The following is a 52258-nucleotide window of genomic DNA, read 5'->3' on the forward strand; positions in this document are numbered from 1 at the left end:
AGGTCGTTTAGCTCAGCTGGGAGAGCACCTCCCTTACAAGGAGGGGGTCACTGGTTCGATCCCAGTAACGACCACCAGATCAAAAAGCCCGCAACGATGCGGGCTTTTTTTATGGTCGTTTGTCATCAGGTTCTCAAGCGGTCCAGCTGGGTTGCCAGTGCGGTTGAGGCCTGCTCCAGCTCTTCGCTCAAGCGATGGCTGGCGCTGGCCTCCTGGCCAATGGTGGTGGCAGCATCACCAATGCGCATCAGGTTCTGGTTGATGTCGTCGCTGACCGCACTCTGCTGCTCGGCGGCAGTGGCCACCTGGCTGATGTGATCGTGGATCTGCTGGATCTGGGCGACCACCCGGTTGAGGGCCTCGAACGCCTGTTCCGTGCCCTCGACCGTGCTGGCCGAGCGGGTGATGCCTGTGCTCATCAGTTGCTGGCTGCTGCTCACCTCGGTTTGCAGGCTGCCGATGAGCTGGCCTATCTCGTCGGTGGACTCCCGGGTCTTGTTGGCAAGGGCCCGTACTTCGTCTGCCACCACCGCAAAACCTCGTCCCATGTCTCCCGCCCGCGCAGCCTCTATGGCAGCGTTCAGTGCCAGCAGGTTGGTCTGCTCGGCAATGGCCCGGATCACATCCAGAATGCGGCTGATATTGGTGCTGCGCTGGGCTACCAGCGCCACCGCCTTGTCAGCCTGATGCATGTCTTCAACCAGGGTATGGATCTCGTTGCGGGCATTGCTCAGGGTCTGCTGGGCGGTATTGATGTGATGGGTGGCTGCTTCTGACTCCTGGGCGGCCTGTTCCGCGTAACCCGCCACGCTGACCGCAGTGGTGCTCATCTGGTGCATGGCGCTGACCACGCTCTCCAGTTCTATGCTCTGCTCATCCAGACTGGTGCGCATGGTGTCGGCCGTCTGCTTCATACCCTGTGCCTGCTGGTGTACCTGCTGGCCTATCAGTTTGCTGCCCTGCACCATGCCGCGCAGCTTGCCGAGAAAGGCATTGAGATGTCCTGCCAGCTCGATCAGCTCCTGGTGGGTGTCGATCTGCATCTGCTGGGTCAAATCTCCCTCGTTGCTGGAGAGGTGGGAGACATGGCGGCTGATGAGCGACAAGGGGGCCGTGATGGTCTGGATGAACCAGATGAGCAGGCCCAGTGCCAGCAGGGTGATGAGGGTCACTGTGATCAGCTGTTGGCGCTGGGCCGCCTGCATCAGATCCCCCAGCTGAGTGCTGATGGTGTTGGCCTGACTCAGTGCCAGCGCCTTGGGTACCTTGATCAGCAGCCACCATTGGGTATCGGCCGCCTCGATCCGCACAGGTTGTTGCAGGATGAAGTCGGTATCGGTATCCAGGGTTTGTCCTGTGGGGGTGCTCAGACCGACCTCCGTCAGCGGACGGCCCAGCTTGTCGGCATGGCGGTTGCTGCCGACGATGAGACCCATCTTGCTGACCAGGCTCACGTCGGCCTGATTGTCATACAGGCTTTTACCCAGGCTTTCTGCCAGTTGCTGGAAAATGGGCAAGTTCATGTCGACACCGGTTATGCCAACGAACTTGCCCTCCTTGAGGATGGGTACCGTCAGGCTGGTCATCAGCATCTGGTTGCCCGGGCTTATCTCGTAGAGATAGGGTTCCATCAGGCAGGGGCGACGAGTATCCCGGCCGCACAGGTACCATTCGCTGTTGCGAATACCGAATTCGTTGACCGAGGTGTCGTATTTGGCCTCGCTGGAGGCTGCGTCCACTTGCTGTTGCGAGACCTGGCCACCCTGGTCCCGGACGAAGTAGATCTCCAGACTGCCCTTGTCGGGCACTGAGTGGGATGCGCCGGACTGCCAGCTGGCATCCTGGCCATCATAGCCATCGGCTTCAAACTGGGCATAAATGGAGCTGATCCCGCTCGCCTGCTGCAAGCGGCTGCCCAGCAGGGTTTCGACCTGGGGACGGGAGAGGGCGCGATCAGGCTGAGCCATGCTGCCCTCGAGCTGGGCGGCGATCCCCAGCGGTACCTGATAGGACTGTTGCAACAGTGCCCCTATTTGTACTGCGTAACGCTCGGCCTGGAACTGCAGGGTGCGAGAGACCTCCTGCTCCAGCGCACTGCGGGTCTGGGCCATGATGTCGCTGCGCAGGGATTGCAAGGAGGACGATTGCATCAGTGTCATGGCCAGTCCACTGGACAGAAAGAGGCCCATGGTGAGCAACAGCAGCTTGGTTTTGAGAGAGCGTTGTTTCATTCGACAACTCCTTTTGGCAAGAATGACAACGAATTACTTGAGTATATTCGGACACTTGCGTATCACCGGATTTGTTGATGGGTTTGTGGCCGGCTTCTGGTTATAATTTTTGCCTTTCCGAGCCTTGATGGAACAGTCGCAATGAGCAATGCACTGAGCAATATTCCTCCGGTGGTCGAGATGGACTACCCGTTTCCGGTCAAACCGGCCCCGCTGACCGCCGAGCAGAAAACGACCCTGATCGCAGACATCAAGGCACTGCTGAAAGAGCGTCAGGCCGTGCTGGTTGCCCACTACTACACGGATCCCGAGATCCAGGCGCTGGCCGAGGCCAGTGGCGGTTTCGTCGGTGACTCTCTCGAGATGGCCCGCTTTGGTCGGGATCATGCCGCGCAGACCCTGATCGTCGCCGGGGTTCGCTTCATGGGGGAGACCTCCAAGATCCTGAGCCCTCACAAGCGGGTACTGATGCCGACCCTGGAGGCCGAGTGTTCCCTCGATCTGGGCTGTCCCATCGATAAATTCTCGGCCTTCTGCGATGCCCATCCCGACCACATAGTGGTGGTCTATGCCAATACCTCGGCGGCGGTGAAGGCACGGGCGGACTGGGTGGTGACGTCCAGCATTGCGCTTGAGATAGTCGAACACCTCGACAGCCAGGGCCACAAGATCATCTGGGGCCCGGACAGGCACCTCGGTGCCTATATCGAGAAGAAGACGGGGGCCCAGATGCTGCGCTGGCAGGGCCACTGCATCGTCCATGACGAATTCAAGGCCAAGGCCCTGCGCGAGCTCAAGGAGCAGAACCCGGATGCGGCCGTGCTGGTGCACCCGGAATCTCCGGCTTCCGTCATCGAGCTGGCCGATGCGGTGGGCTCCACCAGTCAGCTGATCAAGGCGGCCAAAGAGCTGCCCCAGCAGAAGCTGATAGTGGCGACCGATCGCGGCATCTTCTACAAGATGCAGCAGGCTTGTCCGGACAAGGAGATGGTCGAGGCGCCGACCGGTGGCGATGGTGCTACCTGCCGTAGCTGCGCCCACTGTCCCTGGATGGCGATGAATGGCCTGGTGGCGATCAAGGAGGCGTTGACCGATGGCGCCGAGCGTCACGAGATCCTGGTGGATGAAGCCCTGCGGGTGAAGGCACTGATCCCGCTGGATCGCATGCTGGACTTCGCTGCGGAACTCAAGCTAAAGACTCAGGGTAACGCCTGAGTGCGCGAAGAGTTGAATAGAAAGGCTGAATAGAAGAGGGCACCCGTTGGGGTGCCCTCTTTCGTTATGGGGTTCGCGAAGACGAAGATCAGATGATCACGGTAGAGAGGCTGTGCTCCTCATCCGGCGCGATAACGACGCCAGCCTCGGCCGTGATGGCCGCTTCGACGCAGAGCATGGTGCGGTAGCCATCGTCGCTCATGTCCGCCATGGCGGTGGCCCCTTCCTGCCAGGGGGTCCAGACCACGATGCTGTCGTTGTTGCCGCTCACCACTTTAGTGGTGCGATCGCCGTCCTTGATCATCACCATGGCCTCGGCTTGGTGGTAGACCCGATCAATGGCAGCTGTGAGCGTCAGAGTACCCTGCTGCTGCCCATCCTGACCGGTCAGCTTGTCGGCATAAGGCTCACCCAGCCCGGTCACGCTGACAGCCTCTGGGGCGCTTATCTGCAGATAGGTGTGCAAGGCGGCATTATAGGCGACGGGGGCTTTACCCGTATTGCGGGTAGTCAGCACCAGCGAGAGTTCCTTGCCTATCAGCACGTCCAGTTCCAGTTCGAAAGGGTGCGGCCAGAGGGCACGGGTTGACTCATTGTCACGCAGAGAGAGATGTACCAGGGTGCCATCGCCGTGATCGGAGACGCCGTCCAGGGTCCAGAGGCTGGTGCGGGCAAAGCCATGGGAAGGCTTGCCACTGCCAACGCGGGCTGGCGCCGGGCCAAACCAGGGCCAGCAGACGGGGATACCGCCGCGGATGGGCTTGCTGCCATCCAGCACTGCCTTGTCGCTGAGCCAGAGGGTGGCGGGTTCGCCGTGACGCTGGTAGCGCAACACATGGGCGCCAAACAGGCTGATCTCGGCCTTGGCATCGCCATTGTCGATGGTGAGCAGGGGTTGGCCAGCCGCGTTGTGGCTGAGGGTACAGTGGGCAGTCAGAGAGCGTATCGGTTGCATGAGGACTCCTGTGCTCGCGCACATTCAGAAGAGAGGGTCGGAAAATCCAGGGGCCGAAATACAAAAAGGCGGCCAATGGCCGCCTTTTTCAAGCTACTTGATTGCGCATCCCAAATTACTTGGAGATGTGAGCGATCAGGTCCAGAACTTTGCTGGAGTAGCCCATTTCGTTGTCGTACCAGGATACAACTTTAACGAATTTGTCGTTCAGTGCGATACCGGCTTTGGCATCGAACACGGAAGTCTGACGCTCACCCAGGAAGTCAGTGGAGACCACTTGATCTTCGGTATAGCCCAGCACACCCTTCATGGAGCCTTCAGAGGCTGCTTTCATGGCTGCACAGATTTCGGCGTAGGTAGCGGCTTTCTTCAGGTTGACGGTCAGGTCAACAACGGATACGTCCGGAGTCGGTACGCGGAAGGCCATGCCGGTCAGCTTGCCGTTCAGTTCCGGGATAACAACGCCAACAGCTTTGGCAGCACCGGTAGAGGACGGGATGATGTTCTGAGCCGCACCGCGGCCACCGCGCCAGTCTTTGGCAGACGGACCATCAACGGTCTTCTGGGTAGCAGTGGTAGCGTGGACAGTGGTCATCAGGCCGGATTCGATACCGAAGGTATCGTTCAGAACCTTGGCGATCGGAGCCAGGCAGTTGGTGGTGCAGGAAGCGTTGGAAACGATGTCCTGGCCAGCGTAGGTAGCGTCGTTGACACCCATGACGAACATCGGGGTAGCGTCTTTGGACGGGCCAGTCAGAACAACTTTCTTGGCGCCGGCAGCGATGTGCTTGCGAGCAGTTGCGTCGTCCAGGAACAGACCGGTGGCTTCGGCAACAACGTCAACACCGATGGCATCCCATTTCAGGTTGGCCGGGTCACGCTCAGCGGTAACACGTACGGTTTTGCCGTTAACAACCAGGTTGCCGTCTTTAACTTCAACGGTACCGTTGAAACGACCGTGAGTTGAATCGTACTTCAGCATGTAAGCCATGTAGTCAACGTCGATCAGGTCGTTGATGCCAACCACTTCGATGTCAGCACGCTCAGCGGCCAGACGGAACACGAAACGACCGATGCGGCCAAAACCGTTAATACCTACTTTGATAGTCATATTTGGTTACCTAACTGTTCAGTAGTCAAAGAAAATTCCGTTTGTAAATTTACTAGAACTCCCCTGTGAGTCAACCAACAATCTGTCTGAAATTGCGCTATATCATGAAAACTGTGAAATTTATTTTCTGTTTATGTAACTGACTACCAGTTTTTGTCGAAATAACTATCTATTGGTCAGCGTCACAGAGATCAACAATAGTGCCTGCTCTGTCACACAACCAGCCCGGCAGATGTGTAAAAATGTGCGCGGTTTAGCATGGCCACAGAGCCACTGTTCAAGTACCACCCATAAAAATTAATCAAAATAGTATAGATAGAATCCACAGCGGGAATTCTCAAACTATGACCACCCTGATTGAACAGCTGGCTGCCGCCAAAGGTATCGCCAGCGAGTATGTTGATGCCTGGGGCCACCCGGCCCAGGTATCCGAAGAGAGCAAGTCTGCCATGCTGGGCGCCATGGGTTACCGCGTCGATGACGAGGCCGCCCTGACCGAGCAGCTGGAAGAGGAGCACCGTCAGCATTGGCTGCGCGCGCTGGATCCCGTCATGGTGGTCCGCAGCGGTGAGCCCATCACCCTTGAAGTCCGTCTGCCCATCGATTTCGTCAATGACGCCCTTACCTGGCAGCTTGCGCTGGAGCAGGGGACTGTGTTGTCCGGCCAAATCACCCCCATTGAGGGTGAGCTGGTTGGCGTGGCTGAATTCGAAGAGATGGAGTGTCAGGCCTACCAGGTTGCGCTGGATGTACAGCCAGCGCTTGGCTATCACCAGCTGACCCTGCTGGAAGAGGGCAATGATGAGCCGCTCGCCAGTATGCGTCTTATCGTGGCACCCAAAGCTTGCTACAAGCAGGCTCCCATTGCCGATGGCCGCAAGGTGTGGGGGCCGAGCGTGCAGCTCTACTGCCTGCGCAGCCGTCACAACTGGGGGATCGGTGATTTCAGCGATCTCGGCCAGCTGGTCGAGAAAGCGGCCGCCTGGGGCGCCCACTTCGTGGGTCTGAACCCCATTCATGCCCTCTATCCGGCCAACCCCGAGAGTGCCAGCCCTTACAGCCCCTCTTCCCGTCGCTGGCTTAACGTGGCCTATATCAACGTGGAAGCCGTGCCCGAGTTTCTGGCCAACGATCGCCTCAAGGCCGAAGTGGCCAATCCGGCCTTTCAGCAGCACCTCAATGAACTGCGTGCCAAGAGCAACGTGGATTACACCGGCGTTATCCAGACCAAGATCGGCATGCTGCGTCAGGTGTTCGATGAAGCCATTTTCAGTACCGAGCGTCAGGCCGATTTTGATGCCTTCGTGGCGGCCGGTGGTGACAGCCTGCAACAGCAGGCGGCGTTTGATGCCCTGCAGGCCCACTTCTATGCCAAGGGCGAAAATGCCTGGGGCTGGCCGGTATGGCCGGAAGAGTTGCGCGATTACCACAACCCCGAGGTGGCTGCCTGGATGGCCGCGCACAGCCAGGATGTGAACTTCTATCTCTACTTGCAGTTCCTGGCCGATGAGCAGCTGGCGCAAGCCGATGCTCGCGCCAAGGGCGCTGGCATGGTGATGGGGATCTATCGTGATCTGGCGGTCGGCGTCTCCGAAGGCTCCACCGAGATCTGGGCCAACCGGGATCTCTACTGCCCGAAAGCCTCGGTCGGTGCACCGCCTGACATTCTGGGCCCGCTTGGCCAGAACTGGGGCCTGCCCCCCATGAACCCGAACCAGCTGTTTGAAGCGGCCTATCAGCCCATGGTGGATCTATTCCGCGCCAACATGCGCTCCTGCGGCGCGCTGCGCATCGACCATGTAATGGCCTTGCTGCGCCTGTGGTGGGTGCCGCCCGGAGAGTCTGCCGCCAAGGGGGCCTACATTTACTATCCGGTCAACGATCTGCTGGGGATCCTGGCGCTCGAATCCCACCGCAATCAGTGTCTGCTGATCGGCGAGGATCTGGGGACTGTGCCGGAAGGCATAGACGTCACGCTCAAAGAGAACGGGGTTCACTCCTACAAGGTGTTCTTCTTCGAGCGATCCAAGGCCGATGGCGGTTTCATCTCTCCTGCGCACTACACCGAGCAGGCGATGTCGGCCCTGACCACCCACGACATGCCGACCCTGAAGGGCTTCTGGCATTGCGACGATCTGGCGCTGGGTCGCGAGTTGGGATTGTATCCGGATGAAGACGTTCTCAAGACACTGTATGCTGATCGCCACCAGGCCAAGCAGCGGATCCTCGACAGCCTGCATGCCCATGGGGTCATCTCTGACGACATCAGTCATGACGTGAACTGGGTCGGCATGAATACCGAGCTCAACCATGGTCTGCAACTGCATATGTCCCGCGGCAGCTGTGTCCTGTTCAGCACCCAGCTGGAAGACTGGCTGGAGATGGACAAGCCGGTCAACGTGCCGGGCACCAGTTACGAATACCCCAACTGGCGTCGCAAGCTGTCCACCGATCTGGAGGATATTTTTGCCAATGAAGCGCTCAAGGCGCTGGCAGGCAAGATGAGCCAGGCCCGTGATGAGGCCAGTCGTTGAGCCACTGCCGACAAAACGTGACTCACTTACATCCGCTTCGGCCCTGGCCGGAGCGGATGCTCAGCTATGAAAGGAAATCTCGATGCTCGTTGAACGTTTGGTTGCTGCCCGCTGTGCCGATCCCTTCTCTCATTTAGGCCTGCAGGCCAATCCGGATGGGCCTGGCCTCAAACTGACCGCCTGGTTGCCGGATGCCCTTGAGGTGCGCGTCAAGGATCTCAAGTCGGGCAAAGTCGTTGCCACCCTGGCACCCACCGATGAATCGGGCCTTTTTGAAACTGTTTTCACCCGCCGTAAAAATCCCTTTCCCTATCAGCTGCTCGCCAGCTACCCCGATGCCAGTACTGAATTTGTCGACCCCTATCAGTTTCAGGATGCGGGTTGGGCCGGTCTGGCAGAATTGACCTCACAGCCGGAAAACATCTACCACACCCTGGGTGCTCAGTTGCGCAGCGTGGAGCATCTTGGCGTGCAGGTGGAAGGGGTGCGTTTTGCCGTCTATGCGCCGAGCGCCACCGCCGTGAGCCTGATCGGTGATTTCAACTTCTGGGACGGCCGTCGTCACCCCATGCAGCGAAGCCAGTGCGGTCACTGGGTGCTGTTCGTGCCGGGCCTCAAGGCCGGGGATCGCTACAAGTTTGAACTCAAGGATCCTGCAGGTCATCGTCTGCCTCACAAGAGCGACCCTGTCGGTTTCTACTGCGAACAGTATCCGTCGTTCGCCTCAGTGGTGTATGACCACGATCAATACCAGTGGCAAGATGCCGCCTGGATTGCCAGCCAGCACAATGACAAGCGGGATCAGCCCCTCTCCATCTATGAACTGCATGTCGGCTCCTGGAAGCGTCATCCCAACGGCGACAGCCTGAGCTGGCGCGAGCTGGCGGTGGATCTGGTGGCCTACATCAAGGAGATGGAGTACACCCATATCGAATTGCTGCCGGTCTCTGAGCATCCGTTCAGCGGTTCCTGGGGCTATCAGCCGGTGGGCATGTTCTCTCCCACCAGCCGTTACGGCAGTGCCGATGACTTCAAATATTTCGTGGATCAGTGCCACCAGGCCGGCATAGGCGTCATTCTGGACTGGGTACCGGCTCACTTCCCGTCCGATGCCCACGGTCTGGCCCGTTTCGACGGCACGCCGCTCTATGAGTACGAAGATCCGCGCCGTGGCTGGCACCCGGACTGGAACTCCTACATTTATGACTTTGGCCGCAATACGGTGCGCCAGTTCCTGGTGGCGAGTGCCCTGTTCTGGCTCGACAAGTTCCACATCGATGGCCTGCGGGTGGATGCGGTCGCCTCCATGCTCTATCTGGATTACTCGCGCAATGCCGGCGAGTGGGTGCCGAACGTCGATGGTGGCAACCACAACTACGAGGCGATCAGCCTGTTGAAGTGGACCAACGAAGAGGTGTACGGCAAGTATCCCCACGCCATGACCATAGCCGAAGAGTCCACCGCCTTTGCCGGCGTGTCTCGTCCCACTTTCCTCGGTGGCCTCGGTTTTGGCTTCAAGTGGAATATGGGCTGGATGCACGACACCCTCACTTACATGCAGAAAGAGCCTATTCACCGCCGCTATCACCACAACGACATGACTTTCTCCATGGTTTACCACTATGACGAGAACTTCATCCTGTCGCTCTCCCACGACGAGGTGGTGCACGGCAAGCACTCCATGCTCTACAAGATGCCCGGCGACGAGTGGCAGCAATCGGCCAACTTGCGCGCCTACATGGGCTTCATGTATGCCCACCCGGGCAAGAAGCTCAACTTCATGGGCACCGAAATCGCCCAGAGCAACGAATGGAACCACGATGCCCAGCTGCCCTGGCACCTGCTGCAGTATCCCAAGCACGGCGGTCAGCAGCGCCTGATCCGCGATCTCAACCACCTCTACCGTCATGAAGCTGCCTTGTATCAGGCCGATTATGATCAGACCGGTTTCCGCTGGCTGGATCACAACGACGCCGACAACAGTGTCTTTGCCTGGCTGCGGGCCGACAAGCAGGGGGCCCACCCGATCATGGTGGCCTGCAACTTCACGCCGGTACCGCGCATCGCCTATCGACTCGGGGTGCCTGCCGCCGGCAATTACCGCGTGGTGCTCAACACGGATAGCGAGCATTACTGGGGCAGCAACTATGATGTGGGTCTGGTCTTCGTCGCCGAGCCAACCCCCTGGCAGGGATTGGGGCACAGCATAGTGCTGGATCTGCCGCCGCTCGCGACCTTGTTCATCAAACAGGAGTCTTGATGTTTGCAATGGAAAAGGGGCAGGACCACCCGCTGGGTGTCCTGCTCGATGAGACGGGTTGTCACTTCTGCGTCTGGGCCCCCCAATCGGACATGGTAGAGCTCTGCCTGTTCGACGAGCAGGAGCAGGAGCTGGTCCGGCTGGCATTGCCCGGCCGGCGCGGCCAATATCGCTTCGGCTATGTGCGCGGCGTCAAGGCCGGTCAGCGTTACGGTTATCGGGTACATGGTGCGCCCCAGGAGGGGATGCTGTTCGATCCGCAAAAGCTGCTGATCGACCCTTATGCCAGGGCGCTCAGCCGGGCGACCCATTGGGATGACAAACTGTATGAGGGCGACAGCGCCGCCATGGTGGCCAAGTCAGTGGTGGTGGATGACACCTTCGACTGGCAGGGGGTCGGCAAGCCGGGCATAGAGCCTGCGCGTACCGTCATCTACGAAACCCACGTCAAGGGGTTCACCCGCCAGCATCAGGGGGTACCGAGCGAACTGCGCGGCACCTACCTTGGCATCTGCCATCCGGTGATCATCGAGCACTTGAAGTCCGTCGGCGTTACCTCTGTGCAGCTGATGCCGGTAGCGGCCTTCATGTCCGAGCCCAGGCTCGAGCAGTTGGGGCTGACCAACTACTGGGGCTACAACCCCATCGCCTTCTTTGCCCCCGAGCCGCGCTACAGCGCGGGGGAGGCGGTGACCGAGTTCAAGACCATGGTGCGGGAGCTGCACAGGGCAGGACTCGAAGTCATACTCGACGTTGTCTACAACCACACCGCCGAATCCGGTTTCGATGGCCCCACCTTGTCATTCAAGGGCTTTGACAATGCGGGCTACTATGCCTTCGAGGCGGGAGCTCACGGCCCCGACTACAGTCGTCATGCCAACGTCACCGGCTGCGGCAACAGCGTCAATCTGGATCACCCCAACAGCCTGCGGCTGGTGCTGGATGCCCTGCGTTACTGGGTCACGGAGATGCAGGTGGATGGTTTTCGCTTCGATCTTGCCGTCACCCTGGCGCGGGAGGCGGGGGAGTTCGATCCCATGGGGGCCTTCTTCAAGGCCATGATGGCGGATCCCGTGCTGGCGCGGGTCAAGCTCATCGCAGAGCCCTGGGACATAGGGCCGTTCGGCTATCGCCTCGGTCAGTTCCCGAGTCAGTGGCTGGAGATCAACGACCGTTACCGTGACACTGTGCGCGCCTTCTGGCGCGGCGATGCCGGCAAGATGGGGGATTTTGCCACCCGGCTGGTGGGCTCGCGGGATCTCTTCCCGAAGAACTGGCGTGCTCCCCATACCAGCGTCAACTACCTCTGCTATCACGACGGTTTCACCCTGGAGGATCTGGTCTCCTACAACCAGCGCCACAACCAGGCCAATGGCGAGGACAACCGGGATGGCCACGGCAACAACCTCTCCAGCAACCATGGGGTAGAGGGGCCGACCCTGGATCCCCGTGTCAACAACCTGCGTCAGCAGCAGAAGCGCAACCTGATTGCCACCCTGCTGCTCTCCCAGGGCACACCGCACTTCCTGGCCGGGGACGAGATGGGCCGCAGCCAGCTGGGCAACAACAACGCCTATTGCCAGGACAACCAGATCAGCTGGGTCAACTGGCAGTGGCGGCCGGAGGATGAGCGGCTGCTCGCCTTCACCCAGCAGATGATGGTCCTGCGGGCGGAGTCCTCCGTCTTTGCCAACCTGCAACTGAGCGATGACAGCTGGAACGGGGCACCCACCAGCTGCCATCAGGTCAACTGGTATCACCCGGACGGCCATCAGCTGACGGATCAGGATTGGCACGCCCCCATGGGACAGGCGTTTGCCATGGACATCGGCATGCAGCAGTGCGAAGGGGAGCGCTGGTATGTGCTGTTCAACGCCAGCGACTACGATATCCAGTTCCGTCTGCCGCCACCGGGGGAGGGGCTGGAGTGGATCCAGACCATAGACACGGCCACCAATGACGGCCTGCCCTTCCTGCCCGATGACATCAAGCGGCAGGTGGCGGTTGGCCGAGCCCACTCCCTCAAGTTGCTGGAGCGGGTTTCATTGCCGGCGGTTGCCTTGGCCAAAGAGGAGGTCGCCGTTACACCGGATGTTGCCACCGTGTTGCCAACGGGATCACAGTTCCCGCTGGCGGGGTAGAGCAAAGCGGCCTGACTGGGTATGCTGGGCGCCGTGATTAATGGCAAGGAGTCGGTATGAGCAACAAGAATCCCGAGCAGTGGCGCAACAAGCTGAGTTCGGAACAGTTTCGCGTCTGCTGGGAGAAAGGCACCGAGCAGCCCTACAGCGGTGCCTTGCTCCACAACCGCAAGAGTGGTGACTATCTCTGCGTCTGCTGCAAGAGCGTGCTGTTTCACTCGGATGCCAAGTTTGACTCCGGCTGCGGCTGGCCCTCGTTCGATCGAGCCATCGAAGGCACAGTGACCTACACAGAAGACAGCAGCCACGGCATGAAGCGGGTGGAGATCACCTGCAGCCAGTGCGGCTCCCATCTGGGTCACGTCTTCCCCGACGGACCGACCGAGACAGGCCAGCGTTACTGCGTCAACAGTCTGAGTCTGGATTTCGACCCGGACGCCTGACGGGCTCACCCACTGATATGAAAAACGGCGCCTCTGTTAACAGAGGCGCCGTTTTTTTGTGTGTCCTTACCACCGCCGCATTGCCGGAGGCCTGTCTGGGCCAGACCTGGGGTTATCCGGCATTCGGTAGCGGGCACCACGAGCCCACAGGTTGGCTCACGTTATGCCATCAGGCAAGTTTGAAGGCTTGAATATGGGTATCCAGCGTCTGGCTGTGATGTTCCACCAGCTCGGAGGCTTCCTGCAGCTCCCGCAGTACTACCACTGAACCTTCCACGACTTGTTTTACCTGCTCCAGATTGCCGCTCATCTCCTCGGCCACCGAGCTCTGTTGCTCGGAGGCGGCCGCGATCTGGCGATTCATGTCCGCCACACCCTGTACCCGCTGCACTATGGTGGCGAGCTGATCGCCGGCCTGGGTCACCTGCTCCACCCCCTTGTCGGCCTGTTGCACGCTCTGGGCCATCAACTCGGCAGCCTGATGGGCATTGCCCTGCAACTGCTCGATCATCTTCTGGATCTCGACGGTGGCCGCCTGGGCCCGGTTGGCCAGCTCGCGCACCTCGGAGGCGACCACGGCAAAGCCGCGACCCGCTTCGCCGGCACGGGCGGCCTCGATGGCGGCGTTGAGGGCCAACAGGTTGGTCTGCTCCGAAATGCTGCGAATGGTATCCACCACTGAGCCTATCTGCTCGACCCCCTGTTCCACCTGATTGACCACGTTGGAGGAGCGCTGGATGTTGCCGGAGAGGGTATCTATGGTGTTGACGGTCGCCGCCACGCAGCGGCTGCCCTCTTCGGCCAGCAGGCTGGTTTCGGCGGTGGCATGGGAAGCTTGTTCCGCATGGGCGGCCACCTCGCGGATGGCACCCACCATCTGGCTCATGGCGCTGGCCAGTTGTTCTATCTGGGTGAACTCTTCGTTGATGGCCTCGTTGGCCTCTTCCATGCAAAGGGTGACCTGGGAGGCGATGTCATTGAGCTCCTTGCAGGCGACGCGCTGGGTGCCGAACACCTCCTTGAGATTCTCCTGTGAGTGGGCCACGGCCTTGGCGATGTCGCCGAACTCATCACGAGACTTGAGCAGCACCTTGTGGCTCAGATCCTTGCGGGCGAAACGCTCAAGCAGGCCCACCAGATAGTGCACCTGCTTGACCATGAGGCGGGAGCCGGTCAGCAACAACACGACGAAGACGATTCCCATCACGGCGGTTTCCATCACGCCGCTCCAGAGCAGGCGATCGGCAATGGCGTTGGCCTTGTCCGCGTCTATGCCCTCACTCAGTAGTGTGGTTTCCAGATTGCTGGCATCGAACCAGAGCTTGGCCAGCAGCAGCACAGTACTGAACACCATGAGCAGTACCACTTTGGGTACCAGCCGGATATTGCTCATTCGCCTCTCCAGCGGGTTTAACTGCATAATTTTTCTCCTTTTAATGACCGGTTTTCCTTTGTCCTCAGGACTATCGGCATTATCTTCCTTTTTATTAATTCGCACCGTGCCTAAAGTAGGAAAATGTATGCGACATCACTCTTCTGGCCTGAGATCCATGGATCTGCTCATGGCCCTGCTCTCCATCGTTTCAGTGGTACTGGTGGGATTCCGCTGGCTGGGGGCTCGCCACTTCACTCCCGAGACGCTCTCCCTCTTTTATGATCTGGACAGTTTGATCTGCTACGTCTTCCTCGCCCATTTCACCTATGGCTGGTTCCGTGCCAGTGACAAGCGAGCCTTCTTCAAGGCGAACTGGTTCTATCTGCCGGGCAGTCTGCCCATGGTGGAGCAGTTGCGCTGGGCCAGGTTGATCCAGCTCTACCGGGTGATCCAGCTGCTGCGCAGCAACCCGGACCTGCTCGCCATAGTGCGCAGGGGGCGAAACGAGAGCCGTCTGGCCGGGATACTGCTGATCTTTTTCCTGCAAATCGGAGTGGGTACGGCACTCATCTACTGGGTCGAGGGAGACAGACCCGGCAGCCAGATCCACAACGCCTATGACGCCTTTTGGTGGACCCTGGTGACGCTCTCTACCATCGGTTACGGCGACATAGTGCCGCAAACCGAGGAGGGGCGTTTCGTCGCCAGCCTGATGATCATCTTCGGGGTCGGTCTGTTCAGCGCCCTGAGCGGCTTCATGGCCAGCCTGTTCCTGCAACACGGGCGGGGTGACAACGAACTGGAAAAGTGGCGCCATCAACAGAGTGCGCAGCAGGATCTGCTGCTTCAGGAGCTGCGTGCCCTGCGCGAAGAGGTGAAGGCACTGAAACAGAAATAGCCTGCGACGTCCGGAATGGTCGCGTGAGTGAGGGGCAAGTTGCGAGTCAGCTCTCAGCTCGGGGGGAAGCGCTTTTCTTTGCTTGTCCTTTGACCCGCTGGCGGCTTAACATTCGGCCTGTCACCTAACCAAAAGAAGAGAACCGATCGACCATGCGCGCCCTTCTCGGGATCCTTATCTGCCTGTGTGCCCAACAGGCACTGGCCGACACCCGTTATGTCTCAGACAACATCTTTACCTTCATCCACAATGGTCCGGGTACCCAGTTCCGGATCCTCGGCAGCGTCAAGGCGGGTGAACCGCTGGAAGTAAAGGCGGTGAACAACGAAGCCGGTTTCACCCAGGTGGTGGACGGTCGTGGCCGTGAAGGCTGGATCAAGAACGCCGAGCTGCAGGGCGAGATCAGCCTGCGCGAGCGTCTGCCCCAGGTCCAGCAAGAGCTGGAAGATCTCAAGGCTCGCCTGCAGAACCTCAACGGTGACAATGAAAAACGCTTCACCGAGAAGGATGGCAAGATCGCCGAGCAGAGCAAGGAGATCGACAGCCTGAAGGCCCAGCTTGCCAGCCAGAGCGAGGAGATGGGTAACCTCAAGGAGCAGAACGAGGCCCTGACCCGCAGCTATGACAACCAGGAGCACGACATGCAGATGGACTGGTTCATCCGCGGTGGTGCCATGGTGGGTGGCGGCATCCTGCTTGGCATACTGTTGCCCATGCTGCCCCGCCGCCGCAGTCGCGGTGAGCGCTGGATGAACTGACGGTTCCTGTCGGTCGGATGAAGAGGGGTCGCAATAGCGGCCCCTCTTTTTTGCCTCGCATAAAATTGTATACAAAATAAGGCGATAAACTTGTCTGTCTCGCCGTTTCCTGGTCTGAATACGGGCTAAATTTGCCAGTCAGCGATTTTTGTTAATAGTAGGCAACAATTTCATTTCATCTATGGGTTGATATTGTATACATTATCGGCGTTTCGGCGGCACGACCGCCTTCGTCGATATAGCCTGCGGGCGTACAGGAAGACCCCCTATGTTCAAAGCTACTCAAGTGCTTGCTGCTGACTACATTCCCTCCGATCTGGCCGCCTTGCGCGAAGCCATCACCCAGAATTACGTGGTGGATGAAAACGCCTATCTGGCGGAGCTTTCCGCCATGTTGCCGGGGGATGGGGCCTCGCTGGAGCAGGTGACCCAGCGCGCCCGCGCCTTGGTCACCAAGGTACGCAAGGAGAGTGGTTCGGGAGATGGCATCGATGCCTTCTTGCAGGAGTACAGCCTGGATACCCAGGAGGGGATCATACTGATGTGCCTGGCAGAGGCCCTGCTGCGCATCCCCGATGCAGAGACCGCCGACGCCCTCATCAAGGACAAGCTCTCCGGCGCCAACTGGTCCTCCCATTTTCGCAAGAGCGACTCCACCCTGGTCAATGCCTCCACCTGGGGCCTGATGCTGACCGGCAAGATCATCAAGCTGGACAAGAAGCTGGACGGCAATCCGGCCAACATGCTGGGGCGCATGGTCAACAAGCTCGGCGAGCCTGTGGTGCGCTCCGCCATGTATGCCGCCATGAAGATAATGGGCAAGCAGTTCGTGCTGGGGCGCGATATGAAAGAGGCCCTCAAGGCGAGCCGCAAGTCCCGGGAGAAGGGTTACACCCACACCTATGACATGTTGGGGGAGTCCGCCCTGACCCTGGCCGATGCGGACAAGTATTTCGGCGACTACCAGCGCGCCATCGAGGCGGTCGGCAATGAGCGCATCAGCGACGGCGGCCCGGCGCCGTCCATCTCCATCAAGCTGTCGGCGCTCCATCCGCGCTATGACGTGGCGAACCGCGAGCGGGTGCTCGGCGAAATGAGCGAGCGGTTGGTGGGTCTGGTGCGCCTGGCCCGCGACAAGGACGTGGCCATCAGCATCGATGCCGAGGAGATGGACCGCCTCGAGCTGTCACTGGATCTCTTCGAGCAGCTCTACCGTTCTGACGCCAACCGTGGCTGGGGCAAGCTCGGCATGGTAGTACAGGCTTACTCCAAGCGTGCTCTGCCGGTGCTCTGCTGGCTGACGGCGCTGGCCCGGGAGCAGGGGGAGCTGATCCCGGTGCGGCTGGTGAAGGGGGCCTACTGGGACAGCGAGCTGAAATATGCCCAGCAGGCTGGCCTGCCCGGCTACCCGCTCTTTACCCGCAAGGCGGGTACCGACATCTCCTATCTGGCCTGCGCCCGCTATCTGCTGAGCGAGCCGACCCGTGGTTTCATCTCTCCCCAGTTTGCGACCCATAACGCCAATACCGTGGTCTGCATTCTGGAAATGGCCGGTGATCGCCAGTTTGAGTTCCAGCGCCTGCACGGCATGGGGGAAGAGTTGCACAATGCCGTGCTGAACGATCATCCCGGCCTGCACTGCCGCATCTATGCCCCGGTCGGTGCCCACAAGGATCTACTGCCCTATCTGGTACGTCGCCTGCTGGAAAACGGGGCCAACACCTCCTTCGTTCACAAGCTGGTGGACCCGAACACCCCGGTGGATTCACTGGCCGAACACCCGCTGCGCACCCTCAAGCGCTACACCAGTCTGGCCAACGATCGCATTCCACAGCCGGTGAATCTGTTCAGCGACCGCAAGAACTCCAGCGGCGTCAACATGAATATCGTCTCCATCCAGCGTCCCTTCTTCGCCCGTTTGAAAGAGCTGGAGAGCAAGCTGTGGCTGGCGGGGCCCATCGTTGATGGCGAAACCCTCAAGCGCAGCGAAGCTCGCACAGTGCTGAGTCCGCAGGATGTGAGCCAGCTGGTGGGCAAGATCCACTGGGCCGACGCACAGGCGGTAGAGCAGGCGCTGGCCTCGGCTCATGCCGCCTTCCCGCGCTGGCGCGATACGCCGGTAAGCGTGCGTGCCGCTGCGCTGGAAAAGCTGGCAGATCTGCTGGAAGCCAACCGTGAGCAGTTCATCTCGCTCTGTACTCGCGAGGCGGGCAAGCTGCTGCAGGATGGGATCGACGAGGTGCGCGAGGCGGTGGACTTCTGCCGTTACTACGCGCTGCAGGCCCGTGGTTTGATGGGACAGGCGACCCTGCTGCCAGGCTACACCGGCGAGCAGAACGAGCTGTTCCTGCAGGGCCGGGGGGTCTTCGTCTGCATCAGCCCGTGGAACTTCCCGCTGGCCATTTTCCTCGGGCAAGTCGCGGCGGCGCTGGCCACCGGCAATACCGTCATCGCCAAACCGGCGGAGCAGACCGGCCTCATCGCCCATCTGGCGGTGACCCTGGCTCATCAGGCTGGCATCCCGGGCGATGTGCTGCAACTGCTGCCGGGTGATGGCGCCACAGTGGGAGCCAGGCTGACGGCAGATGCCCGCATTGGCGGCGTCTGTTTCACCGGCTCCACCGAGACCGCCAAGCTCATCAACCTGACTCTGGCCCAGCGTGATGGCGCCATACTGCCGCTCATCGCCGAGACCGGCGGCCAGAACGCCATGATAGTCGACTCCACCGCTCTGCCGGAGCAGGTGGTGCGCGATGTGGTGAGCGCCGCCTTCCAGAGTGCCGGTCAGCGCTGTTCCGCCCTGCGGGTGCTCTACCTGCAGGAGGAGATAGCACCGCGGGTGCTGGAGATCCTGACCGGCGCCCTGCAGGAGCTGAAAGTGGGCAATCCGGCCGAGCACAACACGGACGTGGGGCCCGTCATCGACGCCGAGGCCAAGGCCGGGCTGGATGCGCACCTGGCGCACATGATCCCGCGCTCACGTCTGATCGCTCAGGCCCCCATGCCATCCGCGACGCTGGCGGGTCACTTCGTGCAACCGACGGCGCTGGAGATTGGCTCCATCCGCGAGCTGGTGAAGGAGCAGTTCGGTCCCATCCTCCATGTGGTGCGCTACGCTGCCCGTGAGCTGGACAAGGTGATTGCGGATATCAACGGCACCGGCTACGGCCTGACGCTGGGGATCCACAGCCGCAACGAATCCCACGCCGAGGAGCTGGCCAGCCGCATCAACGTGGGCAACGTCTACATCAACCGCAACCAGATCGGCGCCATGGTCGGGGTACAGCCGTTCGGTGGTCAGGGCCTCTCCGGCACAGGCCCCAAGGCGGGCGGTCCCCACTACCTCGGCCGCTTCGTCACCGAGAAGACCCGCACCATCAACACCACTGCGGTGGGCGGCAATGCCTCCCTGCTGGCGATGGGCGATGCCTGATTGGCGTTGAGGTCTTTGCATCAAGGCTGCCTGCGGGCAGCCTTTTTCTTGGCCGTGGAGTGGGGCGGATCCGCCATCTTGGGGTCGCCAAGGTGCCTGCCCGGCCGTAATATGGTCGCCACTTGTCCGTGCCTTGCACACTGTTCTCGACAAGGGATTTCAACCTGATTTTAAACGAGAGTCTGCATCTGATGCCATTAACCGAACAGGCCCGCTGGTTCGTACTGGGGGGCGATCACCTCGTCCTGCTGGATGAACAGGGCCATATTCCGCAAGGCCCCCGAGCCTGTTTGCCTGCCCATTTTCACCCGGCGTCATTCGAGCGTTTCGATGAGTGGGATGGCCTGCCCTGCTATTTGCTGGACCTGGGGGCAGATGCCGATGCCAGCCATTTCACCCCGTTGCGCCAGCTGATGGTAGCGGGGGATGAAGAGGGATTTCGTCTCGCGGGTCGCGCCTGGCAGCTGGCGACCTTTCGGCGCAGCCACCGCTTCTGCGGCGAGTGCGGTGCCCCCATGGCCCCCAAGGCGGGTGAGTGGGCCCAGGTGTGCCAGCTTGGCCACACCGTCTATCCGCGCATCTCCCCCTGCATCATAGTGGCGGTGCGCAAGGGGCCCGAGATCCTGCTGGCGGCCCATCGTCGTCACTATCAGGTGGAGAACCCCATGTATACGGTGCTGGCAGGCTTCGTGGAAGCGGGGGAGAACCTGGAGCAGTGCGTGGCGCGGGAGGTGTTCGAGGAGAGCGGCATCCGGGTGCGCAACGTGCGCTATGTGGCCAGCCAGCCCTGGCCCTTCCCCCACAGCCTGATGATGGGGTTTACCGCCGACTACGATAGCGGCGAGATCCGGGTACAGGACGATGAACTGGTGGCAGCTGATTTCTTCACCGCCGACCGGCTGCCACGGTTGCCGCCCCATGGCACCATAGCGCGACGTTTGATTGAGCAGAGCCTGGCCGAAGAGGGTTGAGGTCGGTCTGACCTTGTCATCAGGGTAAAAACGGGGCGCTTGTTTGCGCCCCTTCACATCTTTGCGCTTGCAGCGGCCTGGCCGCATCTTTGGGCCGTCCCCCGCCGCGTACAAAGTGGTATCATATCCGCCATTTTATGCATGACATGACTCAGGAACTGGGATGAAAGAGCTGAAGAACGATCGATACCTGCGTGCCCTGCTGCGCCAGGACGTGGACATGACACCAGTATGGATGATGCGCCAGGCTGGCCGTTATCTGCCGGAATACAAGGCGACCCGCGCCGTCGCGGGGGACTTCATGTCCCTGTGCCGCAACGCCGAGCTGGCTTGTGAAGTCACCTTGCAGCCCCTGCGCCGCTATCCGCTCGATGCCGCCATCCTCTTCTCCGACATCCTGACCGTGCCCGACGCCATGGGGCTCGGTCTCTATTTCGAACAGGGTGAAGGCCCGCGCTTCGAGCGACCCATCAAATCCATGGCCGACGTGCAGGCGCTGCCCATTCCGGATCCGGAAGACGAGCTCGGCTACGTGATGAACGCGGTGCGTACCATACGCCGCGAGCTCAAGGGCGAAGTGCCGCTCATCGGCTTCTCCGGCAGTCCCTGGACCCTGGCCACCTACATGGTGGAGGGGGGCAGCTCCAAGGCCTTCACCAAGATCAAGCAGATGATGTATGCCGAGCCGCAGACACTGCACCTGCTGCTGGACAAGCTGGCCGACAGCGTGATCGGGTATCTCAATGCCCAGATCAAGGCCGGTGCCCAGTCCGTCATGGTGTTCGACACCTGGGGCGGCGTGCTGACCCCGCGGGATTACCGCGACTTCTCCCTGCAATACATGCGCAAGATCGTTGATGGTCTGATCCGCGAAAACGAAGGTCGCCGCGTACCGGTCACTCTGTTCACCAAGAACGGCGGCCAGTGGCTGGAGCAGATCGCTGCCACCGGTTGCGATGCCCTGGGGCTGGACTGGACCATAGACATAGCGGACGCCAAGCGCCGGGTCGGTGACAAGGTGGCGCTGCAGGGCAACATGGATCCTTCCATGCTCTATGCGGCACCAGCGCGTATCCGCGAAGAGGTAGCCACCATACTGGCGGGCTTTGGCAGCGGCAACGGCCACGTCTTCAACCTGGGTCACGGTATCCATCAGGATGTGGACCCGGAGCACGCCGGGGTGTTTGTGAATGCGGTGCACGAGCTTTCTGCTCAGTACCACGGCCGTTGAGGCGGGCGAAAGCCCTAAAAAATTAAGGCGCCATTGGCGCCTTAATTTTTGGTATCGGCCCACAGGGGCCTTTTAACGAGAGAGACGCTTACTTGGCTGCGTAACGCTCGGCAGAGGTAACGATCTCGGCTTCGGCAGCGGCCTTGTCGCCCCAACCTTCAACCTTGACCCACTTGCCTGCTTCCAGCTCTTTGTAACGCTCGAAGAAGTGCTGGATCTGGGCTTTCAGCAGCTCGGGCAGATCGTTCACATCCTTGATGTGGTCGTACTGCTTGGTCAGCTTGGAGTGCGGCACGGCCACGATCTTGGCATCTTCGCCAGATTCGTCGGTCATCTTCAGCACGCCAACCGGGCGGCAACGAATGACGGAGCCAGCCAGCAGCGGGTAAGGAGTCGGCACCAGCACGTCGACCGGATCCCCATCCAGAGACAGGGTGGCGTTCACGTAACCGTAGTTGCACGGGTAGAACATAGGGGTAGACATGAAGCGATCAACAAAGATGGCACCGCTGTCCTTGTCGACTTCGTATTTGATCGGATCGGCATTCTGCGGGATTTCGATGATGACATAGATGTCGTCGGGCAGGCTCTTGCCAGCCGGTACCAGGTTCAGGCTCATGACGTTTCCTTCAGTGTTGGAGTCAAGTTTGCAGGCCGATATTATAGCGATGTCGCGTCAAATGACCATATTTCGAGGGCACTGTGACAGAGTTGGCTGATGTCGCGCAGCCTGGGGGTGCCAAATTGCTGCCACCGTCTCCGGGGTTGGTTATTTCTCGTCGCGACCGCGGCTTGTGCCGCAACCTCAACAACCCCTAGAATGCGCACTCCCTTTACTGGAAAAGGCAGCGGTATGCATATTCACATTCTCGGGATCTGCGGCACCTTCATGGGTGGCCTGGCGGTGTTGGCAAAACAGCTTGGCTATCGGGTGACCGGCTCGGATGCCAACGTCTATCCCCCCATGAGTACCCAGCTCGAGCAACAGGGCATAGAGTTGACCGAGGGTTATGATCCCTCCCAGCTCGATCCGGCACCGGATCTGGTGGTGATCGGCAACGCCATGAGCCGTGGCAATCCCTGTGTGGAGTATGTGCTGGATCGCAATCTGCCCTATATCTCCGGTCCTCAGTGGCTGCTGGAGCATGTGCTGCAGGATCGCTGGGTGCTGGCCGTGGCGGGCACTCATGGCAAGACCACCACCGCCAGCATGCTGGCCTGGGTGCTGGAATACGCCAAGCTGGAGCCGGGTTTCCTTATCGGTGGCGTGCCGGGCAACTTCCCGGTATCAGCCCGCCTGGGCTCTGCGCCCTTCTTCGTCATCGAAGCGGACGAATATGACTGTGCCTTCTTCGACAAGCGCTCCAAGTTTGTTCACTACCATCCGCGTACTCTGGTGATGAACAACCTGGAGTTCGATCACGCGGACATCTTCCCGGATCTCGCCGCCATCCAGCGCCAGTTCCACCACCTGATGCGCACAGTGCCGAGCAATGGCCGGGTGCTGTTCCCGCAGGCCGACGACAACCTCACTGCGGTGCGCAAGATGGGCTGCTGGAGCGAAGTCGAGCTGGTGGGTCAGGACGACGCCAAGTGGAAGGCGGTCAAGCTGGCCGATGACGGCTCCGCCTTCGAGGTGTGGCTGGATGGCGTCAAGCAGGGGGAGGTGCACTGGGAGTGCATCGGCGAGCACAACGTCAACAACGGCCTGATGGCCATCGCCGCCGCCCGTCACGCCGGTGTCATGGTGGAGCACGGCATAGCTGCCCTGTGCCAGTTCAAGTCCCCCAAGCGGCGGATGGAGCTCAAGGGCGAGGTGGCGGGCATCAGCGTCTATGACGATTTTGCCCACCACCCCACCGCCATCGAGACCACCCTCGGCGGTCTGCGTGCCAAGGTGGGCAAGGCCCGCATTCTGGCGGTGCTGGAGCCCCGCTCCAACACCATGAAGCTGGGAGTCCACAAGGAGGAGCTGGCAGCCTGTTTCGACGGTGCCGACGAGGTGTTCTTCTTCCAGCCACCCAACATAGGTTGGGATCTCGGGGAGGTGACCGCTCACATGAGCCGTCCGGCCAAGGTGTTCAACGAACTGGAGACCCTGATCAACCGCCTGGTGGCCGAGTGCCGCGACGGCGATCATATTCTGATCATGAGCAACGGCGGTTTCGGCGGCATTCATGACAAGCTGATCGCCCGTCTCAAGGATTACCACGGCGAACTATGACGTCGTTGCGGATCCCTTGCGGTTGTTTGTTCCCATGCCAGAAGAGCCAAGGACCATCATGCTGAAACAAGTTACCCTGGCGCTGACCGGCGCCTCCGGCGCTCCTTATGCCCTGCGCCTGCTCCAGTGTCTGGTGCAGGCGGACTATCGGGTTTATCTGCTGGCCTCATCGGCGGCCAGAGTCGTGCTCAAGACAGAACAGCAGCAGGATTGGCCCGGCTCCCCCAGGGAGCTCTCCGCCTACCTCTGTCGCCAGTACGGCGCCAAAGAGGGTCAGATAGTGGCCTGCGGCAAGGAGGAGTGGTTCTCGCCGGTGGCCTCGGGGTCGGCGGCCCCGAAACAGATGGTGGTCTGTCCCTGTTCCATGGGGACAGTGTCGGCCATTGCCAACGGCGCCTCCGACAACCTGCTGGAGCGGGCGGCGGATGTGGTGATCAAGGAGCGCGGCCAGCTGATCCTGGTGCCCCGCGAGAGCCCCTTCTCCGCCATCCATCTGGAGAACATGCTCAAACTGGCGCGGCTCGGGGTGACCATAATGCCGGCCGCACCCGGTTTTTATCATGAGCCCAAAAGCATCGAGGATCTGGTGGACTTCATGGTGGCGCGGATCCTGGATCACCTCGGGATCGAGCATGGCCTGACAGAGCGTTGGGGTTACGCCAAATCTTGAGGCGAGATGTGAACAAATAGCAGACAAACAAAAGCGGCGCCGACCTGAACAGTCCGGCGCCGCTTTTTATTCACGAGGCGGGTTATGCAGCCTGGATGGGGGCCGTCACGTACTTGAACAGAAAATCGGTCACATCTTCCCGTGAGGGGCGTTGTGGCTGATTGATCATCTGCATCATGACGTAACCAAAGCCGGTCAGGGAGCGAGCCAGGTCCTGTGCGGACAGCACACTCTGGATCTCACCGGCATCCATGGCTTGTTGCAAGTGGGGCGCTATGCGTTCCAGCGCCTTGTCCAGCAACTTGGCGTAACGGGGCCAGACCTCTTCCCGCACCGATGAGCTCCACTCCAGCCAGATACTGGCGTGGTCGGGCTGATCGTAAGCGGCGTCAACAAACAGCTTCACGTGACGGTGAATGCTCTCCTTGACCGGGCCCTGGCCGGTATAGGCCTGTTCCAGCATCTGGTGAACGAAACGTTCGATCTCGGCCAACACCTCATCCACCAGCTCTTCGCGGGTGTTGAAATAGTTGAACACGGTAGCTACCGAGACTTTGGCCTGTTCTGCAATTTCGGCGTGACCCGCACGGCCAATGCCGCGACGGGAAAACACTTCGATGGCACATTCCATCAATTGATTGCGCCGAGCTTCCGGAGAAAGCCGGGTTCGACGTCTAATTTCTGCGCGTGGTTCCATAGTTTTTTCATCTAATAGTTATTGATTATGGTGTTTATAGTATTGTCACCGATAATGCCCGAGGGCCTGCTAACTCTATCAATTAAAATAAGCCGATAAAAGCATCACGTATGCCTGACGCCTCCCGGCTTGGATGGTAGAATCCTCGGTTTTGACGTTAATGAACGGCCAAATCCCCTTTGGCCATGAGGGAGTAAGTGATGAAACACACTGTCGAGGTGATGATCTCCGAGGCCGATGTTGCCGCCCGGATCGCCAAATTGGGTGAAGAGATCACCGCCCGTTATCAGGGTTCTGACGAAGTGGTCATGATTGGCCTGCTGCGTGGCTCCTGCGTCTTCCTGGCCGACTTGTGCCGCCAGACCCCGCTGCCCATTACCCTGGATTTTATGACTGCCTCCAGCTACGGCTCCGGCATGCGCAGCACCCGTGACGTTCGTATCCTGAAAGACCTGGATGATGACATCAAGGGCAAGGATGTGGTGATCGTCGAGGACATCATCGACACCGGTTATACCCTCAACAAAGTGCGTGAAATCCTGTCACTGCGTGAGCCGAAATCCCTGGCCATTTGCACCCTCCTGGACAAACCGTCCCGCCGCGAGGTGCAGGTGCCGGTGGACTGGATCGGTTTCTCCATTCCGGACGAATTCGTGGTGGGTTGTGGCATTGACTACGCCCAGAAGTACCGCAATCTGCCGTTTATCGGCAAAGTAGTTCCGCAAGAGTAAGCAAGGTCCAGGAAGATCCCGGGCGAGGTGGTCTAGCGCCATCTTCTGTCTGCAGGCGGCCTTGGCCGCCTTTTCTGTATCGAGATGGGATCCGCCATCACAGAGGTTGCAATGAACGCATTGGAAATCAGCGGCCTGAAAAAGACCTATCAGGGGGGCGTCGAAGCCCTTAAAGGCATAGATCTCACCGTCAAGCAGGGGGATTTCTTCGCCCTGCTCGGCCCGAACGGCGCGGGCAAGTCCACCACCATAGGTGTCATCAGTTCACTGGTGAACAAGAGCGCCGGCAAGGTGAAGGTGTTTGGCTACGACATCGACAGCGATCTCGAACAGGCCAAGGCCCAGCTCGGCCTGGTACCGCAGGAGTTCAACTTCAGCCAGTTCGAGAAGGTGAGTCAGATAGTCACCCATCAGGCCGGTTTCTACGGCGTGCCCAGGGCGGAAGCCAAGATCCGCGCCGAGAAGTACCTGCGCCAGCTCGACTTGTGGGACAAACGGGACATGCCGGCCCGCACCCTCTCCGGCGGCATGAAGCGCCGGCTGATGATAGCCCGCGCCCTGATGCATGAGCCCAGACTGCTGATCCTGGATGAGCCGACCGCTGGGGTGGATATCGAGATCCGCCGCTCCATGTGGACCTTCCTCAAAGAGCTCAACGAACAGGGCGTCACCATCATTCTCACCACCCACTATCTGGAAGAGGCCGAGATGCTGTGCCGCAACATCGGCATCATCGACAAGGGTCGGCTGATCGAGAACACCAGCATGAAAAACCTGCTGGGCAAGCTGGGCCGCGAGACCTTCATGCTGGATCTGGCACCGGGCTCCGCCGTGCCAAACGTGCCCGAGTTCAACGGCCGCATGCAGGATGAACGCACCCTGGAAGTGGATCTGGAAAAGAGCCAGTCCCTCAACAGCCTGTTCGAGCAGTTGTCTAGCCAGCAAGTGCAGGTGCTGAGTATGCGCAACAAGGCCAACCGACTGGAAGAGTTGTTCGTCAACCTGGTCGAGGAGGGGAGAAAAGCATGAATCTGACCACCTACTACATCGCATTCAAGAGCATTCTGGCCAAGGAGATAAGCCGCTTCACCCGGATCTGGATCCAGACTCTGGTGCCGCCCGCCATCACAATGAGCCTTTACTTTGTCATCTTCGGCAACCTCATCGGCTCGCGCATCGGTGACATGGGGGGCTTCAGTTACATGGAGTTCATTGTGCCCGGTCTCATCATGATGTCGGTGATCACCAACTCTTACTCCAACGTCGCCTCCTCCTTCTTCAGCGCCAAGTTCCAGCGCAACGTGGAAGAGTTGCTGGTAGCCCCTGTGCCCAACTACATCATCATCGCCGGTTACGTGGGTGGTGGCGTGGCGCGGGGTATCTGTGTCGGTCTCATCGTCACTCTGGTGTCGCTGTTCTTCGTGCCGTTGCAGATCCATCACCTGTTCAGCGTCTGCTTCACCGTGCTGCTCACCTCGATCCTGTTTTCCCTGGGCGGCCTCATCAATGCGATATTTGCCAAGACTTTTGACGACATCAGCATCATCCCCACTTTCGTGCTGACGCCGCTTACCTATCTGGGCGGGGTGTTTTACTCCATCAGCCTGCTGCCGCCCTTCTGGCAGGGAGTCTCCCAGGTGAACCCCATCATCTACATGGTGAACGCCTTCCGTTACGGCTTCCTCGGTATCTCCGATGTGCCGCTCGGCACCGCCTACCTCATCATCATCGGCTTCATAGTCGCGCTCTACGGGTTGGCCTGGTGGCTTATTTCCCGGGGGACCGGATTGCGGCACTGAGTTGCAACCATGAAAAAGGCGCCTGTTGGCGCCTTTTTACTGCATGAGGGTTAGCCCCGGAGGAGGGGCGCGTCATATTGCGCCGGTTCGTCGCTGTAGACGCAGACGTTCCATTTGGCAGCCAGGCCATCCTCGGCCAGGCAGTAACGCTCGAAGAAGGATTTGATCTCGGCGCGCTGGCAGTGGGCCTCGAAGCTGGCCATGTCACGCCAGATTTCGTTGAAGACGATGGGGAAGCTCTCCCCTTCGGCAAAGGGGCTGGGGATATGGCGGGTGACAATGTACTGCTGGCAGCCATCTTCGCGCAGCGTGTTTGGCTCGAGTGCCTGCAACACCTGAAACAGGGCCTGTTCCTGGCCGGGCTTGGGCAGGAACTGGGCGATGCAATAAACCTTCTTGGACATGTAGTTCTCCTGATCGGGGTTGCTCAGGCGCTGAGCATCACCACTCGGTTGTCGATGAGACGGGCCTTGCCCAGGTAAGCCGCCATCAGGATCACCAGATGTCGGCTCTTGTCGGTGGCCGACTCCAGGGTAGTGGCATCGACGATGTCGATGGCGTCGGTGCGAAAACCGGCGTTGTCGAGGCGCTGGCTGGCCTGGGCCACCAGGGAGGGCAGGTGGTGATCGCCTCCTTCAATCTGCTCGGCAATCCAGTTCATGGTACGCGCCAGCTCGGGTGCCAGCGCCCGCTCGGCCGTCGTCAGATAGCCGTTGCGTGACGAGAGCGCCAGCCCGTCGTCAGCACGCACCGTGGGCACGCCGACGATCTCGATGGGCATGGCCATGTCGGCTACCATCTTGCGAATGAGCGCCAGCTGCTGGTAATCCTTCTGGCCGAAACAGGCCACATCCGGTTGCACCAGGTTGAACAGCTTGGTCACTACGGTACTGACGCCACGAAAATGGCCCGGGCGCAGCGCCCCTTCCAGCAAGCCGGAGAGACCCGGCACTTCGACGAAGGTCTGGCTGGCCAGTCCCTGCGGATACATGATCTCCGGCGTCGGGGTGAACACCAGGTCGACCCCCGCAGCGTTCAGGGCGGCACAATCCTCTTCCAGCGTACGGGGATAGTTGGCGAGATCTTCGGCCTTGTCGAACTGCATCGGGTTGACGAAGATGCTGACCACCACCTTCTCGGCGTGGCTGCGCGCCTGCTCAACCAGAGTGAGATGGCCCTGATGCAGATTGCCCATGGTGGGCACGAATGCGATGGAACGCCCTTCACGGCGCCAAAGGCTAATCTGTTCACGTAAAACGAGAGGATTGTTAACGACCAACATCAGCAGTGCACCTTCGGATTAATCAAAGAGATATGGGTTAATAAATCAAAGGGATACAGATTAAATCAGCCTGCCATGAATTGCGAAACGGGGGCTTTCGCCCCCGTTGCCGTCCATGAGGCCTGGATCAGTTGAAGCTGTGCTCCGGGCCGGGGAAGGTACCCTCGCTCACCTGTTGCACATAGAGCCGGATGGCGGCATGCATGTCACCGGTTTCGGCCAGGAAGTTCTTGGTGAACTTGGGCACATAACCGGAGGTGATGCCGAAGGCATCGTGCATCACCAGGATCTGGCCGTCGGTGGCCGGGCCAGCACCAATGCCGATCACCGGGATCCGCAGTGCCTTGGTGATGCGCTCGGCCAGGGCGACCGGCACGCACTCGAGCACCAGCAGCTGGATGCCGGCTTCTTGCAGGCAGAGCGCCTGACGGTAGATCTCCTGGGCCTGATACTCATCACGCCCCTGCACCTTGAAGCCGCCAAACACATGGACGGACTGGGGTGTGAGACCGAGGTGACCACAGACAGGCACGCCGTTGCGGGTCAGGTGGCGAATGCTGTCACACAGCCAGTCGCCCCCTTCCATCTTCACCATGCGGGCACCGGCCGCCATCAGGCGAGCGGCTGTCTGGTAGGTCTGCTCCGGGGTGGCATAGCTCATGAACGGCATGTCTGCGATGATCAGTGCATTGCTGGCACCACGGGCGACACAGCGGGTGTGATAGACCATCTCATCCACGCTGACGGCCAGGGTATCCTGACCCCCTTGCAGCACCATGCCCAGGGAATCGCCGATGAGCAGCACGTGGGCGCCCTCATCGTCGAACAGCTTGGCGAAGCTGGCATCATAGGCGGTGATGGCGGTGATTTTTTGGCCGTCCTGCTTCATCTTCAGCAGGCTGGCGGTGGTGATCTTGCTCATAACGTTTCAGGGCTCCTAAACGTCTGCACCGGGGGCAATGATGGCAAGATCATTGGGCGGGCAGCGGGCAACCAGTTCCGCGAGCGGGGTGCCGCAGGGCAGCACCAGAGCGGGCGCAATCTCGGCCAGGGGCAGCAGCACGAACTCCCGCTCCTTCATGCCGTAATGGGGAACGACGAGGCGCTCGTGCCCTATGATCTGATCGCCATAGAGCAGCAGATCCAGATCCAGGGTTCTCGGGCCCCAACGCTCATCCTTGCGCACACGTCCCTGTTCCAGCTCGATTTTTTGCAATTGATCCAGCAAGGCCAAAGGGCCTAGCCGGGTCGTCAGCCGCACTACGGCATTGACGTAGTCCGGCTGATCCGCAGGGCCCATGGGGCGGCTGCTGTAAAACGAGGAAGCCTGTTGCAACCGGGACGCCGGCAGCGCCGCCAGTGCGGCGACGGCGCGGCGAGCCTGACCCAGGGGGTCAGCCAGATTGGAGCCGATGGCAACGAAGACTTCGGTCATGACGCTGGTGGTCACTGCGCCGCTTTCGGTTTGCGACGGCGCGGGCGACGACGGCTGCGACTGCTGCTATCACGTTTCTCGCCGTCACCGCTGCGGGGTTCACCGGCTTGGGCATGCTCGCCGCTGGCAGGGCGGCGGGTCGCTTCCCGTTGCAGCTGCGGGCGTACGTCAGGGTTGGACTCCACATAACGTTCCCACCAGCTGGCGAGCTCGCCAAGGCCGCGCTCGACCCGGTTGCGCAGCAACAGGAAGTCGTAGGCGGCGCGGAATTTCGGGTGCTCCATGGCACGCTCGGGATGACGGCCCTGACGGCGGGTCAGGCGCTGCTGCAGTGCCCAGATATCGCGGACATCCGTGGTGAAGCGGCGTGGTACTGCGATGATACGTACCTGATTGTCCAGCACCTCGTTGATCGCCAGCATGAAGGCGTCGTGCCAGGGCAGGCCGCTTTCGTTTTCCAGCACGCGGGCACGGGCTTCGACACAGCCCCACAGCAGGGTGGCGTAGAGGAAGGCGGGGGTGACCCGTTTGTCTTCCCGCACCCGGGTATCGGTATCGATCAGCGCCAGCTCGATGAACTGCTCGAACGGCGAGGTGCCGTGCGGGGTGAACAGAGCGGCCACTTGCGGGAACAGCGGCTGGAACAGCCCGTATTCACGCATCAGCTTGTAGGTCGCCAGACCATCGCCAGCCAGGAACAGCTTGAGCGTCTCCTCAAACAGACGGGCGGGCGGAATATCCTGCAGCAGTGGGGCCAGCTCCTTGATGGGGGCGGCGCTGCGCGGGCTGATGGTCATGTCCAGCTTGGCGGCAAAACGCATGGCGCGCAGCATCCGCACCGGATCCTCGCGATAGCGGGTCTCGGGGTCGCCGATCAGCTCCAGTTTGCGCTGGGCGAGATCCTCTATGCCACCTTCGAAATCGTGCAGGGTGAAATCCCGGGCACTGTAGTAGAGGGCATTGACGGTAAAGTCGCGGCGCTCGGCATCCTCTTCGATGGTGCCGTAGACGTTGTCGCGCAGCAGCATGCCTTCATCAGACTGGGCCGATACATGCTTGCTGGTATTGACCTGATGGTGGTGACCCCGGAAGGTGGCCACTTCGATCACGTCACGACCAAAGACGATGTGGGCCAGGCGGAAGCGGCGGCCAATCAGGCGGCAGTTGCTGAACAGCGCCTTGATCTGCTCCGGCGTTGCGTTGGTGGCAATGTCGAAATCCTTTGGCGTTCTCCCGAGCAGAATATCCCGGACACCTCCGCCGACCAGGTAGGCATCATAGCCACCCTTGTTCAGGCGATAGAGCACCTTGAGCGCATTCTCGCTGATCTCTTTGCGCGAGATGGGGTGCTGGTCACGGCTTAAAGTACGACGCTGCCCGGTTACGTGGGCTGGGATGGGAGACTCCACCGACTGCTCGCCGTCTTCCTTGCCGAGCACCTTGCGGCAAAAGTTTGCGATCTGGGAAAAAATGGTACACCTCTTCATGACTTCTAAATTGACGGGAGGCCAAAAAATAGCGGCCTATCATAGCTCAGGCCTGACCAAATGAAAAACGATGTGCTTCATTCAACAATTTCAGGCTTGGCTAAATAAAAATTTGTACTGTCTATGTCAGAGAGCCCAGGCTGATCTTCTCTCTGGATGGGACTTGGTCGAGCCGCCAGTGGGCAATACCCCAGCTAATCATCTCGTCAATCCTGCTTGCCATCAGCTCGGGTGGCGGGCATTGGCCGAGAAACTCGAGTGCCTGCCACAGGGCTGGCCTGACCTCGTCCAGAGCCAGTGCCGGAGCATGGTTCTGCTTCGACAGTTTGTGGCCATCCGCCAGCACCGCCAGCGGCAGGTGTACCCAGGTGGGCACGTTTGCCCCCAGGGTCTGGTAGAGGGCAATCTGGCGCACCGTGGGCTCCAGCAGATCGGCGCCGCGCACTATCTCAGTGATGCCGCAGTCCATGTCATCTACCACCACAGCCAGGTTATAGGCATAGAGGCCGTCTCGGCGGCGGATGATGAAGTCCTCATCGGCAAGACCGGCGGGCACAGAGACGTGTCCCTGCAGCGCATCGTCGAAATGGTAGACGGGATGGCGCTGGCGCAGCCGGGCGGCGCAACCTTCTGCCGCCAGTCCCAGTGCGCGGCAGTGACCGTTGTAAAAGCCGCCACCTGCCATGATCTCGCGCCGGGTACAGCGGCACCAGTAGAGATCCCCTGCCTGATAGAGCTGCGCTATGACGTCGTCATAGCGGCCGTGGCGCTGGCTCTGGTACATCACCTCCCCATCCCACTCGAGGCCATGGGCCTCCAGTGTCTGCAGGATAAGAGGGGCGGCACCGGCCATCTCCCGTGGCGGATCTATATCTTCGATCCGCACCAGCCAGCGTCCTTGCTGCGCCCTGGCCTGCAAGAAACTGCCGAGCGCCGCTATCAGGGAACCAAAGTGGAGCGGGCCTGACGGGGAGGGAGCAAAGCGGCCTATATAAGGGCGAGTCTGGGGAGACGGGACTGTAGTAACGGGCATGGCAATTCGGGCAAACGGTTCATTGAGGCTGCATTCTGGGACGCCCCAGCGAAAAGCTCAATAAAAAAGGGAGCCTGCAAGCTCCCTTTTTTCAGTTATGCCAGTGGTCGGTATCAACCGGCCATCTGTTTTTCCTTGATTTCAGCGAGTGTCTTGCAGTCGACACAGAGGTCGGCTGTCGGACGGGCTTCCAGACGACGGATGCCGATCTCGATACCGCAATGTTCGCAGTAACCGAAGTCATCGTCTTCGAGCAGCACCAAGGTCTTCTCGATCTTCTTGATCAGCTTGCGCTCACGGTCGCGGGTACGCAGTTCAAGAGCGAACTCTTCTTCCTGCGCGGCACGATCCACGGGATCCGGAAAGTTGGCTGCCTCATCCTTCATATGGTCAACGGTGCGGTCAACTTCCTGCATCAGTTGATTGCGCCAGGCTCCCAGGATCTTGCGAAAATGTGCCTTTTGTTGGTCATTCATGTACTCCTCACCCGGTTTTTCCTGGTAAGGCGCCACACCCGCAACGGCCAGGGGGCCCAGAGATTTCCTGTTTTCGCCTGTTGGCATGCCCTGTCTCCTAATTCAGCACGCTACCCGTGCCATCCATAAATTGAGGGCGACATCTATAGCAGAAGGGTAACGCGTAGGCAAACAAGCCGTACCAATTATGTTACCCACACCTACATTTATTCGCTGCCCTCGGGTAGCAGGTGACAAGATTCAAACGGGATAAAATCTTGGGCCACCATGCTCTGCACCCCAACATGGGGTCGATAGCATAAAATTTCAACCCCTGCCGTCATTGCTTGCTCAATAAGCAGACTATAGTGCGGATCTATGTGTGCTGCAGGGCGCATTCTCACGATTCCGGAGTGTAAAACCATAAATAACAGCACGGCTCTGTGACCTGCTGCCTTCATGACCATCAATTCACGCAAGTGCTTGGCACCGCGTGCAGTGACCGCATCGGGAAAGTAGCCCATGCCGGGCTGCTCCCGCTCATCGAGCAGGGTTACCGACTTTACCTCTATGTAGCAATCCGGCTTGTCGTCATCTTCCAGCAGCAGGTCGATGCGACTGTTCTCTTCGCCATATTTTACCTCGGTGCGCAGCCTCGCATAACCGGTGAGCGGCGCCAGTGCCCCTTGTTCGATCAGCTCGCGGGCTATCTGGTTGGCGCGCGCCGTGTTGACGCAGATGAAGTGGCCCGCCGGGCTCTCGGCGATCTCCCAGTTGTGGGGCAGCTTGCGCTTGGGATTGTCGGAGGTGGAGTACCAGACCCGGGTACCAGGGTCGGCGCAGCCGGTCATGGCGCCGGTATTGGCGCAGTGAATGGTGATCACCTCGCCATTGTCGAGCTGCACATCGGTCAGGAAGCGCTTGTAGCGGGAGATGAGCTGCCCGGACTGCAGGGGGGGATCGAAGATCATGGTGCGGTTCTCTCTTTTATAGGCAGGAAGCGAGGGCGATCGACTGTCACGACGCCATCTTCTCTCTGGCGCGCAGGGGCCAGCAGGCGAGCGGTTCATAGCGAACCCCGTCCGGCGTCGTGACCGACTGATAGAGGCAGAAGTGGTCTGCCTGCAACACAAAGTCAGGTGCTGGCAGATCTGCGGGGGCCTCGCCCGCCTTGCGTGACAGGGTCACATGGGGTCGGTAGCCCTGTTCCCCATTGCCCAGTCCCAGCTTTTCGCCGTGGCGGCGCAGGGCCCTGGCCAGTACATTGAGCTCGTTGGGCCATGTTTTGGGGCCCACCCAGGCCGCCTTGGCGCGGCTGAACCAGCCGGTTTCATCGAGGGTGATGGCAAGGGGTGGACAGTGCTGACGTTCGGCGGCGGCCATCAGGCGGGCAGTGGTGACCTGATCTGCTTCACCCAGAAAGGCCAGCGTCAGGTGGAGGTTTGCTTCAGGCACAGGTTGGCCGGGCCAGGGGCGCTGATCACGCCAGTCGACAAGCTCGGGGGCGAGCTGTTGCAGGGGCAGGGCAAAGAAAAGTTTGGCCATCTTGGTGAGGATGCCTTTTTACGCTCATAACATGGCGTCATTCTATGGCAGTCATCGCTGCCATGTCTCGCCATCCTGTTATCCCGTTTATATCTATGGTTCGAGTGGGATGACGGCCATGATGATCATCTTGCCGTCGCCTGTGCCGGCGACATCTGCTCACGGTGGCCGCGAATGCTATGGCAGAATGGGCGCCGTTTTAAGGTCGCTAACGTAAGGTGTTTGCCGCTTTGTCCCAACTCCCCATTGTTTCGGTGCTGCCAGCGCTGTTTGCCGCCATCGATGCCCATGCCAGCGTGATCCTGCAGGCCCCTCCCGGCGCGGGCAAGTCAACTCTGCTGCCGCTGGAGCTGGTGCGCCAGAACCGGCTGCCCGGTCGCATCATAATGCTGGAGCCCCGTCGACTGGCGGCGCGCAATATCGCCAGCTTCCTGGCTCGCCAGTTGGGGGAGAAAGTCGGGGAGCGCATCGGCTTGCGGGTCCGGGGCGAGAGTCGTACCAGCGCCCGGACCCGACTCGAGATTGTCACCGAGGGGGTTCTGACCCGGATGTTGCAGCAGGATCCCGAGCTCAGCGGCATCTCCCTGGTCATTTTCGATGAGTTCCACGAGCGCAGCCTGCATGCGGATACCGCGCTGGCGTTTGCCATCGAGAGCCAGCAGGGGCTGCGGGATGATCTCAAGCTGCTCATCATGTCCGCCACCCTGGATGGCATGGCGCTCGAGAGTCTGTTGCCCCATGCTCCCGTCATCCGCTCCGAAGGGCGCGGCTTTCCCATCGACTACCACTACCGTCCCGCCAACCGTCAGCAGTGGCTGGATCCTCAGGTGGGCGCAGTGGTGCTGGAAGCGCTGGTCAGCCATACCGGCAGTGCTCTGGTGTTCTTGCCAGGCCAGGGGGAGATAGAGCGGCTGGCGCAATGGCTGGAGGGGCGCTTGCCGGATGATGTGCGCCTGGCCCCCCTCTATGGCCGCCTCGACATGGCGGCCCAGCAGGCCGCCATCGAGCCGGCCCCTGTGGGTCAGCGTAAGCTGGTGCTCACCACCAATGTGGCTGAGACTTCCCTTACCATCGAAGGCATCAGTTTGGTCATCGACAGCGGATTGGAGCGGCGTGCCAGCTTTGATTTGAAAAGTGGCGTCACCCGGCTGGAGACCCGCCAGATCGCCAGGGCATCTGCCACCCAGCGTGCGGGCCGTGCTGGCCGTCTCGGTCCTGGGGTCTGCTACCGACTCTGGAGCGGCGAGGTGCAAGAGCGGCTCGCCGAGCAGAGTCCGCCCGACATTCTGACCCAGGAGCTGACCGGTCTGCTGCTGGATGCCGCCCAGTGGGGGGCAAAAGTAGAGAGCCTGCCGCTGCTGGACATGCCTCCCGCCGCCGCTGTGGCCAGCGCCCAGCGGTTGCTGGTCAGCCTGGGCGCCATGACGCCGGAGGGTGAGCAACAACTTACCCCCGCCGGCCGCGCCATGGCGGCCTTCGGCACACATCCCCGGTTGGCGCGCATGCTGCTGCGAGCCCGCGAGCTGGAAACAGAGGGTCTGACAGGGATTGTCGCCGATGCGGCTTTCCTGGTGGCGCTGTTGGAAGAAGATCTGCGAGGATCGGAGCGCCTCTCCGTGCTGTTTCATCGCCGACAGGGCGCCCTGCGTCAGGGGGCGGCCCGCTGGTTCGAACGCCTCGGTGTCAGGTCCGACGCTTCTCAACGCCAATCCCGGGGGGAGTGGCTCGGGTTGCTCTGCGCCCTCGCCTGGCCGGATCGGATCGGCAAGTTGCGCAGTGGCAGCCGTTATCAACTCAGTGGTGGGGTGAGCTGCGATCTGGTAGAAGGTCATCCATGCCAGGGACAAGGGGCCCTGATCGCCATCGAGATGGGGCAAAACGATCGTGGCAGCCGCATCTTCATCGCCGAGCCGGTGGAGCTGGACGAGCTGGCGCGCCAGCTGCCGGAGCTGGTAAGCGAGCGCCAGTGGTTCGACTGGGACGAGCGGGAGGAGCGGGTACGGGCCGAGCGCCAGCAGGTGATCGGTGAGCTGGTGCTGAGCCAGCGGCCGCTGACCGACCTGACCGATGAACAGAAGGGGCGCTGTTTGCTGCAGGGCATACGTCGCAAGGGGCTGCATGTGTTGCCCTGGGATGAGCAGAGTGAAGGGCTGCTGGCCCGATTGCGTTGCGCCCGCGACTGGCTGCCGGATGATGGCTGGCCTGCCATGGACGACGAAAGCCTGCTGGCGGGCCTCGAGGCGTGGCTGCTGCCTGCGGTGAGTGGCATGACCCGGCTGGAGCAGCTAAAAAGGCTCAATCTCTGCGACGTGCTGCGTCAATCCTTGTCCTGGCCGCTGCCCAAACGGCTGGAGGAGGCGTTGCCGAGCCACTTCACGGCACCGACCGGCAGCCGGGTACGCATCCGTTATCAGCCGGGCCAGGCGCCGGTGATCCCGGTGCGTATTCAGGAGATGTTCGGGCAAGGCACAACCCCGTGCGTGGCCGATGGACGGGTGGCGCTGGTGGTGGAGTTGCTCTCCCCGGCCCAGCGGCCGCTGCAGATCACCGCCGATCTCGCCGCCTTCTGGGCGGGCTCCTACGCCTTGGTAAAAAAAGAGATGAAGGGGCGTTATCCTCGTCACTACTGGCCGGATAACCCGCTGGAAGCCATGCCAACCAGGGTCACCAAGAAGAAGATGGGATTGCAGGATTAACCTCTCCCATTAAGGTCAGAGCCATATCAAGGGTCTGACAACAGAGTAAAAACGAGTTCAGGGACGAAAGCCTTGGTTTTCGTCGGGTCGACGGCATGGGTCGACCGGTAATCATGCCCGCGATGGCGATATAACGAATAGCAAAGAGGATTCATGGCAACGCAACGACGCAAGCGCACCCCCAAGAAGGTGGCGCCCAAACGCACCATCTGGCGCAAGCTGTTCTGGCTTGGCTTCAAGCTCTCCCTGGTGGTGGCGGCCTTCATGGTGGTATTTGGCATCTATCTCGATACCAAGGTGCGCGAGCGCTTTGACGGGGAGAAGTGGCAACTGCCGGTGATGGTTTACAGTCGTCCGCTGGAGCTCTATCCCAGCCAGCGCCTCTCCCAGGCCCAGATGCTGCGCGAGCTCAACATGCTGAGCTACAAGCAGGTGCGTCAGCCCCATACTCCGGGCGAGTACGCCGTGAGTGGCAATCGTATCGAGCTCATCCGCCGTCCATTCGCCTTCCATGACGGCGCCGACGGTGCCCGTGGCCTGCGCCTTACCTTCAGCGGCGCTCGCCTGGAAGGGATCCAGTCTCTGGAGAACCAGCGTCAACTCGGTTATGCCCAGATGGACCCGGTACTGCTCGACCGCCTCAATACCGAGGATCGGGAAGATCGTCTGCTGGTACGCATCGCCGAGGTGCCGGACAGCCTGCTCATCACGCTGCTGACCACAGAGGATCGCGACTTTTACCAGCATGGCGGCGTCTCGCCGGTGGCCATCATGCGTGCCATGGTGGCCAACGTGCTGGCCGGTCGTACCGTGCAGGGGGGCAGTACTCTGACTCAGCAGCTGGCCAAGAACTTCTTTCTGACCCGCGAACGCAGCCTGTGGCGCAAACTGCAGGAAGCCTACATGGCGGTGCTGATCGACTACCGCTATAGCAAGGACGAGATCCTGGAGGCCTATCTCAACGAGGTCTATCTGGGGCAGAACTTCTCCCAGGGGGTGTATGGCTTCGGGCTCGCCTCCTACTTCTACTTCGGTATTCCGGTCAACGAGCTGGACATAGATCAGGTAGCCCTGCTGGTGGGGCTGGTGAAGGGACCCTCCTATTACGATCCCTGGCGCTTCCCGGAGCGGGCCAAGGCCCGTCGTGATCTGGTGCTCAAGCTGCTGATGGATCACGGCAGCCTGCAAGCGGCCGAGTACGAACTGGCCAGCAAGCAGCCGCTTGGCATCATTACCCGTGGCCAGATGAGCTATGGCCGCACCCCGGCCTTCATGGGCCTGCTCAAGCGCGAGATCCAGAGCCGTTTCGGGCCTGATCTGCTCAAGCAGTCCGGCCTCAAGATCTTCACCAGCCTGGATCCCATCGCCCAGCATGCCGCCGAGCAGGCGGTCGCATCGGGACTGGCACTCATCGAGAAGCAGCGTGGCAAGAAGAAGCTGGAGGCGGCCATGGTGGTCTCCGACTGGCACAAGGGTGAAGTGGTTGCACTGGTGGGTGGCCGGGATCCGCGCTACGCCGGTTTCAACCGGGCGCTGGATGCCCGCCGGCAGATTGGCTCTCTGGTCAAGCCTGCCGTCTATCTGACCGGCCTCTCCAACGGCCTGACGTTGGCGAGCCCGCTCAAGGACCAACCGATCCGCATTCGTGGCAAGGATGGCCAGATCTGGACACCACAGAACTATGATCGCAAGTTCCGCCAGAGCGTGCCCTTGATGGATGCACTGGCCAGCTCCCTCAACGTGCCGACCGTCAACCTGGGTCTGCAAGTGGGGCTGGAGAAGGTGGTTGATACATTGCACAAGCTGGGGGTAGAGCAGGAGATCCAGCCCTACCCGTCACTGGTGTTGGGGGCTGTGGCCCTCTCCCCCATGGAGGTGAACCAGATGTATCTGCCCATCGCCAACCAGGGGATGACCCAGCCCTTGTCGGCCATCCGCGCCGTGGTCAACAGCGATGGCAGTACTCTCTATCAGCATGATCAGACCGCCAAGCGGGTCACGGACGAGCAGGCCAGCTGGCTCACCTTGTTTGCCATGACCAAGACGGTGAGCCAGGGCACGGCCCGCTCACTCAACGCCAAGTTCCCCGGCGCCACCATGGCGGGCAAGACAGGCACCACCAACGAGCTGCGTGACTCCTGGTTTGCAGGGCTGGACAACAACGAGCTGGTCAGTGTCTGGGTGGGGCGTGACGACAACACACCGGCGGGGCTGACAGGCTCCAACGGCGCCCTGCAACTGTTTAGCGGTTACATGGGCCAGCGTGGCGTCAACAGCCTTGCCATCAAGATGCCGCAAGGGGTGAGCTGGGCCAACTTCTCCCGCGCCAGCGGGGCCAGAGTGGCCAGCGATTGCCCGGGCAGTCTGCAGGTGCCTGCCAAGCTGGCCACTCTGGCCGAGCCAATGAGCTGCAGCAGCCCATCCCCACGCAGCGCACTGGATGACTGGTTCGGTGGTTTCTTCAACTGATAGATGAAACGGGCAGCGCTGGCTGCCCGTTTGACTGGAGTCCTCATGTCTTTGCCATTGTTTGACGCCATCCACCATGTGGCCATCATCGCCAGCGACTATGACCGCTCGCGTCACTTCTATCACCAGGTGTTGGGACTGCCCATCATTGCTGAAACCCTGCGTGAGGCGCGCCAATCCTGGAAGCTGGACTTGGGGCTGCCCGATGGCAGTCAGCTGGAGCTGTTCAGCTTTCCGGTCCCCCCTGAGCGTCCCTCACGCCCGGAGGCCTGTGGCCTGCGCCATCTGGCGTTCAGGGTGAGCGACCTGGACCGGGTCGTGCGGCATTTGCAGCAGCATCAGATAGAGGTGGAGCCGGTGCGGGTGGATGAATTGACCGGCAAGCGCTTTACCTTTTTCGCCGACCCGGACGGCCTGCCGCTGGAGCTGTACGAGGTGAGCTAGCGTTTCTGTGATGCCGTCGCTACCAGTAAAAAAGCCGCCCGGTCTGTGACAGGGTGGCTTTTTCCATTGTGTGGCCGAGTTCATCAAGCCGTGGTCAGCAGCGCCACTGCGACAGCCATGACCACTATGCCGACCCAGCCGATGGGCTTGAGGCGCTCGCCAAACAGCAGCAAGCCACCAAGCGCCGTACCGAGAATGCCGATGGCACCCCAGGTGGCATAAGCGACAGCAAGGTCAATCTTGCCGGTACCTACGGCTTCGGAGAGCAGGGTAAAGGCGCAGAGCACCAGCAGAATACCGAAGAAACCCCAACCCTTGTGACGAAAACCCACCGAGCGATTGATCGCCATGTTGGCGCCAATATCCAGCAGGGCGGCGCCGAGTATGATGACTATCGGGCTCATACCGCACCTTCAATCTTGACGGGGGCAATGGGTCTGCGGCGACGGGGGGCCGGGTCATCATGGGTCTCACCCATTGTCACCATAACAATACCCACTATTGCCAATGCCAGACCGATCAACTCCTGAGTGTTGAGGTCATAACCCAGGAACAGGATGGAGATGATGGTGATCAAGCCGATCCCCAGTCCTTCCCACAGGGCAAACGCAATACCAATGGAGATTGTTTTGGCGGCTTTGGCCAACAACATGTAAGAGACGGTGATCAGGATCCACATCGGCAGATAGTTGATCCAGCCGGCATCATTGGCGGGGATCATGGCCATGCTTGAGGTACCCGCGACCTCGGTGAAAATGGCTGCCGTCAAAAATATTCGGGCTAAAAGCATTCGACTGAGTAACATAAAATTTCCTTCTGTGGCTGAGACGGATGAGAGGATAACCCTAGTGATACTTGAGTCAGGAATCGCTGAGCGTCGATTATTCAGACGCTAATGGTTTGCCTTGCCAAACGGAGGCGAGGTAATGTGAACATCGGATATTCTGTCATCAGCCCGTTGTCATGAAGCTTTATCAGATACAACTCTTTGTCGAATCAGCTAACAGTGGCTCCATTGCCAACACGGCTCGTCGTCTTGGCAAAAGTCGCAGTGCGGTCAGCACGGCGATTGCGGCGCTGGAGGTAGAGCTTGGCGTCGAACTTTTTGAACGGGGGGCCAACCAGAGTCGATTGACCGAGATCGGTGAGCTGGTGCTGGATGATTGCAAGCGGCTGTTGCAGGCTGCCAACAGCCTCAAGCTCAAGTGCGAGCACTATGCCTCCGGCGCCGAGGTGGCGCTGCGGGTGGCGCGGGATGATGCCATTCCCGAGCTGGTGTGGCGCGACATGCTGGGGGCGCTGCGCCGCCAGTTTCCCGGCACCAGTATCTCGCTGGTGCTGGCTTCTCCCCCTGAACTGCCCGCCCTGGTGGAGGAGGGGTTTGTCGATGCCGCCTTCGGTCTCATCACGGAGGAGCAGGAGCGCAGTGGCCTCAATATCGATGTGCTCAACCCTATCCGTACCCTGATGGTGGTGGCACCCAGCCACCCGCTGGCCAGTCTGAAGCGGGTGTTGCAGCAGGATTTGACCGGCCACACTCAGGTCACCCTTTCTTACGTGGACGAATTTTCGGTCAAGAGCCTGCTCCCTATCGGGGGTCAACATATAGGTCTGTCGAGCTTCGAACTGATGCGGGATGCTGTGCTGGATGGACTGGGGTGGGCCGTGCTGCCTTCTCCCTTGATCCAGAGCCAGCTGCGGCAGGGGGAATTATTGACCCTGAAGCACAAATTCAGTCTGCAGTGGCGTGACTACGGCGTCTATCTGTCAGAAAACGCCTATCATGGCAAGGTACTGGCGTGGCTGAAGAAGGCCATTCAGGCCTACCTTGAACCTTTTGAATAAGCTGGCAAGCGTCATGCCTTCTGGCCATTGGCGAGCGGGAGAACGCTGCGGGGTCTTGTGATCCAACACGGCCTGATGGTACATACTGTCAATACACTCATGCAGCGCCTGGAGGCGTGAACGATATGAGCAGTGCCCAAGACAAGGACGAAATCTGGCTGGATGACGACATCATAGAGCTGGATGATGATGAGGCCGTGGTGGTCAAGGCGATCAACCCCTGGAAGGTGCTGATCGTGGACGATGAACCGGACATTCATCATGCTACCCGATTGGCGCTTTCCAACATTCAATACAAGTCCCGCCCCCTCGAACTGCTCAATGCCTACAGTGGTGCCGAAGCGGCTCAAATGCTGCTGGCCAATCCACGTATCGCCCTCATCTTGCTGGATGTGGTGATGGAGACCGAAGATGCCGGTCTACGACTGGTACACCAGATCCGCAACGAGATGCACAACAGCCTGGTGCGCATAGTGCTGCGCACCGGCCAGCCCGGTCAGGCCCCTGAGCAGCGGGTGATCCTCGATTACGACATCAACGACTACAAGACCAAGACTGAGCTGACGGTGCAGAAGCTTTTCACCACTGTCATAGCGTCTTTACGCTCCTACGAGACTCTCTGTGCCATCGACAAGAGTCGCCAGGGGCTTGGCAAGATCCTGGAAGGCGCGGGGGATCTCTATCATCTTCACTCCCTGCGGGAATTTGCCTCCGGCGTACTGAAACAGATCAGCGCCATTCTGGATGTCGGCACTGAAGGGGCCATCTGCGTCGAGCGCAGGCCCGATTCTCAGGAACTGGAAGTACTGGCGGCCACAGGTGACTATGAATCTCTGCTCAATGGTGTATCCCTTGCTGCCTTTCCTGCGTTGAACGACTCTGTGATGAGTGCGCTGGCCAACCGTAGAAACCGCTTTGAGCACCCGCAAGATGCCCTCTATATCGCGGCCCAGAATGGTCGCGAGTTCGTGCTCAACTTCACGCCGACCCAACCTCTCGATCCTCTGGAGTGCGATCTGCTGGATATATTTTGCCAGCGGATTTCAGCTGCTTACGACAACCTCTATCTCTACAACCAGTTGCTGCGTGCTCAGGAGGCAACAGTGGTGGCGCTCGCTGCGCTGGCGGAGTTTCGTGACTCTGATACCGGTGAACATGTGCTGCGAGTACAGAAACTCTCCGATGCCATAGTGGCCGAGATGCAGCTAGCGGGTGCTTACCCCAATGAACTGACTCCCGGCTTTGTCGACATGATCGGCATGGCCAGCATATTGCACGATGTCGGCAAGGTCGGCACACCGGACCACATTCTGCACAAGCCTGGCCGGTTCGAGCCGGATGAGCGGGTCATCATGGAGCAGCATGCAGACATAGGGGCCAGCATATTGCACAAGGCGGGCGAGATGGTGGAAGGCACCAGCTACCTGTCGCTGGGAGCCGAGATTGCCCGTGGTCATCACGAGCACTTCGATGGCAAGGGCTACCCGGAGCAGCTGGCCGGCCAGCAGATCCCGCTGTCGGCCCGTATCGTGGCCGTGGTCGATGTGTTTGATGCTCTGCTCAGCAAGCGCCCCTACAAGGAGCCCTGGTCGCTGGCGCAGACCATGGAATATATCCAGTCCCGCTCCGGCAGTCAGTTCGATCCTCAAGTGGTCCAGGCGCTCAATCGGCTGGTGACGGAGTCGCGATTGCCATACGAGTTGTGAGCGTGACAGTGCTTTGGTCTCTGTAGCGATTTTTATAGGTTGCAGTTAGCGCAGGGCATGGCGCGATCTCGGTTGTCGCTTTCGAAACGGCAACAGTATGAGGCCGAGCAGCAGGTCTCCCAGCAAGGCAGCGATGAACCCCACCGACATGCCACAGATGATGGCGGACTGTTTGAGCGGCACCAGATAGCTGTAGTTTTGCAGGGTATCTTGCCAGAGTTGGGGATCGGCGCGCAGCAGCAGGTGTGTCAGTTGCTGATACCAGGGATGATCCTTGAAAGCACTCTCCTGCAACAGCATCTGCTGCTGGCTCACCAGGTGTTGCAGACTGACGGCATCCCGGGCGAATACGGGGTCCGGGTTGGTGCGATAGTGGTTGACCAGGGCGGTCAGATCGCCGTTGAAGTGCTGATCCGCCGTGCCCTGAAATGGCACCAGGCTGAGGTTGGCCTGTTGCAGGCGTGCATCCAGCCGCTGGTAATAGAGGTCGATCAGACCCGGTACCTGAACGCCGGCTAATAAACCCAAGGCAAACAGCATAATGCGAAGGTAGCTGCGCATATTCCTCATCATCTCGTTAAAAAAGAGCTCTCATACTAGCTGCAAGCCTGGTTCAGACCAAGGTAGTGTTCCGTCATCCAGTGGACCTTGTGTCGATATGGCGGCTTCACAGCCCGGTTGTAATAGCGCCTTGTCCGGTTATCCCCTCTCCAATGTTAAGGATTCAAATCGCGCCCATTATGTTCTAGAATGCCGCGTTTTTTCCGGGAGAGGAGAGTCTGCATGAGCAAGTTCGTGCCGTGCTATTTGATTGGGGGCCTCATTGCCATCAGTTGGGCCGCCTTGCCTGCCCATGGCCCCTGGGATCAGTGGGATCTTGCCGTCTTTCATATGGTCAATGGCTGGCTGGGCCAGTCTTCGTTGTGGGCCGATGTGGTGGCCGTGACCAATAATCGTCTGTTTGACCTGATCGTATTGGGTTGCATGGGGCTCATCCTGGCGATGTGCTTCTTCTGTTCTGAGGATGGGGATCGTCGTCGCCTTGTCGCCATGGGGATCGTCATGTTGTTGGGGGCACTGGTTATCAACCAGTTTGGTCACCTGCTGCCGGTCAGTCGTCCCAGTCCGACCCTGACCGTTGCGAATGCACTGCGAGTCACCCAGCTCAGCGCGATCCCGACCAAGGACTCCTCCAGCGACAGTTTCCCCGGCGATCATGCCCTGTTTTTGATGATCTTTGCCGGTTTCGCCCTGCGTTATCTGCCACCCTGGGCAGGGGGGCTGGCCATCTTGATGGTGCCGCTGTTCTCGGCGCCCCGTATTTTGTCTGGTGCCCACTGGTTGACGGATGTCTATGTTGGCGCCTTGGGCCTGACCCTGCTCTGTTTGCCCTTGTTGTTGTTGACGGGGCTGTCGGATGCGCTGATCGGCTGGCTTGCCTCCCGGCTGCCTCTTGGGCCACGACGGCGCAATACCGGGCATCCGTCCGACTAATATCAAAAAAAGAAGGTCGGTTTACACCGGCCTTCTTTTTGGCTACTGCCCATCGATGACTGTGGTCGTCGCGAAATGACCATGACTACCACCGATGGCCCCAGGCCTGCTGGCCCTCATGGATAAGTATTAGCAGAGTCATTCGAACGCGCTTGCTCGAGCTTTATCCAGGCAATCGTTTGCATGGGGCGTGATTGATTCTGGTCAGGACTTTTAATTTCCGCTGCCTTAGAATCGCCGGCCCTTGCAGGAGAGGTCGGTATGCTTATTAATCTTTTACGCCTGATATTCATCGTCTGTGCCTTGGCGTTCGTTTTCATGCTGGTACGGGCCTGGTGGCATAAACGGCAGCAGGGCTCACTGGAGCCAACCCCGTTCTGGCCTGTGGCCGCCATCGGATTTGTCGCCAATTTTCTCGATACCCTGGGGGTTGGCAGCTTTGCCGTGAAGACAGCCTGCTTCAAGCAGTTCAAGTTGATCGACGATCGACTGCTACCCGGTACCCTCAATGGCCAGTGCGTGCTGCCGACGGTTGCTCAGTCCCTCATCTTTATCGGTGTGGTCAAGGTGGATCCGATCACGCTCATCAGCATGATGGTGGCAGCAGCAGCAGGGGCGGCCTGGGGGGCGCGTCATGTGGCTTCATTTGATCGTCAGACCATACGGCTGGTGATGGCAGTCTCTCTGCTGGTGGTGGCCGGCCTTATCTTTGCGGGCTTGCTGGGTCTGTTCCCCCTCGGCGGCGATGCCATGGGGCTGACAGGTTACAAGCTGGGAATTGCCCTGCTCGGCAATTTCATCTTCGGGGTCTTGATGAATGTGGGGATCGGGCTGTTCGCCCCCTGCATGACGCTCGTCTATCTGCTGGGGATGAACCCCATGGCGGCGTTTCCCATCATGATGGGATCCACCGCCGTGCTCAGCGTCTTCTCGGCGGGCACCTTCATTCGCAAGGGGGCCTTTGATGCCAGGGCCGTGCTGGCGGTGGCAATTTTTGGCCCCATCGGCGTGGTGCTGGCTGCCCTGCTGGTACAGTCCATGGACATGGAAATGTTGAAGTGGCTGGTGGCCTTTATCGTCATCTATACCTCCTGGACCATGTACGCCTCCTGGCGGGCAGAGCGACGCAAGGCTCAACCCCGGCTGGTGGAGATCGCAGGTTAGCCTGGACCAGTGCTGCCTCGGCTTTGGCCCCCAGAAACACATAGAGCCCCAGTGCCAGCAGCAGTCCCACGGCACATCCCATCACACCTACCGCAGGCCAGAGCAGTTCGCTCTGGCCAAGCGACCCTTTGAACAGCAGCAACAATCCCTCTATGGAGACCGCAATCAGGATGGCGGCGATAAAGCGGGTGATGGTGCGGCGAACGGCGCTGTGGCGAAAGATGTCCTTATGCAGCAGCACCTCCTCCTCCAGAATCGTCTTGCCCAGATCGAATACCGCCAGTGCCAGGGTCAGGAATATGATGGCGCTAAAGGCACCTAGCTGGTTCTGCTGCTCCCCGCACAGCAGCAGATAGAGCTGCTCCAATCCATGCCATATCAGGGTGGCGACGATGAGAAACAGCGCCATGCTCAGCACCACATAGACAGCCTTGAACCAGGGCATGGCACGGCGCCGCTCACGATCTCCCATCAGCCAGGCAATCAGCTGATTGAGGCAAAGTGTCAGTTCCCGGCCATGACCCTGCACAACCAGACGTAGCTGTGCCTGTGGCGCGGGTACGGGGGGAAGGATCCTCGCAGACTCACGGCTCTGGCCTATGGTCAGAATAAAGGGGTAGCCCTTGAGGGAATCACGGGGGGCGGTGAGCAGCCCCAGCAACAGGGGTGCCAGTTCGGTTTCGTATTCCTGATAGCGCCGCAGCACATCGATGGGGCTCATCTCTGCCATATGGACCTCGGTCAAGTGGGCTCCTGCTGAAGGTGTGCAAATAGTGGGCCCGTTTTATGACAGGGATGGTATGGGATATTGCACCAGGAGATGACAAAACAGAGGGGGTGAGCAGATAGCTGCACCAGAAAGAGGCGCTGGGGGAAGTCAGACACATCAGATAGAGAAAAGGGCCCGTAAAGGGCCCTCTCGTTAATCTCTGGCTGGATTAACCCGCCAGTTTGGCGAAGCTGCGTTCGGCGGCGGCCAGGGTATGTTCGATCTCCTTGTCGCCGTGGGCCAGTGACAAGAAGCCTGCCTCGTAGGCACTCGGCGCCAGGTAAATACCCTCTTCCAGCATCAGATGATAGAAGCGCTTGAAACGTTCCATGTCGCAGCGGGTAACCTGCTCATAGCGGGTGATCTCCGGCTCGTCGGTAAAGAAGAAGCCGAACATGCCGCCCACATAGTTGATGGCGAGCGGGATACCGTGCTTGGCGGCAGCGGCTTTCAGCCCCTCGGCAACCCGGGCAGTCTTGGCATTCAGCTGCTCATAGAGCCCCGGCTCCAGCAGCAGATCCAGCATGGTCAGGCCCGCGGCCATGGCGACCGGGTTGCCGGAGAGAGTACCCGCCTGATAAACCGGACCGGTCGGGGCTATATGCTGCATCACCTTCTTCTTGCCGCCGAAAGCGCCAACCGGCATGCCGGCACCGATGATCTTGCCGAGAGTGGTAAGGTCCGGGTCTATGTTGTAGTAACCCTGAGCACCGCGCAGCGAGACACGGAAGCCGGTCATCACCTCGTCCAGGATCAACAGGGCACCGAACTCGTCGCAGATGGTGCGCAGCCCTTCCAGAAAACCGGGCACAGGCGGGATGCAGTTCATGTTGCCGGCGACCGGCTCGACTATGATGCAGGCGATATCACAACCGTACTGGGTGAAGGCTTCCCGCACCGAATCGAGGTCGTTGAACACGCAGGTCAGGGTGTGTTTGGCAAAGTCGGCCGGCACGCCCGGGCTGTTGGGCTGACCCAGGGTGAGGGCGCCGGAGCCGGCCTTGACCAGCAGGGAATCGGCATGGCCGTGATAGCAGCCTTCAAACTTGACGATCTTGTCGCGACCCGTGTAACCGCGAGCCAGCCGGATGGCGCTCATGGTTGCCTCTGTGCCGGAGTTCACCATCCGCACCTGCTCCATAGAAGGCACAATCTGGCGTACCTTCTCGGCCATCAGCACTTCGATCTCGGTGGGCGCACCATAGCTCAGACCCTTCTCCACTGCCTTGATGACGGCAGCCTTGATGGCCGGGTGGTTGTGACCGAGCAGCATGGGGCCCCAGGAGCCGATGTAGTCCACATAGGCCTGACCATCCACGTCATAGAGGTAGGCACCATCGGCGTGATCGATGAAGCGGGGTGTACCGCCGACCCCATTGAAGGCGCGGACCGGTGAGTTGACGCCACCCGGAATGGTCTGGCGGGCCTGTTCAAACAGCTGATCTGATTTTGACATGGATCATCCTTAATGGGATTTTGGTCGTCGCACAGGCGCAGGCGGCCTATTGCGGCTCGGCAGCCTGGGGGAGCTGGAGTATGCTTTGCGCTCTCGTTACCTGGCCCAGGCCTGCCCCGTGCTAAATGAAACGGGCCGACTATAGCAGAAAGGCTTTGTGCTGGGCAGCCGGGCTGTCTGCCAGGTGCTCCTCACCAGGTAGACAAATGTGGTCTTTCCAACATGGTGCAACAAGATGGCACAACCAGTTATCTCCTCTTCTGACGCTTCCTCTTATCCACGCAGCCCCGCCTTGCTGCGCATCATCCATCAAGACAAGATGCCACTACTGGTGTTATTGCTGGCGGCCCTGGTCGGTACCTTGGCTGGGTTGGTGTGCGGACTGTTCGAATCCGGTGTGCACTGGCTGGCCGAGCAGCGACTCGAGCTGCTGGCCGACCGCACCTGGTGGCAGCTCGGTCTGCTCGGATTTGGCTTCAGCGCCTTGTTGGGCTTTGTCGGTTACTTCCTCACTCATGCCTTTGCTCCGGAAGCGGGGGGCTCAGGGATCCCTGAAATCGAAGGGGCCATGGATGATCTGCGTCCGGTACGTTGGTGGCGGGTGCTGCCGGTCAAGTTCTTCGGCGGCATCTGTACCCTGAGTTCCGGCATGGTGCTGGGACGGGAGGGACCCTCGGTGCAGATCGGTGGCAACCTTGGCAAGATGGTGGCGGATATCTGCCGGCTACCCAAGGAGCATGGTCATGCTTTGCTGGCCGCCGGTGCCGCGGGTGGTCTGGCCGCCGCTTTCAATGCACCGCTGGCCGGGATCCTGTTCGTGATGGAAGAGATGCGACCCCAATTTCGCTACTCCTTTCTGGCCATCAAGGCGGTGGGGATCTCCGCCATCATGGCAACCTTGATGCTGCAGAACATGAAAGGGCAGGGGGCGGTGATCACCTTGCCCCACTACGATGCTCCTGCACTGAAGGCGCTTTGGCTGTTCCTCTTTATGGGGGCTATCTTCGGGGTGCTTGGTTTTGTCTTCAACAAGCTGGTGCTGGCCTGCCAGGATGGCTATCTGGCACTGCACCAGAACAAGCGCCACCGTTTCGTGGCCATCGGCATGCTGGTCGCCGGGACGTTTGGTGTGCTGTCGCTGTTTGCCCCCTCGGTAACAGGCGGCGGCACCGAGCTTATTCCCCATCTGATGGGCGGAGAGTATGCAATGGCGACCCTGTTCCTCATCTTCTCTGTACGGCTGGTGGCCACTCTTATCTGCTTCTGCTCTGGCGCCCCAGGTGGCGTGTTTGCCCCGACCCTGGCCCTTGGCACCCTGTTTGGCGTGGTATTCGGTCATCTGTTTCATGCGGCTTTTCCGGAGCTTGGCATCGAACCCGGCGCCTTTGCCATCGCCGGCATGGGGGCCTTGTTTGCCGCCACTGTGCGTGCTCCCATCACGGGGATAGTGCTGGTGACCGAGATGACCGATAACTATCAGCTGATCCTGCCCATGATGATCACCACGGTCGGAGCAACTCTGGTGGCCCAGTGGCTGGGGGGGCGCCCCATCTATTCCCAGATCCTGGAGCGAACTTTATGGCTTGCTGCGCGTCAAAAGCGGGGAGACAGCGGCGCTACTGCCAGTTAACTCCTTGTATGTCAGCGCGAATCCGGTTGGGTCGCGTATAGTGAAGGGAGCATGGCCGCTGTATGGCGTAGTAATAAAAGAGGCCTTATGTCCCAGATATTGAAGTTGTTGACTGTGCTGTGCGTGGGGGCGCTCATCGGTTATTTCGTCGGCAATCGACAGGAGCTGGCCCAGAGCAGCCTTCTGACGGTGCAGCAAGAAACCCTGGAGCGTCAGGGCAAGGCGATAGGTCAGCTCAAGAGCGACCTTGCCATCAAGGAGACCCTGCTGGCCACACAGAGGGCCGCGTTCGAGCAATTGCAAAAGACGCTCAAGGAGCAGGAAGGCCAGGTGCAGGAGCAGAAGCGCCAGTTGGCCTTCTTCGAGCGGATCATGCGACCCACGGGTGAACAGGTAGGGGTGGTGATCGATAACCTCACATTGCAGGAGACCAGCATCCCCGGCCGTTATCACTACCGCTTGGCGCTGACCCAGCCGGCCAAGAAGCGGGAACTGTTCCGCGGCCAGGTACAGATAAAGGTAGAGGGCAGCCAGGGTGACAAACCAAAGACCCTCGGTAGCCGTGAGCTTGGCATGAAAGTGGGGGAGGGGCGCTATGCCTTGCGTTACTTCCAGTTGCTGGAGGGCAACTGGCAGCTGCCGGAAGGCTTTATACCGGACCGGGTGCGTGTCACTATTGGCAAAGAGGGCAGACAGCCGGCCCAGGAGCTGCTGGCCGAATGGGGTGACCTGATCAAACCCCTGGTGGTTGCTCCGCCTGCTGCGCAGTAAGAAGATTGGTGAATACTTGAACTAAACAGTCGGGTATTAGATAATTTCGCGGTTTCCATGTTTGTGGATTTAACGGTTGTGAGGTCAGTAATGAGTGCAGTAGCAGAAGCCCCGTTGCCAATCCAGATGACGGATGCGGCAGCCAACAAGGTGAAGAACCTGATCACCGAAGAAGAAAATCCCGAGCTCAAGTTGCGGGTGTACATCACGGGTGGTGGCTGCTCCGGTTTCCAGTACGGTTTCACCTTTGATGAGAAGATCAATGAAGGGGACACTGTGGTCGAGAAGAGTGGCGTCACTATGGTGATCGATCCCATGAGCCTGCAATATCTGGTAGGCGGCAGCGTGGACTACACCGAAGGCCTGGAAGGTTCCCGCTTCACCGTGACCAACCCCAATGCCAGCACGACCTGTGGCTGTGGTTCCAGTTTCTCCATCTGATTTGCCGTAACAGCGCGATTGAAGGGCCCAACAGGGCCCTTTTCTATTTATCCCTCTCTACCTTCCTAGATAAAGCGTCGCATCCTTATAAAGGCATCAACGGAGTTCTTGGCCTGTAAAAGGGGAATGGAGCTTCTTCTGAGGCACATAAATGGATGCATCTTGCACGATCTGGCTATTGATTAAACACTTGAACGTCTTCCTCAATAAAACACAGTGTTTTTGCTTGCCAGAAAGATTCAGCTCCCTATAATGCGCCCCTACCAGCACGGCGGAACATGCCAACCTGATGAGCCAGCTTCCTTGCGAAGCCGGCGCCGAAAGAAAAGCGAAAACAATCGCTTGACTTTCGAAGTGAGGAGCGTAATATGCGCCTCCTCAGCGCGACAAGCGTGACGCTCTTTAACAATTTGAATCAAGCAATCTGTGTGGGCACTCACAGCATCGAACATCAAACAA

At 59.9% G+C, this 52258-nt stretch carries 45 protein-coding genes and 1 tRNA gene; 26 read left to right on the forward strand and 20 right to left on the reverse strand.

Annotated features, from left to right (window positions below):
* Position 1 precedes the first annotated feature (1 nt).
* A tRNA-Val gene (locus tag OKC28_RS01525) sits at positions 2-77 on the forward strand.
* 48 nt (positions 78-125) lie between these two features.
* Here the strand turns inward: OKC28_RS01525 and OKC28_RS01530 are convergent.
* Positions 126-2231: a methyl-accepting chemotaxis protein gene (locus tag OKC28_RS01530; RefSeq protein ID WP_270686869.1), complete on the reverse strand. Its 2106-nt coding sequence runs from the start codon at positions 2229-2231 to the stop codon at positions 126-128.
* 141 nt (positions 2232-2372) lie between these two features.
* On the opposite strand from OKC28_RS01530, the gene nadA reads away from it, so the two are divergent.
* Positions 2373-3446, forward strand: a complete 1074-nt coding sequence (gene nadA / locus OKC28_RS01535) for a quinolinate synthase NadA (RefSeq protein WP_058395912.1) — start codon at positions 2373-2375, stop codon at positions 3444-3446.
* An 88-nt stretch (positions 3447-3534) separates the two neighbouring features.
* Here the strand turns inward: nadA and OKC28_RS01540 are convergent, their stop codons facing one another.
* Both OKC28_RS01540 and gap read right to left on the reverse strand, forming a co-directional pair.
* Positions 3535-4401 (reverse strand): D-hexose-6-phosphate mutarotase, encoded by an 867-nt coding sequence (locus OKC28_RS01540; protein ID WP_270686873.1) that lies wholly within the window; start codon positions 4399-4401, stop codon positions 3535-3537.
* A gap of 115 nt (positions 4402-4516) precedes the next feature.
* Positions 4517-5512, reverse strand: coding sequence for a type I glyceraldehyde-3-phosphate dehydrogenase (gene gap, locus OKC28_RS01545; RefSeq protein ID WP_005313250.1), 996 nt, complete (start codon positions 5510-5512; stop codon positions 4517-4519).
* Positions 5513-5856: 344 nt separating this feature from the next.
* On the opposite strand from gap, the gene malQ reads away from it, so the two are divergent.
* The 4 genes from malQ (at position 5857) to msrB (ending at position 12890) form a co-directional block, all read left to right on the forward strand.
* Positions 5857-8046, forward strand: coding sequence for a 4-alpha-glucanotransferase (malQ, locus tag OKC28_RS01550; RefSeq protein WP_270686877.1), 2190 nt, complete (start codon positions 5857-5859; stop codon positions 8044-8046).
* Positions 8047-8128: 82 nt separating this feature from the next.
* Positions 8129-10306 (forward strand): 1,4-alpha-glucan branching protein GlgB, encoded by a 2178-nt coding sequence (gene glgB / locus OKC28_RS01555; RefSeq protein ID WP_099991638.1) that lies wholly within the window; start codon positions 8129-8131, stop codon positions 10304-10306.
* Entirely contained in the window at positions 10306-12447 is a 2142-nt protein-coding gene (glgX, locus tag OKC28_RS01560; RefSeq protein WP_270686880.1) for a glycogen debranching protein GlgX, read from the forward strand. The genes glgB and glgX overlap by 1 nt, the downstream gene beginning before the upstream one ends.
* A gap of 56 nt (positions 12448-12503) precedes the next feature.
* Positions 12504-12890 (forward strand): peptide-methionine (R)-S-oxide reductase MsrB, encoded by a 387-nt coding sequence (gene msrB, locus OKC28_RS01565; protein WP_270686882.1) that lies wholly within the window; start codon positions 12504-12506, stop codon positions 12888-12890.
* Between the two features lie 169 nt (positions 12891-13059).
* Here msrB and OKC28_RS01570 read toward each other — a convergent pair whose 3' ends face one another.
* Positions 13060-14310, reverse strand: coding sequence for a methyl-accepting chemotaxis protein (locus OKC28_RS01570; RefSeq protein ID WP_034523776.1), 1251 nt, complete (start codon positions 14308-14310; stop codon positions 13060-13062).
* Between the two features lie 100 nt (positions 14311-14410).
* On the opposite strand from OKC28_RS01570, the gene OKC28_RS01575 reads away from it, so the two are divergent.
* The 5 genes from OKC28_RS01575 (at position 14411) to hemE (ending at position 21556) form a co-directional block, all read left to right on the forward strand.
* Positions 14411-15163 (forward strand): potassium channel family protein, encoded by a 753-nt coding sequence (locus OKC28_RS01575; RefSeq protein WP_021139416.1) that lies wholly within the window; start codon positions 14411-14413, stop codon positions 15161-15163.
* Between the two features lie 152 nt (positions 15164-15315).
* Positions 15316-15921, forward strand: a complete 606-nt coding sequence (locus OKC28_RS01580; RefSeq protein WP_017411655.1) for a TIGR04211 family SH3 domain-containing protein — start codon at positions 15316-15318, stop codon at positions 15919-15921.
* A gap of 268 nt (positions 15922-16189) precedes the next feature.
* Positions 16190-19354, forward strand: coding sequence for a bifunctional proline dehydrogenase/L-glutamate gamma-semialdehyde dehydrogenase PutA (putA, locus tag OKC28_RS01585; RefSeq protein ID WP_270686888.1), 3165 nt, complete (start codon positions 16190-16192; stop codon positions 19352-19354).
* A 191-nt stretch (positions 19355-19545) separates the two neighbouring features.
* Positions 19546-20325 (forward strand): NAD(+) diphosphatase, encoded by a 780-nt coding sequence (nudC, locus tag OKC28_RS01590; RefSeq protein WP_270686890.1) that lies wholly within the window; start codon positions 19546-19548, stop codon positions 20323-20325.
* Between the two features lie 163 nt (positions 20326-20488).
* Complete coding sequence (gene hemE / locus OKC28_RS01595; RefSeq protein WP_270686892.1) at positions 20489-21556, forward strand: uroporphyrinogen decarboxylase; 1068 nt, start codon at positions 20489-20491, stop codon at positions 21554-21556.
* An 88-nt stretch (positions 21557-21644) separates the two neighbouring features.
* Here hemE and ppa read toward each other — a convergent pair whose 3' ends face one another.
* A complete protein-coding gene (gene ppa / locus OKC28_RS01600; RefSeq protein WP_005313216.1) occupies positions 21645-22175 on the reverse strand; it encodes an inorganic diphosphatase in 531 nt (176 codons plus the stop codon).
* Between the two features lie 234 nt (positions 22176-22409).
* Between ppa and mpl the strand changes: the two genes are divergently transcribed.
* Together mpl and OKC28_RS01610 are read left to right on the forward strand one after the other, a co-directional pair.
* Positions 22410-23780, forward strand: a complete 1371-nt coding sequence (gene mpl, locus OKC28_RS01605; protein ID WP_125729634.1) for a UDP-N-acetylmuramate:L-alanyl-gamma-D-glutamyl-meso-diaminopimelate ligase — start codon at positions 22410-22412, stop codon at positions 23778-23780.
* Positions 23781-23838: 58 nt separating this feature from the next.
* Entirely contained in the window at positions 23839-24450 is a 612-nt protein-coding gene (locus OKC28_RS01610) for a flavin prenyltransferase UbiX (protein WP_021139410.1), read from the forward strand.
* An 82-nt stretch (positions 24451-24532) separates the two neighbouring features.
* Here OKC28_RS01610 and OKC28_RS01615 read toward each other — a convergent pair whose 3' ends face one another.
* A complete protein-coding gene (locus OKC28_RS01615) occupies positions 24533-25147 on the reverse strand; it encodes a TetR/AcrR family transcriptional regulator (protein ID WP_011898368.1) in 615 nt (204 codons plus the stop codon).
* A gap of 200 nt (positions 25148-25347) precedes the next feature.
* On the opposite strand from OKC28_RS01615, the gene hpt reads away from it, so the two are divergent.
* The 3 genes from hpt to OKC28_RS01630 all read left to right on the forward strand — a co-directional run bounded on the left by hpt (position 25348) and on the right by OKC28_RS01630 (position 27677).
* A complete protein-coding gene (gene hpt / locus OKC28_RS01620; protein WP_005313207.1) occupies positions 25348-25878 on the forward strand; it encodes a hypoxanthine phosphoribosyltransferase in 531 nt (176 codons plus the stop codon).
* 111 nt (positions 25879-25989) lie between these two features.
* Entirely contained in the window at positions 25990-26907 is a 918-nt protein-coding gene (locus OKC28_RS01625; protein WP_005313204.1) for an ABC transporter ATP-binding protein, read from the forward strand.
* Complete coding sequence (locus OKC28_RS01630; protein WP_005313201.1) at positions 26904-27677, forward strand: ABC transporter permease; 774 nt, start codon at positions 26904-26906, stop codon at positions 27675-27677. The genes OKC28_RS01625 and OKC28_RS01630 overlap by 4 nt, the downstream gene beginning before the upstream one ends.
* A 50-nt stretch (positions 27678-27727) precedes the next feature.
* Here the strand turns inward: OKC28_RS01630 and OKC28_RS01635 are convergent, their stop codons facing one another.
* The 9 genes from OKC28_RS01635 to thpR form a co-directional block, all read right to left on the reverse strand.
* Positions 27728-28081 (reverse strand): putative quinol monooxygenase, encoded by a 354-nt coding sequence (locus OKC28_RS01635; protein ID WP_021139408.1) that lies wholly within the window; start codon positions 28079-28081, stop codon positions 27728-27730.
* Positions 28082-28104: 23 nt separating this feature from the next.
* Complete coding sequence (gene panC / locus OKC28_RS01640) at positions 28105-28959, reverse strand: pantoate--beta-alanine ligase (protein ID WP_021139407.1); 855 nt, start codon at positions 28957-28959, stop codon at positions 28105-28107.
* A 127-nt stretch (positions 28960-29086) separates the two neighbouring features.
* Positions 29087-29881 carry a 3-methyl-2-oxobutanoate hydroxymethyltransferase gene (gene panB, locus OKC28_RS01645; protein ID WP_021139406.1) on the reverse strand — a complete coding sequence of 265 codons (795 nt, stop codon included), beginning with the start codon at positions 29879-29881 and terminating at the stop codon, positions 29087-29089.
* A 15-nt stretch (positions 29882-29896) separates the two neighbouring features.
* Positions 29897-30394: a 2-amino-4-hydroxy-6-hydroxymethyldihydropteridine diphosphokinase gene (folK, locus tag OKC28_RS01650; RefSeq protein WP_034523778.1), complete on the reverse strand. Its 498-nt coding sequence runs from the start codon at positions 30392-30394 to the stop codon at positions 29897-29899.
* A gap of 11 nt (positions 30395-30405) precedes the next feature.
* On the reverse strand, positions 30406-31881 hold the full coding sequence (gene pcnB, locus OKC28_RS01655) for a polynucleotide adenylyltransferase PcnB (RefSeq protein ID WP_021139404.1): 1476 nt from the start codon (positions 31879-31881) through the stop codon (positions 30406-30408).
* Between the two features lie 121 nt (positions 31882-32002).
* Positions 32003-32914: a tRNA glutamyl-Q(34) synthetase GluQRS gene (gluQRS, locus tag OKC28_RS01660; RefSeq protein WP_034523774.1), complete on the reverse strand. Its 912-nt coding sequence runs from the start codon at positions 32912-32914 to the stop codon at positions 32003-32005.
* 113 nt (positions 32915-33027) lie between these two features.
* Complete coding sequence (gene dksA / locus OKC28_RS01665) at positions 33028-33477, reverse strand: RNA polymerase-binding protein DksA (RefSeq protein WP_005313182.1); 450 nt, start codon at positions 33475-33477, stop codon at positions 33028-33030.
* A gap of 119 nt (positions 33478-33596) precedes the next feature.
* Positions 33597-34340, reverse strand: coding sequence for a DNA/RNA nuclease SfsA (gene sfsA, locus OKC28_RS01670; protein ID WP_270686905.1), 744 nt, complete (start codon positions 34338-34340; stop codon positions 33597-33599).
* A gap of 46 nt (positions 34341-34386) precedes the next feature.
* Positions 34387-34914: an RNA 2',3'-cyclic phosphodiesterase gene (gene thpR, locus OKC28_RS01675; RefSeq protein WP_021139401.1), complete on the reverse strand. Its 528-nt coding sequence runs from the start codon at positions 34912-34914 to the stop codon at positions 34387-34389.
* Between the two features lie 230 nt (positions 34915-35144).
* Here thpR and hrpB point away from each other — a divergent pair, with 230 nt between their 5' ends.
* From hrpB to gloA2, 3 genes are all read left to right on the forward strand, one after another.
* The gene (gene hrpB / locus OKC28_RS01680) at positions 35145-37610 is read left to right on the forward strand and encodes an ATP-dependent helicase HrpB (protein ID WP_021139400.1); all 2466 of its coding nucleotides are present in this window, start codon (positions 35145-35147) and stop codon (positions 37608-37610) included.
* A 153-nt stretch (positions 37611-37763) separates the two neighbouring features.
* A complete protein-coding gene (gene mrcB / locus OKC28_RS01685) occupies positions 37764-40079 on the forward strand; it encodes a penicillin-binding protein 1B (protein ID WP_270686907.1) in 2316 nt (771 codons plus the stop codon).
* 45 nt (positions 40080-40124) lie between these two features.
* Positions 40125-40523 (forward strand): SMU1112c/YaeR family gloxylase I-like metalloprotein, encoded by a 399-nt coding sequence (gene gloA2, locus OKC28_RS01690; RefSeq protein WP_270686909.1) that lies wholly within the window; start codon positions 40125-40127, stop codon positions 40521-40523.
* An 83-nt stretch (positions 40524-40606) separates the two neighbouring features.
* On the opposite strand, the gene OKC28_RS01695 is transcribed toward gloA2, so the two are convergent.
* Together OKC28_RS01695 and OKC28_RS01700 are read right to left on the reverse strand one after the other, a co-directional pair.
* Positions 40607-40927: an SMR family transporter gene (locus OKC28_RS01695; protein ID WP_058395897.1), complete on the reverse strand. Its 321-nt coding sequence runs from the start codon at positions 40925-40927 to the stop codon at positions 40607-40609.
* Entirely contained in the window at positions 40924-41328 is a 405-nt protein-coding gene (locus tag OKC28_RS01700; RefSeq protein ID WP_063639046.1) for an SMR family transporter, read from the reverse strand. Before OKC28_RS01700 ends, OKC28_RS01695 begins: the two co-directional genes overlap by 4 nt.
* Before the next feature lie 158 nt (positions 41329-41486).
* On the opposite strand from OKC28_RS01700, the gene OKC28_RS01705 reads away from it, so the two are divergent.
* Both OKC28_RS01705 and OKC28_RS01710 read left to right on the forward strand, forming a co-directional pair.
* Positions 41487-42368 carry a LysR family transcriptional regulator gene (locus OKC28_RS01705; protein WP_005313161.1) on the forward strand — a complete coding sequence of 294 codons (882 nt, stop codon included), beginning with the start codon at positions 41487-41489 and terminating at the stop codon, positions 42366-42368.
* A gap of 125 nt (positions 42369-42493) precedes the next feature.
* Positions 42494-44074, forward strand: coding sequence for a DUF3369 domain-containing protein (locus tag OKC28_RS01710; protein WP_270686914.1), 1581 nt, complete (start codon positions 42494-42496; stop codon positions 44072-44074).
* A gap of 45 nt (positions 44075-44119) precedes the next feature.
* On the opposite strand, the gene OKC28_RS01715 is transcribed toward OKC28_RS01710, so the two are convergent.
* On the reverse strand, positions 44120-44647 hold the full coding sequence (locus OKC28_RS01715; protein ID WP_017411649.1) for a DUF2937 family protein: 528 nt from the start codon (positions 44645-44647) through the stop codon (positions 44120-44122).
* A 210-nt stretch (positions 44648-44857) separates the two neighbouring features.
* Here OKC28_RS01715 and OKC28_RS01720 point away from each other — a divergent pair, with 210 nt between their 5' ends.
* Together OKC28_RS01720 and OKC28_RS01725 are read left to right on the forward strand one after the other, a co-directional pair.
* On the forward strand, positions 44858-45568 hold the full coding sequence (locus OKC28_RS01720; RefSeq protein ID WP_270686918.1) for a phosphatase PAP2 family protein: 711 nt from the start codon (positions 44858-44860) through the stop codon (positions 45566-45568).
* 261 nt (positions 45569-45829) lie between these two features.
* Complete coding sequence (locus tag OKC28_RS01725; RefSeq protein ID WP_058395893.1) at positions 45830-46732, forward strand: sulfite exporter TauE/SafE family protein; 903 nt, start codon at positions 45830-45832, stop codon at positions 46730-46732.
* On the opposite strand, the gene OKC28_RS01730 is transcribed toward OKC28_RS01725, so the two are convergent.
* Together OKC28_RS01730 and hemL are read right to left on the reverse strand one after the other, a co-directional pair.
* Positions 46647-47462, reverse strand: coding sequence for a hypothetical protein (locus OKC28_RS01730; protein WP_011898378.1), 816 nt, complete (start codon positions 47460-47462; stop codon positions 46647-46649). The two genes, OKC28_RS01725 and OKC28_RS01730, sit on opposite strands and share 86 nt — an antisense overlap.
* A gap of 208 nt (positions 47463-47670) precedes the next feature.
* On the reverse strand, positions 47671-48957 hold the full coding sequence (gene hemL / locus OKC28_RS01735) for a glutamate-1-semialdehyde 2,1-aminomutase (protein WP_270686920.1): 1287 nt from the start codon (positions 48955-48957) through the stop codon (positions 47671-47673).
* A 235-nt stretch (positions 48958-49192) separates the two neighbouring features.
* On the opposite strand from hemL, the gene clcA reads away from it, so the two are divergent.
* From clcA to erpA, 3 genes are all read left to right on the forward strand, one after another.
* Positions 49193-50587, forward strand: coding sequence for a H(+)/Cl(-) exchange transporter ClcA (gene clcA / locus OKC28_RS01740; protein WP_270686922.1), 1395 nt, complete (start codon positions 49193-49195; stop codon positions 50585-50587).
* 87 nt (positions 50588-50674) lie between these two features.
* The gene (locus OKC28_RS01745) at positions 50675-51358 is read left to right on the forward strand and encodes a DUF6776 family protein (RefSeq protein ID WP_270686924.1); all 684 of its coding nucleotides are present in this window, start codon (positions 50675-50677) and stop codon (positions 51356-51358) included.
* Positions 51359-51448: 90 nt separating this feature from the next.
* The gene (gene erpA, locus OKC28_RS01750) at positions 51449-51799 is read left to right on the forward strand and encodes an iron-sulfur cluster insertion protein ErpA (RefSeq protein WP_005313135.1); all 351 of its coding nucleotides are present in this window, start codon (positions 51449-51451) and stop codon (positions 51797-51799) included.
* The last annotated feature ends 459 nt before the right edge of the window (positions 51800-52258 follow it).

The sequence above is a fragment of the Aeromonas sp. D3 genome (assembly GCF_027705025.1).
GTDB classification, from domain to species: domain Bacteria; phylum Pseudomonadota; class Gammaproteobacteria; order Enterobacterales; family Aeromonadaceae; genus Aeromonas; species Aeromonas salmonicida.

What these genes read in the sequence shown, in the direction of transcription:
- OKC28_RS01530 (WP_270686869.1), bottom strand. Translation starts at nt 2,231, where the DNA reads ATGAAACAACGCTCTCTCAAAACCAAGCTGCTGTTGCTCACCATGGGC.
- nadA (WP_058395912.1), top strand. Translation starts at nt 2,373, where the DNA reads ATGAGCAATGCACTGAGCAATATTCCTCCGGTGGTCGAGATGGACTAC.
- OKC28_RS01540 (WP_270686873.1), bottom strand. Translation starts at nt 4,401, where the DNA reads ATGCAACCGATACGCTCTCTGACTGCCCACTGTACCCTCAGCCACAAC.
- gap (WP_005313250.1), bottom strand. Translation starts at nt 5,512, where the DNA reads ATGACTATCAAAGTAGGTATTAACGGTTTTGGCCGCATCGGTCGTTTC.
- malQ (WP_270686877.1), top strand. Translation starts at nt 5,857, where the DNA reads ATGACCACCCTGATTGAACAGCTGGCTGCCGCCAAAGGTATCGCCAGC.
- glgB (WP_099991638.1), top strand. Translation starts at nt 8,129, where the DNA reads ATGCTCGTTGAACGTTTGGTTGCTGCCCGCTGTGCCGATCCCTTCTCT.
- glgX (WP_270686880.1), top strand. Translation starts at nt 10,306, where the DNA reads ATGTTTGCAATGGAAAAGGGGCAGGACCACCCGCTGGGTGTCCTGCTC.
- msrB (WP_270686882.1), top strand. Translation starts at nt 12,504, where the DNA reads ATGAGCAACAAGAATCCCGAGCAGTGGCGCAACAAGCTGAGTTCGGAA.
- OKC28_RS01570 (WP_034523776.1), bottom strand. Translation starts at nt 14,310, where the DNA reads ATGCAGTTAAACCCGCTGGAGAGGCGAATGAGCAATATCCGGCTGGTA.
- OKC28_RS01575 (WP_021139416.1), top strand. Translation starts at nt 14,411, where the DNA reads ATGCGACATCACTCTTCTGGCCTGAGATCCATGGATCTGCTCATGGCC.
- OKC28_RS01580 (WP_017411655.1), top strand. Translation starts at nt 15,316, where the DNA reads ATGCGCGCCCTTCTCGGGATCCTTATCTGCCTGTGTGCCCAACAGGCA.
- putA (WP_270686888.1), top strand. Translation starts at nt 16,190, where the DNA reads ATGTTCAAAGCTACTCAAGTGCTTGCTGCTGACTACATTCCCTCCGAT.
- nudC (WP_270686890.1), top strand. Translation starts at nt 19,546, where the DNA reads ATGCCATTAACCGAACAGGCCCGCTGGTTCGTACTGGGGGGCGATCAC.
- hemE (WP_270686892.1), top strand. Translation starts at nt 20,489, where the DNA reads ATGAAAGAGCTGAAGAACGATCGATACCTGCGTGCCCTGCTGCGCCAG.
- ppa (WP_005313216.1), bottom strand. Translation starts at nt 22,175, where the DNA reads ATGAGCCTGAACCTGGTACCGGCTGGCAAGAGCCTGCCCGACGACATC.
- mpl (WP_125729634.1), top strand. Translation starts at nt 22,410, where the DNA reads ATGCATATTCACATTCTCGGGATCTGCGGCACCTTCATGGGTGGCCTG.
- OKC28_RS01610 (WP_021139410.1), top strand. Translation starts at nt 23,839, where the DNA reads ATGCTGAAACAAGTTACCCTGGCGCTGACCGGCGCCTCCGGCGCTCCT.
- OKC28_RS01615 (WP_011898368.1), bottom strand. Translation starts at nt 25,147, where the DNA reads ATGGAACCACGCGCAGAAATTAGACGTCGAACCCGGCTTTCTCCGGAA.
- hpt (WP_005313207.1), top strand. Translation starts at nt 25,348, where the DNA reads ATGAAACACACTGTCGAGGTGATGATCTCCGAGGCCGATGTTGCCGCC.
- OKC28_RS01625 (WP_005313204.1), top strand. Translation starts at nt 25,990, where the DNA reads ATGAACGCATTGGAAATCAGCGGCCTGAAAAAGACCTATCAGGGGGGC.
- OKC28_RS01630 (WP_005313201.1), top strand. Translation starts at nt 26,904, where the DNA reads ATGAATCTGACCACCTACTACATCGCATTCAAGAGCATTCTGGCCAAG.
- OKC28_RS01635 (WP_021139408.1), bottom strand. Translation starts at nt 28,081, where the DNA reads ATGTCCAAGAAGGTTTATTGCATCGCCCAGTTCCTGCCCAAGCCCGGC.
- panC (WP_021139407.1), bottom strand. Translation starts at nt 28,959, where the DNA reads ATGTTGGTCGTTAACAATCCTCTCGTTTTACGTGAACAGATTAGCCTT.
- panB (WP_021139406.1), bottom strand. Translation starts at nt 29,881, where the DNA reads ATGAGCAAGATCACCACCGCCAGCCTGCTGAAGATGAAGCAGGACGGC.
- folK (WP_034523778.1), bottom strand. Translation starts at nt 30,394, where the DNA reads ATGACCGAAGTCTTCGTTGCCATCGGCTCCAATCTGGCTGACCCCCTG.
- pcnB (WP_021139404.1), bottom strand. Translation starts at nt 31,881, where the DNA reads ATGAAGAGGTGTACCATTTTTTCCCAGATCGCAAACTTTTGCCGCAAG.
- gluQRS (WP_034523774.1), bottom strand. Translation starts at nt 32,914, where the DNA reads ATGCCCGTTACTACAGTCCCGTCTCCCCAGACTCGCCCTTATATAGGC.
- dksA (WP_005313182.1), bottom strand. Translation starts at nt 33,477, where the DNA reads ATGCCAACAGGCGAAAACAGGAAATCTCTGGGCCCCCTGGCCGTTGCG.
- sfsA (WP_270686905.1), bottom strand. Translation starts at nt 34,340, where the DNA reads ATGATCTTCGATCCCCCCCTGCAGTCCGGGCAGCTCATCTCCCGCTAC.
- thpR (WP_021139401.1), bottom strand. Translation starts at nt 34,914, where the DNA reads ATGGCCAAACTTTTCTTTGCCCTGCCCCTGCAACAGCTCGCCCCCGAG.
- mrcB (WP_270686907.1), top strand. Translation starts at nt 37,764, where the DNA reads ATGGCAACGCAACGACGCAAGCGCACCCCCAAGAAGGTGGCGCCCAAA.
- gloA2 (WP_270686909.1), top strand. Translation starts at nt 40,125, where the DNA reads ATGTCTTTGCCATTGTTTGACGCCATCCACCATGTGGCCATCATCGCC.
- OKC28_RS01695 (WP_058395897.1), bottom strand. Translation starts at nt 40,927, where the DNA reads ATGAGCCCGATAGTCATCATACTCGGCGCCGCCCTGCTGGATATTGGC.
- OKC28_RS01700 (WP_063639046.1), bottom strand. Translation starts at nt 41,328, where the DNA reads ATGTTACTCAGTCGAATGCTTTTAGCCCGAATATTTTTGACGGCAGCC.
- OKC28_RS01705 (WP_005313161.1), top strand. Translation starts at nt 41,487, where the DNA reads ATGAAGCTTTATCAGATACAACTCTTTGTCGAATCAGCTAACAGTGGC.
- OKC28_RS01710 (WP_270686914.1), top strand. Translation starts at nt 42,494, where the DNA reads ATGAGCAGTGCCCAAGACAAGGACGAAATCTGGCTGGATGACGACATC.
- OKC28_RS01715 (WP_017411649.1), bottom strand. Translation starts at nt 44,647, where the DNA reads ATGATGAGGAATATGCGCAGCTACCTTCGCATTATGCTGTTTGCCTTG.
- OKC28_RS01720 (WP_270686918.1), top strand. Translation starts at nt 44,858, where the DNA reads ATGAGCAAGTTCGTGCCGTGCTATTTGATTGGGGGCCTCATTGCCATC.
- OKC28_RS01725 (WP_058395893.1), top strand. Translation starts at nt 45,830, where the DNA reads ATGCTTATTAATCTTTTACGCCTGATATTCATCGTCTGTGCCTTGGCG.
- OKC28_RS01730 (WP_011898378.1), bottom strand. Translation starts at nt 47,462, where the DNA reads ATGGCAGAGATGAGCCCCATCGATGTGCTGCGGCGCTATCAGGAATAC.
- hemL (WP_270686920.1), bottom strand. Translation starts at nt 48,957, where the DNA reads ATGTCAAAATCAGATCAGCTGTTTGAACAGGCCCGCCAGACCATTCCG.
- clcA (WP_270686922.1), top strand. Translation starts at nt 49,193, where the DNA reads ATGGCACAACCAGTTATCTCCTCTTCTGACGCTTCCTCTTATCCACGC.
- OKC28_RS01745 (WP_270686924.1), top strand. Translation starts at nt 50,675, where the DNA reads ATGTCCCAGATATTGAAGTTGTTGACTGTGCTGTGCGTGGGGGCGCTC.
- erpA (WP_005313135.1), top strand. Translation starts at nt 51,449, where the DNA reads ATGAGTGCAGTAGCAGAAGCCCCGTTGCCAATCCAGATGACGGATGCG.